The organism is Marinococcus sp. LNHM3E3-2.2, assembly GCF_056034385.1.
In genome coordinates, this window is sequence record NZ_JBQLIC010000016.1 from 1 (window position 1) to 40,380 (window position 40,380).

The 40,380-nt window shown below is 47.6% G+C and carries 42 protein-coding genes, 2 pseudogenes and 1 riboswitch; of the genes and pseudogenes, 10 read left to right on the top strand and 34 right to left on the bottom strand.

Annotated elements, in window-relative coordinates; genetic code table 11:
- Positions 1-80: 80 nt before the first annotated feature.
- The 4 genes from ACTRXF_RS14425 to ACTRXF_RS14440 all read right to left on the bottom strand — a co-directional run bounded on the left by ACTRXF_RS14425 (position 81) and on the right by ACTRXF_RS14440 (position 3,690).
- Positions 81-557 carry an S-ribosylhomocysteine lyase gene (locus tag ACTRXF_RS14425; RefSeq protein ID WP_474263747.1) on the bottom strand — a complete coding sequence of 159 codons (477 nt, stop codon included), beginning with the start codon at positions 555-557 and terminating at the stop codon, positions 81-83.
- A 120-nt stretch (positions 558-677) separates the two neighbouring features.
- A complete protein-coding gene (dctP, locus tag ACTRXF_RS14430) occupies positions 678-1,754 on the bottom strand; it encodes a TRAP transporter substrate-binding protein DctP (protein ID WP_474263749.1) in 1,077 nt (358 codons plus the stop codon).
- A 90-nt stretch (positions 1,755-1,844) separates the two neighbouring features.
- Positions 1,845-3,119, bottom strand: a complete 1,275-nt coding sequence (locus ACTRXF_RS14435) for a TRAP transporter large permease (protein ID WP_474263751.1) — start codon at positions 3,117-3,119, stop codon at positions 1,845-1,847.
- Positions 3,120-3,147: 28 nt separating this feature from the next.
- A complete protein-coding gene (locus tag ACTRXF_RS14440) occupies positions 3,148-3,690 on the bottom strand; it encodes a TRAP transporter small permease (protein ID WP_474263753.1) in 543 nt (180 codons plus the stop codon).
- 439 nt (positions 3,691-4,129) lie between these two features.
- Between ACTRXF_RS14440 and ACTRXF_RS14445 the strand changes: the two genes are divergently transcribed.
- A complete protein-coding gene (locus ACTRXF_RS14445; RefSeq protein ID WP_474263756.1) occupies positions 4,130-4,609 on the top strand; it encodes a divergent PAP2 family protein in 480 nt (159 codons plus the stop codon).
- Between the two features lie 84 nt (positions 4,610-4,693).
- Here the strand turns inward: ACTRXF_RS14445 and ACTRXF_RS14450 are convergent, their stop codons facing one another.
- Entirely contained in the window at positions 4,694-5,896 is a 1,203-nt protein-coding gene (locus ACTRXF_RS14450; protein ID WP_474263758.1) for an NAD(P)/FAD-dependent oxidoreductase, read from the bottom strand.
- Between the two features lie 387 nt (positions 5,897-6,283).
- Here ACTRXF_RS14450 and ACTRXF_RS14455 point away from each other — a divergent pair, with 387 nt between their 5' ends.
- Complete coding sequence (locus ACTRXF_RS14455) at positions 6,284-7,273, top strand: NAD(P)/FAD-dependent oxidoreductase (RefSeq protein ID WP_474263760.1); 990 nt, start codon at positions 6,284-6,286, stop codon at positions 7,271-7,273.
- Positions 7,274-7,308: 35 nt separating this feature from the next.
- Here the strand turns inward: ACTRXF_RS14455 and ACTRXF_RS14460 are convergent, their stop codons facing one another.
- On the bottom strand, positions 7,309-7,779 hold the full coding sequence (locus ACTRXF_RS14460) for a hypothetical protein (RefSeq protein WP_474263762.1): 471 nt from the start codon (positions 7,777-7,779) through the stop codon (positions 7,309-7,311).
- A 107-nt stretch (positions 7,780-7,886) separates the two neighbouring features.
- The gene (locus tag ACTRXF_RS14465; RefSeq protein ID WP_022794136.1) at positions 7,887-8,240 is read right to left on the bottom strand and encodes a HesB/IscA family protein; all 354 of its coding nucleotides are present in this window, start codon (positions 8,238-8,240) and stop codon (positions 7,887-7,889) included.
- Between the two features lie 182 nt (positions 8,241-8,422).
- On the opposite strand from ACTRXF_RS14465, the gene ACTRXF_RS14470 reads away from it, so the two are divergent.
- Positions 8,423-10,048 carry an aryl-sulfate sulfotransferase gene (locus tag ACTRXF_RS14470; protein ID WP_474263810.1) on the top strand — a complete coding sequence of 542 codons (1,626 nt, stop codon included), beginning with the start codon at positions 8,423-8,425 and terminating at the stop codon, positions 10,046-10,048.
- 217 nt (positions 10,049-10,265) lie between these two features.
- The gene (mqnE, locus tag ACTRXF_RS14475) at positions 10,266-11,363 is read left to right on the top strand and encodes an aminofutalosine synthase MqnE (protein ID WP_474263764.1); all 1,098 of its coding nucleotides are present in this window, start codon (positions 10,266-10,268) and stop codon (positions 11,361-11,363) included.
- Between the two features lie 36 nt (positions 11,364-11,399).
- Here mqnE and dapF read toward each other — a convergent pair whose 3' ends face one another.
- The 3 genes from dapF to ACTRXF_RS14490 form a co-directional block, all read right to left on the bottom strand.
- Positions 11,400-12,257, bottom strand: coding sequence for a diaminopimelate epimerase (dapF, locus tag ACTRXF_RS14480; protein WP_474263766.1), 858 nt, complete (start codon positions 12,255-12,257; stop codon positions 11,400-11,402).
- Positions 12,254-12,508 (bottom strand): hypothetical protein, encoded by a 255-nt coding sequence (locus ACTRXF_RS14485; RefSeq protein WP_474263768.1) that lies wholly within the window; start codon positions 12,506-12,508, stop codon positions 12,254-12,256. The genes dapF and ACTRXF_RS14485 overlap by 4 nt, the downstream gene beginning before the upstream one ends.
- A 64-nt stretch (positions 12,509-12,572) precedes the next feature.
- A complete protein-coding gene (locus ACTRXF_RS14490) occupies positions 12,573-12,809 on the bottom strand; it encodes a YuzB family protein (protein ID WP_022794141.1) in 237 nt (78 codons plus the stop codon).
- A gap of 251 nt (positions 12,810-13,060) precedes the next feature.
- Here ACTRXF_RS14490 and ACTRXF_RS14495 point away from each other — a divergent pair.
- The 3 genes and pseudogenes from ACTRXF_RS14495 to ACTRXF_RS14505 form a co-directional block, all read left to right on the top strand.
- Positions 13,061-13,180: pseudogene (locus tag ACTRXF_RS14495) on the top strand (TetR/AcrR family transcriptional regulator); the annotation flags it as partial.
- Between the two features lie 450 nt (positions 13,181-13,630).
- Complete coding sequence (locus ACTRXF_RS14500; protein WP_474263812.1) at positions 13,631-14,710, top strand: NAD(P)/FAD-dependent oxidoreductase; 1,080 nt, start codon at positions 13,631-13,633, stop codon at positions 14,708-14,710.
- A 246-nt stretch (positions 14,711-14,956) separates the two neighbouring features.
- Positions 14,957-16,426 carry an alkaline phosphatase gene (locus ACTRXF_RS14505; protein ID WP_474279611.1) on the top strand — a complete coding sequence of 490 codons (1,470 nt, stop codon included), beginning with the start codon at positions 14,957-14,959 and terminating at the stop codon, positions 16,424-16,426.
- A 63-nt stretch (positions 16,427-16,489) separates the two neighbouring features.
- Here ACTRXF_RS14505 and ACTRXF_RS14510 read toward each other — a convergent pair whose 3' ends face one another.
- A complete protein-coding gene (locus ACTRXF_RS14510; RefSeq protein ID WP_322526327.1) occupies positions 16,490-16,816 on the bottom strand; it encodes a DUF1462 family protein in 327 nt (108 codons plus the stop codon).
- Positions 16,817-16,999: 183 nt separating this feature from the next.
- On the opposite strand from ACTRXF_RS14510, the gene ACTRXF_RS14515 reads away from it, so the two are divergent.
- Complete coding sequence (locus ACTRXF_RS14515; RefSeq protein WP_022793950.1) at positions 17,000-17,242, top strand: NifU family protein; 243 nt, start codon at positions 17,000-17,002, stop codon at positions 17,240-17,242.
- 69 nt (positions 17,243-17,311) lie between these two features.
- Here the strand turns inward: ACTRXF_RS14515 and thrB are convergent, their stop codons facing one another.
- From thrB to ACTRXF_RS14540, 5 genes are all read right to left on the bottom strand, one after another.
- A complete protein-coding gene (gene thrB, locus ACTRXF_RS14520; protein WP_474263772.1) occupies positions 17,312-18,241 on the bottom strand; it encodes a homoserine kinase in 930 nt (309 codons plus the stop codon).
- Positions 18,234-19,301, bottom strand: coding sequence for a threonine synthase (thrC, locus tag ACTRXF_RS14525; protein ID WP_474263774.1), 1,068 nt, complete (start codon positions 19,299-19,301; stop codon positions 18,234-18,236). The genes thrB and thrC overlap by 8 nt, the downstream gene beginning before the upstream one ends.
- The gene (locus ACTRXF_RS14530; RefSeq protein WP_474263776.1) at positions 19,302-20,603 is read right to left on the bottom strand and encodes a homoserine dehydrogenase; all 1,302 of its coding nucleotides are present in this window, start codon (positions 20,601-20,603) and stop codon (positions 19,302-19,304) included.
- A 142-nt stretch (positions 20,604-20,745) separates the two neighbouring features.
- Positions 20,746-21,516, bottom strand: coding sequence for a TIGR01457 family HAD-type hydrolase (locus ACTRXF_RS14535; RefSeq protein WP_474263778.1), 771 nt, complete (start codon positions 21,514-21,516; stop codon positions 20,746-20,748).
- Positions 21,517-21,531: 15 nt separating this feature from the next.
- The gene (locus ACTRXF_RS14540) at positions 21,532-21,990 is read right to left on the bottom strand and encodes a DUF86 domain-containing protein (protein WP_474263780.1); all 459 of its coding nucleotides are present in this window, start codon (positions 21,988-21,990) and stop codon (positions 21,532-21,534) included.
- Positions 21,991-22,146: 156 nt separating this feature from the next.
- Here ACTRXF_RS14540 and glpX point away from each other — a divergent pair, with 156 nt between their 5' ends.
- Complete coding sequence (glpX, locus tag ACTRXF_RS14545; RefSeq protein WP_474263783.1) at positions 22,147-23,118, top strand: class II fructose-bisphosphatase; 972 nt, start codon at positions 22,147-22,149, stop codon at positions 23,116-23,118.
- A gap of 28 nt (positions 23,119-23,146) precedes the next feature.
- Here glpX and ACTRXF_RS14550 read toward each other — a convergent pair whose 3' ends face one another.
- The 18 genes from ACTRXF_RS14550 to ACTRXF_RS14635 form a co-directional block, all read right to left on the bottom strand.
- Positions 23,147-23,518, bottom strand: a complete 372-nt coding sequence (locus ACTRXF_RS14550; protein ID WP_474263785.1) for a YutD family protein — start codon at positions 23,516-23,518, stop codon at positions 23,147-23,149.
- Positions 23,519-23,559: 41 nt separating this feature from the next.
- Positions 23,560-24,483 (bottom strand): lipoyl synthase, encoded by a 924-nt coding sequence (gene lipA, locus ACTRXF_RS14555; RefSeq protein ID WP_298785395.1) that lies wholly within the window; start codon positions 24,481-24,483, stop codon positions 23,560-23,562.
- A gap of 195 nt (positions 24,484-24,678) precedes the next feature.
- On the bottom strand, positions 24,679-24,783 hold the full coding sequence (locus ACTRXF_RS14560) for a methionine/alanine import family NSS transporter small subunit (RefSeq protein ID WP_022793941.1): 105 nt from the start codon (positions 24,781-24,783) through the stop codon (positions 24,679-24,681).
- A 1-nt stretch (position 24,784) separates the two neighbouring features.
- The gene (locus ACTRXF_RS14565; RefSeq protein ID WP_474263788.1) at positions 24,785-26,296 is read right to left on the bottom strand and encodes a sodium-dependent transporter; all 1,512 of its coding nucleotides are present in this window, start codon (positions 26,294-26,296) and stop codon (positions 24,785-24,787) included.
- Between the two features lie 223 nt (positions 26,297-26,519).
- Positions 26,520-27,008: a dihydrofolate reductase gene (locus tag ACTRXF_RS14570; protein ID WP_474263791.1), complete on the bottom strand. Its 489-nt coding sequence runs from the start codon at positions 27,006-27,008 to the stop codon at positions 26,520-26,522.
- The gene (locus ACTRXF_RS14575; protein WP_474263793.1) at positions 27,005-27,799 is read right to left on the bottom strand and encodes a thymidylate synthase; all 795 of its coding nucleotides are present in this window, start codon (positions 27,797-27,799) and stop codon (positions 27,005-27,007) included. Before ACTRXF_RS14575 ends, ACTRXF_RS14570 begins: the two co-directional genes overlap by 4 nt.
- A 97-nt stretch (positions 27,800-27,896) precedes the next feature.
- A complete protein-coding gene (locus ACTRXF_RS14580; protein ID WP_474263795.1) occupies positions 27,897-29,300 on the bottom strand; it encodes a bifunctional metallophosphatase/5'-nucleotidase in 1,404 nt (467 codons plus the stop codon).
- Between the two features lie 75 nt (positions 29,301-29,375).
- Positions 29,376-30,245, bottom strand: coding sequence for a DUF72 domain-containing protein (locus tag ACTRXF_RS14585; RefSeq protein ID WP_474263815.1), 870 nt, complete (start codon positions 30,243-30,245; stop codon positions 29,376-29,378).
- A gap of 121 nt (positions 30,246-30,366) precedes the next feature.
- On the bottom strand, positions 30,367-31,767 hold the full coding sequence (sufB, locus tag ACTRXF_RS14590; protein ID WP_298785231.1) for a Fe-S cluster assembly protein SufB: 1,401 nt from the start codon (positions 31,765-31,767) through the stop codon (positions 30,367-30,369).
- A gap of 69 nt (positions 31,768-31,836) precedes the next feature.
- Positions 31,837-32,283 carry a Fe-S cluster assembly sulfur transfer protein SufU gene (gene sufU, locus ACTRXF_RS14595; protein ID WP_091616365.1) on the bottom strand — a complete coding sequence of 149 codons (447 nt, stop codon included), beginning with the start codon at positions 32,281-32,283 and terminating at the stop codon, positions 31,837-31,839.
- Positions 32,270-33,493, bottom strand: a complete 1,224-nt coding sequence (locus ACTRXF_RS14600; protein ID WP_474263798.1) for a cysteine desulfurase — start codon at positions 33,491-33,493, stop codon at positions 32,270-32,272. Before ACTRXF_RS14600 ends, sufU begins: the two co-directional genes overlap by 14 nt.
- A complete protein-coding gene (sufD, locus tag ACTRXF_RS14605) occupies positions 33,493-34,803 on the bottom strand; it encodes a Fe-S cluster assembly protein SufD (RefSeq protein ID WP_474263800.1) in 1,311 nt (436 codons plus the stop codon). The genes ACTRXF_RS14600 and sufD overlap by 1 nt, the downstream gene beginning before the upstream one ends.
- A 25-nt stretch (positions 34,804-34,828) precedes the next feature.
- Complete coding sequence (gene sufC, locus ACTRXF_RS14610) at positions 34,829-35,617, bottom strand: Fe-S cluster assembly ATPase SufC (RefSeq protein ID WP_474263802.1); 789 nt, start codon at positions 35,615-35,617, stop codon at positions 34,829-34,831.
- Positions 35,618-36,017: 400 nt separating this feature from the next.
- A complete protein-coding gene (locus ACTRXF_RS14615; protein WP_474263804.1) occupies positions 36,018-36,854 on the bottom strand; it encodes a MetQ/NlpA family ABC transporter substrate-binding protein in 837 nt (278 codons plus the stop codon).
- A 26-nt stretch (positions 36,855-36,880) separates the two neighbouring features.
- Positions 36,881-37,534: a methionine ABC transporter permease gene (locus tag ACTRXF_RS14620; RefSeq protein WP_474263817.1), complete on the bottom strand. Its 654-nt coding sequence runs from the start codon at positions 37,532-37,534 to the stop codon at positions 36,881-36,883.
- A 7-nt stretch (positions 37,535-37,541) separates the two neighbouring features.
- On the bottom strand, positions 37,542-38,561 hold the full coding sequence (locus tag ACTRXF_RS14625; RefSeq protein ID WP_474263806.1) for a methionine ABC transporter ATP-binding protein: 1,020 nt from the start codon (positions 38,559-38,561) through the stop codon (positions 37,542-37,544).
- Between the two features lie 157 nt (positions 38,562-38,718).
- Positions 38,719-38,824: riboswitch (SAM riboswitch) on the bottom strand.
- A 156-nt stretch (positions 38,825-38,980) separates the two neighbouring features.
- A complete protein-coding gene (gene gcvH, locus ACTRXF_RS14630) occupies positions 38,981-39,364 on the bottom strand; it encodes a glycine cleavage system protein GcvH (RefSeq protein WP_079475537.1) in 384 nt (127 codons plus the stop codon).
- A gap of 30 nt (positions 39,365-39,394) precedes the next feature.
- A complete protein-coding gene (locus ACTRXF_RS14635) occupies positions 39,395-39,754 on the bottom strand; it encodes an arsenate reductase family protein (protein WP_474263808.1) in 360 nt (119 codons plus the stop codon).
- 438 nt (positions 39,755-40,192) lie between these two features.
- Here ACTRXF_RS14635 and ACTRXF_RS14640 point away from each other — a divergent pair.
- Positions 40,193-40,380: pseudogene (locus ACTRXF_RS14640) on the top strand (ectoine hydroxylase); the annotation flags it as partial.

The window sequence follows — 40,380 nt, forward strand, 5'->3', positions numbered from 1 at the left end:
CTTTTTTACATACTGATATTTACAAACACTGCAAACTAATAAAAGCATCCTTCCGGGTGTTCCGGAAGGATGCTTAATAATTATGATTCAAATACGCGTTCGAGTGAAGCTTTGTCCTGGTTGAGCCAGTTGCGGAATACCTGCTTGGCGCCTTCAAGATCATGAAGCTTCGCCTGGCCGCACTGCAGTTCAGTTGCTGCAGGCACTTCGGTAACTTCTACTCCGTCTTTCATCGTCGTCTCAAGAATATCGATGATCTCACTTACCGCCGGCTCCCCATTCATAATCAGATAAAAGCCTGTCTGACATCCCATTGGCGACAGATCAATAACTTCAAAATGGTCGTAGTCTTCAGCATATTCGCGAATATTTAAAGCAAGCAAATGCTCCATCGTATGAATCGTCGGTGGCTCAAGGTTATCTTCGTTCGGCTGGCAGAAACGAATATCAAATTTAGTGACGATACCGTCGCTTCCAACCTTCTGCACGCCTGCCTGACGGACGTACGGAGCAACTACCTTCGTATGATCGAGTTCAAAGCTTTCTACTTTTGCCATATTGTTACGTTCACTCCTTTATTATTTTCTTCTTTCCATTGTATCTTTTCCCGTCCGTGATTCCAAATTAAACAATTGCGGACAAAAAACCCCGAGCAGATGTCGGGGTTTAAAAGTATACTATTCGACTGATTCACCGGTGATTTCTTCAATTTCGCCTTCAAGCGTCGTCAGAATTTCTTCTGCGTCACCGCCGACTTCCTCTACATAGTAATCACGCATCGGCATAGTCACTTCCCGGAATTCAGCACGCTGGTCTTCACTCAGTTCCACCTGTTCAATATCGGATTCACTGGTCATGGTCTCACGGGCCTGCTCGTTCTGCTCAACCTGTTCGTCATACACCCAGTCCTGCATTTCCGTTATTGTTTCGTCAAATGTTTCTTTCAGATCATCCGGAAGCTCATTATAGAACTGCGGGTTCACTGTCGTCATTGCTACATAAGAGTTTTGATTGGAAATCATCAAGTGACTCTGTACTTCGTCGTAGGATGAAGCTTCGATGAAGAACAATGGATTCTCCTGTCCGTCCACTGTACCGTTATCAAGGGAAGTATAAAGCTCCCCGGCACTCAGAACCTGCGGATCCGCACCGTATTCACGGTATGTCTGCTGAAGCAGCGGGGAGTTCTGGGTTCTCATTTGGAAGCCGTTGAAATCATCCGGGGACTCAATGGCCTTGTTCCCGGTCCACTGCATCGCTCCTTCACTCCAGAAGGAAAGCGGCATAATGTCCTCTTCTTCATATCTGGCAGCTAACGTATCATTTAGTGCTTCACTTTCATTCAACACCTGCTGCACGTCTTCCTGATCATTTGGAAGCAAAAACTGAAGCGAGAAAACCTGGCCTTCCTCTACCATCGTTCCAGTAAATCCAGGGGAGACCACAGCCATTTCAACCGCTCCCTGCTGGAGCTGCTCCACCTGGTCAACTTCACTGCCGAGGCCGCCGAACTCCACCGGCTCGATTGTCACCTGGCCGTCTGTCTTTTCATCCATACGGCTCGCGAATTCCTGCGCATACTCATACTGCACCTGGCCTTCGTTTTCCTCTGTCACAAAGGTCCATTCATATGTTTCTTCACCGTCGCCGCCACCGCCGCTTTCCTCACCGCCACCGCCGCCACCGCAGGCTGCGAGTACTGCTGCGGTAGAGAGCGTTGTCCCCATCAACAAACCAAGCTTTTTCTTTTTCATGTATAAATTCCCCCTTTTGAGTAGTAACACGAATGATACAGCTGTCGGAGAGACGGCCATCCGCAACCACCTTCCTCATCCAGCCCCCCGTTAATTATCAGGAAGTAAAAACGTTGAAATAGGCTCAAACGAAATCAATAGAACTGCTATAATCAGCATCATTACAATAAATGGAGGTGTCCCGCGGATCGTATCGAGATACGACCGGTTAAATACCGCGCTCGCCGTGAATATATCCACGCCAAATGGCGGAGTTGCAGAGCCAAGCGCTGCCTGGAAGGTAATAACCACCCCTAGATGGACCGGATCCACCCCTGCCTGGATCGCTGCTGGATAGAAAATCGGAGTCAATATCAGAATAACTACAATTGGATCCACAAACATACAGCCGATAAAGAAGAAAATGGATACAATAATCAAAACATAAATTGGCCCCGGGTCTCCTCCAAGAAAAGTATCTGTAATCATTTGAGGGATACGGGCAAACTGAATGACCCATGCAAATACCTGACCGCCGGCTACGAGCATAAAAACAGCTGACGTTACGAGTCCTGAAGATAAAGCAATACTGAACATCTGCTTCAGCTTTACTGTACGGTAAACAATAACTTCCAATACAAAGGCATACACGACAGCCATTGCTGCTGCTTCTGTCGGTGTGAAAAGCCCGGAGTAAATCCCCCCAATAATAATGACTGGAAATAATAAAGGGAAGATTGCATCAAAGGTCATTTTCCCGCGCTCTTTCCACGGAATTTTAGCTGCGAGCGGAATGCTGTAAATTTTTGCGTGTATGTAAGCATAAAGAGTAAAAAAGACAAATACGAGAAGGCCCGGGCCAATACCCGCAATGAACATATCTCCCAGGGAAGTACCGGAGATTAAGGAATACATAATCATCCCTATACTCGGTGGTATGAGGAGCGCGACATCGCTTGCATTAATAATAAAAGCAATAGCTGTGGAGTCTTTGTACCCTACTTTTAAAAGCCTCTGTCTCATCGGCCCGCCGATCGCTACCACCGTAGCCTGCGTAGATCCGGAAATCGAACCGAAGATAGTACAGGCAGCAGCTGTTGTAATTGCATAACCGCCCCGCAGGTGGCCGACGAAAGCGCCAATAAAATCAAGCAGCCTCTTTGATGTGTGGCCCTGGGACATAATGTCCGCTGCAAAGATAAACATGGGAACCGCTAAAAGCACGTAGCTTGATATCCCTTCAAGCATCTGCTGCAGCATGATGAACGGATCAACGGCATCAAAGAAAAACAGCACTATCACCAGCGGAGCCAAAATTAATGGAACCATCATAGGGAAACCGAGTGCTAAAAAGATGACCATTATCGCAAGTAATGTAAAAAGCATAATTGGTTCCTCTCATTCTCCGAATATTTTATAGTTGGTTGGATTCTTTCGCTTCTTTTTCTGTATCGTAGTCTTTTCGTTCCGCTGCGATATATACATCTTTATTTTTCACATTTACCCAGAAGTTCCGTAAAAACTGAATACCTCCGAGCAAAAAGCCAATGGGTGCCCAAACAACCATCCACACATAGGAAATCCGGAGGTAGTTGGTGACCCTGTTCTGCGAGGAGAGCACGTAATCATAGGAATAATATGCCAGGGTAAACAGAACAAAAGCTGTAACGAGCGGAATAATGAGCGCCAGTGTTTTTCGGAACTTATACGGTACATTATCAAACAATGCCGTCATGCTGATATGCCTGCCCTGCCTGGCCACATAGCCGAGACCGAGAAACGTGGCCATGTAAATCGCAATCTGGCTGATTTCTTCTGCGAATGCCCACCCGCCGAGACCGAGGTTCCTGCTGATGGTGTTACCTGCCACCATTACCGTTATTGTAATGATCGCAAGCGACAGGACTGTCTCTTCAGTGCGTTTGAGACCTAAGTCAAGCCATTTCAATATTTTCAATTTTCAAACACCCATTTCTGCATCTTTTTCAATTTTTAAAAAATATTTGCCGCAATTTGAGCTGGATGAAGACCTGACATTCTGTTGGAATATGTAGGTATGGAATTTTTTTATAATAAGTTAGTGTAAGTATACTTAACATATACAATTGTTGCAAATGGTTTAGGTATATTTTATCTCTTTCATCCTTTATATACTAGCACCTAATCCCCAGTAATTCGTGCTGACGCCTGCTTTAGACCCGAGATCCTCCGTAGCAGCGATTTTTCTGGGTTGAATTTACTTTTTAGTTTATTTATCTTTTCCTGCTTTCTTCGAGCAATGGCACGACGAACCTGATACCATGTGATAAAATATGGTTGCCTGTACTTATATTTATCATAATGTGGGCTGTTCCTTATCCTTACTAACTGCCAAAATTCAGAAAGGACGTTCGTGAATGGAATTACTGCAGAACTTCCCACTCTTAGTGGCATTATCTTCTATTTTATTAGCACAGGCGATTAAAATACCTCTCGGTTTCATTGCCGCCAAAACCTGGGACGCTTCCCTCATCACAAGCACCGGCGGCATGCCAAGCTCCCACTCCGCAGCGGTCACTTCTCTTTCTACAGCTATCGGTATTGAGCGGGGCTTTGATTCAAGTCTTTTTGCCATCTGCATCGTTTTCGGCGTTATTGTAATGTTTGATGCTACCGGCGTCCGGAGGCACGCGGGCTATCATGCCACCGTTTTGAATCAGCTGGTTAATGACTTCAACCGCCTCGTGACCGAAGCCCGGTCCTGGCAGCAGAAACGCGAGCCCGAAAAACGCCAGGAGCTGAAGGAACTTCTTGGCCATCAGCCGATTGAAGTTATTTTCGGTGCTATTTTCGGTGTGGGTATAACGTTTGCGGCTCATGCTATTTTCATTGTGTGATCAATTCTTAGTTTGTATAGCTTCTCATGCGAAAGAAGCCCCCGGCATAGTTTGCCGGGGGCTTCTTATTTTCCTGTATTCCTTTTAGAACGGGCTCTGTCCTTTGCGGAGCAGGAAGCCAAAGCCGCCGAGAACCCATAGTGCACGGTTTTCGATCACTTTTTTCATAAAGTAAGCAGGACGGCCGTAAAGCTTTTTCGAACCTACGACGCCAATCGCCTCTTTTCCACCGAGAGAAGCCACTGTACCTTTGATATCAGCTACAAATGCTTCTGTCGGACGTCCTTCCATCAATGCTTTGATATTGTCGGCAGCTGTTTCGCCCTGCTGGAGAGCGATTTGAGCTGTCGGCGGGAACGGACGGTCGATTTCTGTATTGATGATCAGAGAACAGTCACCGATAATGAATTCGCGTTCATGACCGGGAGCACGCAGATCGTCATCAACTTTCACACGGGCACGGTTGTTTTCAAAACCGGACTCCTCGATAAGCGGATTGCCGCGGACACCAGTTGCCCAGATTACTGTCGATGTTTTCACGGATTCACCAGTATTCAACTCTACACTGTTTTCCGTTACTGCTTTGATCGGTGAATCCAGTTTGAATTCCACTCCGCGGTTTTCGAGTAGATTCATGGCATATTCCACAAGCTCCGGATCGAAGCCTGGAAGTGCTGTTGGCATCGCTTCGATAACGTACATTTTCACTTTATTGCGCGGTACATCGTACTCTTTACAAAGCTTAGGTACACGCTCACTCAGCTCGCCCATGAATTCCATACCGGTAAAACCAGCGCCTGCTACAACAAACGTCAGGTCTTCTTCTTTTGCTTCGTCGCTGTGATAACGGGCAAACATATACTCAATGCGGTCTTTCATCTGGCGGGCGCCGTCCACCGTCCAGCGGTGATAGGAGTTTTCATAAACGCCTTCGATGCCGAATGTTTCAGAAATAGCCCCAACGCCTACGATAATGTAGTCGTACTGCAGTTCGCCGCCGGAAGCAAGCGTTACTTTCTTTTCTTCTGTAACAACTTTTGTAGCTTCGTCCTGTACAAAGTTAATTTTATTTAAATCAAGAATTTTACTGACTTTAATACGGGTGCGGTCATGGTGAAGCGTTCCTGCAGCCGGCTCGTGCAGCCAGGTTGTCTGATAGTGATAATCGTGCCTGCTGACCAGCGTAATGTTTGCATTGTCTGTTCCTACTTCTTTTGCAAGCTTTGAAGCGGAAACGAGACCAGCATAGCCAGCGCCTAAAATAACAATATTTGTTTTTCCTGCCATGTCAATCACTTCCATCTTTTAGATTTTTGTTAAAAGCAGCCCATGTATGTGATTTATTTCACGTACATAACTATATCAAACCGACTTTTCTTTAATAAAAAAGAAAAGTTCGCTTCGTTTTCTGCTTTTAACGCGTTGCTTTTTGTAAAAAAATAGACACAAACCCCGTATTTAATATTATGGGTTTTGCTATAATATTTCAACCTTTTTCCCGATTTTCACCTTTTTTCATCCCTTCTTCCTAAACGCAGCAGGGAAATACCCTTGGCACTGATTTTGCTTATGTTACAATGTAACTCTTGAAACAATTTCTCAATTGGTTTCTATTTTTCTCAATCAGTATTATAATGGATTGAAATTTGAAAAGATTCTTGGAGGTGTACCTTAGTGGTATTAGAGTCAGATATATATGATGTGACCATTATTGGCGGCGGCCCTACCGGTTTGTTTACCGCATTTTACGGAGGAATGCGCCAGGCTAAAGTTAAAATTATTGAAAGTATGCCACAACTCGGGGGACAGCTTGCTGCCCTCTACCCCGAAAAGTTTATATATGATGTGGCAGGGTTTCCGAAAGTCCGTGCCCAGGAGCTTGTGGATAATTTAATTGAACAGATGAACCCGTTCAATCCGGAAGTAGTGCTTGAACAAAGCGTAGAAAATGTTATCCGCAACGAAGATGATCTTATCGAGCTCCACACGGATAAAGGAGTCCATTACACCCGCACTATTATTATCACCGCCGGTGTAGGCGCCTTTCAGCCAAGGAAGCTTCAAATCGACGGAATGGAACCATACGAAGATTCGAATCTTCATTATTTTGTTAACGATCTTCAGGCGTTTGCCGGTGAAAAAGTAACAATTCTAGGCGGCGGCGACTCGGCTGTTGACTGGGCAAACATGCTTGATCCGATTGCAGATGTCACTCTTGCCCACCGCCGGGATAAATTCCGTGCCCACGAGCACAGTGTCGAACAGCTTAACCAGTCGAATGTGGATATTCTCACACCGTTTCAGGTTAAAGATGTTATCGGAGATGGCGAACGTATTCAGCAGGTCGTTTTCGAAGAAGTGAAAGGCTCCGATGAGCAGATCGTCGACGTTGATTCCCTGATCGTCAACTACGGCTTCGTTTCTTCACTGGGCCCTATTAAAGAATGGGGACTTGATATTCATAAAAATTCCATCATTGTAAACACGAAAATGGAAACGAATATTCCGGGCGTATACGCAGCAGGAGACGTTACTTCCTACGACGGCAAAGTAAAATTAATTGCTACCGGCTTCGGAGAAGCTCCTACAGCCGTCAACAATGCGATGAATTATATTAATCCAAAGGCAAAAGTCCAGCCAGGACACAGCTCCCATATGTTTTAATAAAAAAACGATCCCGAATACGGATCGTTTTTTTGCTATTCAAAGCTGATCTCTTCGCCGGTTTCTTCCTCCACCGTGTCGGCAAAGCTGCTCTCCTCCTCTTCCATCCGCTCAAGCACCGGGTTGATGTTTTCTCCAATCGACTGCTGCAAATCCTCGGTGCTCATTAACTCTTCAGCAATAAACACATATTGGTTTGCATAAGAAACGTGCGCGTCATACACTGCCTGCATGTCTTCGCCCTCCGGCACGCTGATTGCTTCGACGTTATCATAGGCTGTTACAAAAATATCTTCCTGCATGCTTTGCAATTCTTCGGCTGCCCCTTCTTCTTCATTTTCTACAGCGTTCACGGCTTCTGTAAGCTGCGTGTCCAGCTCGTGAATTTCTGTGGCACTTTCGTCCACTTTGTCTATGTACTGCTGTTCTTCGTCTGATAAGCTGCTTCCACAGCCTGTCAGCATAAGTATTCCAAGCGTTCCTGTAAAGATTGTTCGTTTTTTCATAACTGACTCCCCTATTTTCACATTTTACAAATTATGCCTGTATGTGACCAGTAAAACACAAAAAAAGCAGCTGTGCACTGACAGCCGCTTTTTCTAAAGCTATTTTTCTAGCATTTCTCCGGTGTACCTTCTTTGGTTGCGGTCTTGAACGATGCGCCGCAGCCGCAGGAAGCGATGGCGTTCGGATTGTCGATCGTGAAGCCGCCGCCCATCATGTTTTCCTTGAAATCGATGTTTACGCCGTCCAGGACAGGAGCACTCTCACTGTCTACAACGATTGGAACACCTTTGATTTCAAGCACCTGGTCAGTTTCTTCTACTATAGAATCAAAACCCATGCCGTAGGATAGGCCGGTGCATCCGCCGCCTTTTACACCTACACGCATATATAGTGAACTGTCGCCTTCTTCTTCAATCATGTCGAGCACACGCTGTGCTGCTGCATCCGATAATACTAACATTAGTGTTTCCTCCTTTGTGTATCTGAGGCTCATTTATATTATAGACCCTTATCCTCCGTTCTTCAAATATTCCTCTTTTGTTTTTTCTGGCGGACGTTTTTATGGGCAAATACTTTCATTTTGCTTATACTTGTGAGAAAGTTCTAAAAAATTTAAAGTATGGAGGAGTTTTTTTGAAAATAATGACTTTTCTGATCCTCGCCCTTGCCGTCGGATGGATCATTATTGCAGAAAATACTAACCAGACCATTTCTTTTTCAATTTTCCAAAGTGCCTCCACCACGAGCAGCGAGGCCAGTTTAATCGAAGAACAGGAGGAAATGGAAAAGGAGTGGCAGCAGGAATATATCGACGGAAACCATACGTTTAACAATCCAATGATTATCCAGGACCCTTACGGAGAGGCTCCACTTACTGCTTTGACGAAATTCCGTACAGAAAGTCCCAGCCGTATCACCGTAACGGTTGCCAGCCGTGGCGGGGCCCAGGACATTACACATACATACCCTGCCTTTAACCAGGAGCATGACGTGCCTGTTCTCGGACTTTACCCTGGTACGGACAACGAAGTTACTATAGAAGCCGAAGACCGTCAGGGAAACATTCAGGAGCAGACCGTTTCCATAGAAACTAATGATACTCCTGCTTTCGCTCATGACAGAGAGGTAATAGAAAGCTCTCCAGCGGAGATGGAACCCGGTCTTACTTTTTTAACTCCTGGTAAATCCAAAGCTTATGGAGTGGATGAGCTGGGAGATATCCGCTGGTATTCTTCCCGGACCGGGGGTTTTGTGTTTAAACGGCTCTCCAATGGAAATATGCTGTTCGGGGCCTCGCAGTCTGAGGATAACCGCAATGAGTATCTTTTTGAAACGGATATGCTTGGAAAGATTCAGCATCAGTACAAAATTAATCTGCCCAGCTACGAGGACACTAACGTCATTCACCACGACGCCATCGAATTGCCAAATAACAACCTTTTAGTTACCGTGCACGACAACAGCAATTCTTACGAAGAAGATACTATGGTGGAAATCGACCGATCTACCGGCGAAACGATGGAAACGCTTGATTTGAAAGACATTTTTCCTTCTGAAGCGTACGAAGAATATTCCGGCCCGAACGAAAGCGATGGTGACTGGATGCATCAAAACGCTATCTGGTACGATAAAGATAACAAAAGCATTCTCGTATCCGGACGTCATCAGGACGCCGTCATGAGCCTGACTTACCCGGATATGGAAATTAACTGGATTCTTGCTGCCCCGGAGGGCTGGGATGCAGATATGTCCGAAAAAGTACTCGAGCCAGAAAACGGCAATATTAAATATCCCGGCGCCCAGCACGCTCCGATGATTCTTCCGGACCAGGATGACAATCCGGACACTAAGGATGTCCTCCTGTTTGATAACAACAGGGTAGTCACCCGCGGCGATGAATCCATCAGTCAGGATTTCAGCCAGGGCATTCAGTACCGTATCAATGAAGCGGAAGGCACCGTGGAGACCGTTTGGAGCTACGGTGAGGAACGCGGAAAAGATTTTTTCTCCAATGTGGTCGGCGATGCTGATTATTTGTACGAAACCGAAAACCGCCTGCTCACCTCCGGCTATCAGAAGGTGGAGGAAGGCTATCAGGCCACTGTGGTTGAAACTGCCGGCACCACAGATGAAGTAGTCTACGAACTCGAGCTTTCCGGCATCGAGGAAGGAGACGGCCGGGTTGTTTACCGTGCCGAGAGGCTGCCTCTCTATCCGGAGACATGGAATTACTCTTTGGCCTCCCCTGCGGACACTTCTTCCGAATGAAGAACTGCTTTGGGCGTTGTTACTTTCCTTCCGGAATACCACGATGTATAATAAGAAACTGAGCCCCGGAAATTCTTGTTAGCTTGATGTCTTTCCCTGGCAGCATACCTTTTATATACCTATACAGCAGATAAGGTTTTGCACGGCGGTACGGAAGCTGCCTGCAGAACCGCTGAACTTTACAGTATTTCTTGTACATCGGAAAGGAAGGATTAATATGGCGATCACCTTGAATCGCGACGCCGACATGCAGCGCATTGCCGACAAAGTCCGAGAAGGAGAACGGTTATCCATTGAAGACGGCCTCTATCTCTATGAAACAGCAGATCTGTTAACCGTGGCCCAGTTGGCAAATGAGGTGAACGAAAGAAAAAACGGGGATAACGTTTATTTTATCGAAAATATGTACATCAACCCGACCAACGTATGCGAAGCGAGCTGCTCGTTTTGCGGATTCAAGCGCAAACCCGGCGAAGAAAACGCGTATACAATGCATGAAGAAGAACTGCTTGAATACGTGGAAAAACGCTGGAATGACAACATCCGGGAATTTCACATCGTTGGCGGTCACAACACGGACGTGCCGTTTGAGTATTATTTAAACACCGTCCGCGTGTTGAAAAAGCATTACCCACAGGCGAAGGTTAAAGCCTACACAGGAGCCGAAATCGAATTCTTTGCCCGTCACGCAGGGATCAGCATGCGCGAAGTCCTCATAGAGCTGCAAAAGGCAGGACTCGATACGCTTCCAGGCGGCGGCGCTGAAATTCTTACAGAGAATTACCGTGCGAAAATGAGTCCGGACAAGGCGACGACGTTTGAATGGCTAGAAGCTCACGAGCTCGCTCACGACCTTGGCATGCGTACGCACGCCACAATGCTGTACGGGTCGATTGAATCGAAGGAGGAACGGCTCATTCATATGGACCGCGTCCGTGCCCTGCAGGACAAAACCAATGGCTTCATGGTCTTTATCCCGCTCGCCATGCAGCCTCGCAAGCTCGATGCCGGCCTGCACCAGCGCACCTCCGCATTTGATGATCTGCGAACCATAGCAATTTCACGGCTGATGCTTGATAACTTTGATCACATCAAAGCGTACTGGATTAATATCGGCGCCCAGCTGACCCAGATGGCACTCACATTTGGCTCCGACGATATTCACGGCACACTGATCGAGGAACGAATTTCTCATTCTGTCGGCGCGCTGACATCCCAGGGGATTACCCGGAAGGAATTGATCCACCTAATTAAAACAGCCGGAAAAACCCCTGTGGAACGGGATACCTTCTATAACATTGTTAAATCCTATTAGACGTAAAAAGAGAGCGGGCGCCCGCTCTCTTTTTGTTTATATTGATGCCCTTCTTGTTTCATAGTCACCTGTACAGATAACCTCAGCATTTCCCGTCATCAGTATATTTCCTGATGACTGCCACGTAATATACAGATCACCTCCGGGAAGATGCACAGTAACCTCTTTGTCTTTTTCACTCTTACCAGCTGCCACTGCAGCTGCCACGGCTGCACAGGCACCTGTTCCGCATGCCTGGGTAATACCGGAACCTCGCTCCCACACTCTAAAATCCATCACATCACTGCGGCGCATATGCACGAACTCAATGTTTGCCCCTTCCGGAAAGGCTTCGTGTGCTTCAAGCTCCGCTCCGGCAGTTTCCACGGGTGCCTGCTCTGTGTCATCCACAAAAATGACTCCGTGCGGGTTGCCCATGGATACAGGCATCAGCTGCCACGACCGGCCTGCAGCTTCAAGGGACAGCTCTCCCTCTCCGGACTCTTTGACGGGAACCTGGGCCCAGTCAAATTCCGGAGCTCCCATATCGACGGTTACCAGGCTGACGGTCTGACCGGTATTGTCCGGATGAACGGTCGCTTTCATCGTTCCTCCAAGCGTTTCGATCGTAAAACGCTCTTTGTTAACGTAACCATGCTCGTAAGCATACTTAGCTGTGCAGCGCAGCCCGTTCCCGCAGTTTTTCGCCTCCGATCCATCAGCATTAAACACCTGCATTTTCACGTCTTCATGCGTCGACGGCCCAATCAAAATCAGCCCATCTGAACCTATCCCTTTATTTTTATCGGCTACCTGCCGGGCAAGCCTTGGAAGCTCGTGCTCTTCAAGCGTTTCTTCAAATACGTCGACATAAATGTAGCTGTTGCCAAGCCCGTGCATTTTTGTAAATCTCATGACCTTCTCTCCCTTCGTCTCAGCGGATCTGTCGTCCATAAGTAATCTTCATCTGCAAATACAATATGCATACGTGTATGGCAGCACGGCATATTGATATATGTTTTTATTTCCTCTTTTGCCCATTCTAAATCTTTTACTTTCATCGCTGTTAATATATTTCTGGTTCCGCAGTACGGGCATTCATTAATATAAATATCTTCACCTATTTTGTCATATGGCCATGTATTTTCAAAAGGAATAATATCCATTTTTTCCCCCTCTTTAAACGTTGAGAAAAAAGCGCCTTTCCTTCTGCAGAAAGACGCTTTTGCATTAAAACATTGGGTTTTCTTCAAGATGAGTATAAATATTGGCAAGAAGGTCTTTTTCATCTTCCCCTTCTACCGGCTCCCCGTTCACAAGTGCGTACATATTCATAGAGCAACGGCCGCAGTAGCCTAAGCATATATCTTCAATAACATCCAGATTCGGATCTTTTTCAAGTTCTTCCATTGCCCCGTGAGAGCCGTTCGCCAAATTACTCATGCAAAACTCAATAATTGGCCTCACCTTTCATCACCTCTTCCCGGGTTATACGAGTTTATATTAGTCGTCTGCGGCCGCTGCGTCAACCAATTCGTTTGAATATCCCGTTCACAAAATTGTTTGATATTTTTAAAATTGGTTGCCAAAGCAGCTGTACCTCTCTATAATCAAAATTGACCGCAGTCATTTTTAATGACTGCACGACCGAATCGTTCTCTCTCTATTGTAACTTTTTTATTTTTGCAAATGCTTTCAGCTGCGCAGAGGGGGATTCTATGAAACGAACGGAAAAACGAGAGCAGACACGTTCCCGCATTCTGCAGGCTGCCGTGCATTTATTTCAGGAAAAGGGCTTTGAACAGACGACTGTGCAGGAAATTACGGCTTCAGCCGAAGTCGCCAAAGGGACTTTTTTCAATTACTACCCTACAAAAGAGTCGATCATGCGTGCACTCGCAGAGGACCGGCTGCTCAGAGTGCAGGAATACATGCAGACGTATAAAATTCAGCGCATGACACTTCCTTCCCGTATTCGTGCCTATGCCGGGTATTTCCTGGGGGACTTTCACCTGAATCCTTCCCTCACCAGGCACATCTGGCGGCATGTGGTCGAGCATGACAGTGCTTTGCTTCGCACGTGGGAACAGCTCCTTGAGAGCGGTGTCCGCCAGCAGGAAATAGACCCTTCCATTTCTTCGAATCGATGGGCACATATCATTAACAGCTATTTTTACTATCAGCTATCCATCGGAGCTGAAACCGATCGTGAAGAACTACTTCATCATTTTATGCAGCTGGTCCACGCGGGCATAGACAGCATGCTACTCAAAGGGGGACAAGAAACAATGGAAAAAATTATCGTATTAGGTGGAGGCTACGGCGGGATGCGCTTTCTTCAGCGCGTGCTCGGCAGCGACCTCCCCCAGGATGTTGACATTACATTAGTAGACAAACTTCCGTACCATTGTATGAAAACGGAATACTACGCACTCGCTGCCGGAACAGAATCTGACCACGAGGTGCGCGTTCCGTTCCCGGATCATTCCCGTTTAAAAATTCATTTTGGCACGATCGACCATATCGATATGGAAAATCAGATGGTGATCATGTCCGATTCTTCCTCGCTTCCATACGACAAGCTCGTTGCCGGGCTTGGCTCGGTCGACAACTTTCACGGGGTTCCCGGAGCAGAAGAGCACTCCTACAGCATTCAAAGCATGGAAGCAACACGCCGCACATACGAAGCTATCAGTAACCTTCCGCCAAAAGCAGCAGTCAGCATTGTAGGCGCGGGCCTAAGCGGCGTAGAACTGGCCAGTGAACTGCGGGAGAGCCGCTCAGATCTTCACATACGCCTGTTCGACCGCGGGGAAACCATTCTTCCAATGTTTCCGAAGCGGCTCAGCAACTATGTGCAGAACTGGTTTGAAAAGCATGATGTCGAAGTCATCAGTAATTCCGATATCACCACCGTGACAGCGGAAGGCCTGTACAACCATGAAGACTGGATCCAGTCCGAAGCGATTATTTGGACTGCAGGCATCCAGCCCAACAAAATCATTCGCGAGCTTAATACGGAAAAAGACCGGAAGGGGCGCATCATTTTAACCCCCCACCATCATCTGACAAACGATGAAAATATTTTTATCGTCGGGGACTGTGCCAGCCTGCCTCACGCTCCAAGTGCCCAGCTTGCCGAGGGCCAGGCAGAACAGATCGCCACGATTATGAAAAAACGATGGAAGAACGAACCGCTTCCGGAAACGATGCCTGAGATCAAGCTTAAAGGTACTCTCGGATCGTTAGGCAAAAAGCACGGCTTCGGAGTGATGGGCGGCACTGCTAAAGCAGCAGTTACCGGCCGCGTTGCCCGTCTGTTAAAAAGCGGTGTGCTCTGGATGTACAAAAACCATTCCGGCGTATAATAAAAAAATAATTTCATGTTTCACAAGAAAGGATCTGCCCCGTGATGCAGATCCTTTTTTATGTCAGCAGACAGCCATTGATTTCTACTAATTAAATTATCATATATAATATGAAAAATTTAGAAAATTAAAAGTATATTTGGCTGAAATAGATATAACGCTGTTGACGGTTTCTTCGGACCCATTTATTATTAACTAAAATTTCAAAAAATATCAAAAGTTATGAATTATCATGGGAGGGTCAGCATGTATTTTTCAAAAAAGTTAACTGTCGGGGTTCTCGCAGGAATGGTTATCAGCTCAGGAAGCCTTCTTCACGCAAATGGCTCAGCAAATGATAACGCCAATGACAACGGAGCTGAAAACAGCAGTAAAAATGCTAAGGACGACGTCCCGGAAAATGTCATCGTAATGGTGGGAGATGGCATGGGCATGGGTCAGATGGAGATTGCTTCCATGCTTGAATACGGCAAGGAAGGCGAACTGTTCATGGAGTCTCTTGAACATACTGGTATGACCAGCACCTACTCCGCCGATAACAACGTAACTGATTCAGCCGCGGCCGGCACCGCCATCGCTACCGGTACGAAAACAAATAACGGAGGCATCGGAGTCGATGAAGACGGCAATGAAGTAGACAGCATTCTGGATCAGTATCAGGACGACGGTAAAAAAGTCGGCGTTATTTCCAATAATACGGTCACAGATGCCACTCCGGCAGCGTTTACCGCAAGCGTAGCTGACCGCGGCAGCGAAGAAGACATTGCCGAACAGCAGTACGAAGAAGAATATGATGTTCTGCTTGGAGGCGGTGGTGAATTTTTCGGAGCTGACGAGGAAGAAAGCGAAGACAGGCTCGTGGATGATTTCCAGGAAAGCGGCTATGAGTATGCGACTACCGAAGAAGAACTGGAGGAAGCCGGGACTCCGGACAAGCTCCTTGGGCTGTTTAATGATTCGTACATGAACTATAAAACCGATAAAGACGATGTCGACAGCGAAGAGCCTTCCCTGCAGGCTATGACTGAGTCCGGGCTGGACGTGCTTTCACAGGATGATGACGGATTCTTTATGATGGTTGAAGGCGCCCGCATCGACCATGCGGCTCATGCGGCTGACGCTACCGGCGTATGGCAGGAAATGATCGAATTTGATCAGACGGTCGAACAGGTCGTTACCTGGGCAGAAGACCGGGATGATACGCTCGTTGTTATGCTTTCCGACCATGAAACACTTGGCATGTCTGCAACAGAAACTATGGATGTGGAAGGTCTGAAAGATATTGAAGTTTCCCCTGAGTATATGGCCCAGCAGCTTGAAACCCGGGAAGACTCTGATGAATACACAGATGAAAGCATTCAGCAGGTATTTTCGGAATACGCAGATATTGATATAACTAATGAAGAATTAGAAGCCTTCCGTGCGAATATTGAAGACGATGAGGGAGAGGTCTACCCTGAATATCAGGTGGGCTGGGAAATTGGTTCCATTATTGCTGATCACTACAGTGTAGGCTCGCTTGATACCGAAATACGCGCGGAGAGTGACACCGGCGGACACACCGGGGAAATGGTTCCCGTCTTTGCTGCCGGCGCCGGCAGTGAGCACTTCACCGGCTATATGGACAATACCGACATTAAAGGGCTTATCGAGGAGGCTTCTGCCGAACAGACCAGTAATGGCAAGGAAAACGGCCGCGGAAACGGTGACAGCTAAACAGCGATGGATGTGACAGCAGTTGAAAAAGCCGGACGAAGCGTTAACTTTCGTCCGGTCTTTTTATTCCTTTGATTCTTCTGTCGTTCCCGGGGCCGGCGCTTTCGTCTTATCAATTTCCCTGTAGACAGCTTTGAGTCGTGGGTTTCCTTCTGCCACTACTGTTCCGTTCACTGTTACGAGCGGATAAAAATATTCTTCCTGCCGGACTTTTTCCGCCACAGCATCAGAAGCCGAGCCCGGATCTTCAATATCAATATGTTCTACATTGGGTGGATTTTCCGGATACTTTCGCTGCACTGCAGCTTCGAGCCACTCTGCCGTTTCCCGGCTTGAGGGAAGATTCACGCAGCTCGGACACTTTTTTTCCGCTCCATAAACTTTTATCATGATCACACACCAGCCCCTTTTTCTATATCATACTATATCTTTGTTTTCTTCACTATTTCTCCTGCCCGGTTGATAATGATTGTCAAACAGCATCTGTTCATAGTAGAATGCATATATACGTGATGACATTTGAACATAACAGCCCTACGGTTTATAATAAAAGTATTGAAAGGAGAGATCAACATGCCACAAACGACAGAAGATATGCATGCACAGGTTCAGGAGGTTCTTGAAAAGCTCCGTCCCTTCCTGCTTCGCGATGGAGGCGACGTAGAACTTGTAGATATTGAAGACGGCATCGTTATGGTCCGCCTAATGGGAGCATGCGGCTCATGCCCTTCCTCTACAATTACACTGAAAGCCGGTATCGAACGCGCTCTTTTAGAAGAAGTGCCGGGAGTTAAAGAACTCGAGCAGGTATTTTAATAGACTGTAACCGCAAAAAGCTCAGGGCATTTAACGCCCTGAGCTTTTTTATATGCTTTCATTTCCATTTCAAACCGAGCTTGATACCCCGGCCGGCTGATTAACATAGTGTATGCTTGAACCAAAGGGAGCCGGCTTGGCTGTTTCGACCCGAAAGTCTGGATAGTCTTCCTGGATCGCCTGTTTCACTTCTTCCCCTCTGCCACTCGGAACGAAGCAGAGAATAGTCGGGCCAGCGCCGCTTAATGCTGCTCCGTAGGCCCCGTACTGGCGAATGCCGCTGAGCATTTCCTCCAGACCAGGCACCATATCTGCGCGGTACGGATGGTGAAAGACGTCCCGGACCATCATTTCACCGGCCATTTTCCAATCTTCTTTTAAAATAGCTGCCACCAGCACGTTACTTACTGCGCTTCCGTGAATAGCTGTGGCGTAAGGAAGTTCAGAAGGAAGCGCTCCTCTCGCTTTTTTAGTCAGAAGTTCACTGTCCGGGATGGCAAGGACAAGGTCCACATCCGGTACACCGCAGTGCATCACGTGTGTTTTTTCCTCTCCGTAGGCACCGACGATCAGGCCGCCATACAGCGATGGGCCAACGTTGTCAGGATGTCCTTCCCAACCGCTTGCAAACTGCATCTTTTCTTCCTTCGACCGGTGCAGTCCGGCCATTTCGTCTGCCAGTTCGATACCGGCAATAATTGCCGAAGCACTGCTCCCGAGTCCTCTTGCGAGCGGGATATCACTTACCATTTCCACGCGGCAGGGGGACAGTTCCACATCGTATTCAGCGGCGTAAGCTGTTGCCGCCTGATAAACAAGATTATTTTCTTTGTTTGGCAGGCTGCTGAGCTCGGACGATTTCGAGAAAAATTCCCACTCCTCCGCCCGGTCGATGTAAAGCGTAAGATAGCGGTTGACTGCTAACCCTACAGAATCAAACCCTGGTCCTAAATTCGCTGAACTGGCCGGCACAGTGATCGACAATCTTTTATCAGCCACGAACGACTCCTCCCTTGATATGCTCCATAAATGCTTCTTCATTATTTGGAATAACCGTTGGTTTCACCGTCACTTTATCAATCGCTGTACTCGGGTCTTTTAGTCCGTTTCCGGTAAGGACGCAGACAACCGAAGAACCTTTTTTGATTTTTCCGCTATCGATCTGTTTTTTAAGTCCCGCCAGAGAAGCACAGGAAGCCGGCTCTGCAAAAACGCCTTCTGTTCTGGCAAGCAGCTGATAAGCTTCAACAATCTCATCGTCTGTTACCATATCAATTCGGCCGTCTGATTCTTCTGTCACCCGGATAGCTTTATCCCAGCTTGCCGGATTACCAATACGTATAGCCGTAGCGATCGTTTCCGGATCTTTGACGACTTCGCCGCGTACAATGGCAGCTGCCCCTTCTGCTTCAAAGCCAAGCATGTTTGGCAGGCCGGTCTGGTGCTGCTCATGGTACTCTTTAAACCCTTTCCAGTAAGCCGTGATGTTTCCGGCATTGCCTACCGGGATACAGAGGGCATCCGGTGCTTTTCCGAGCGCTTCACAAACTTCATACGCAGCAGTTTTCTGGCCTTCAATACGATAAGGGTTCACAGAGTTCACGAGAGTGATTGGCTCTTTTTCACTGATACTCCGGACGATTTCGAGCGCGTTATCGAAGTTGCCCTGGATTTCAAACACTTCGGCTCCGTACATAACGGCCTGGGCCAGCTTCCCGAGCGCAATTTTCCCTTCCGGAATGACAACGATCGTGCGGAGGCCTGCTCTCGTACCATAAGCAGCCGCCGCGGCAGAGGTGTTTCCTGTAGAAGCACAGATAATAGCTTTACTTCCCTCTTCCTTCGCTTTCGCTACCGCCATCACCATTCCCCGGTCTTTAAACGAGCCCGTCGGATTGGTGCCTTCTGTCTTCACGTGAATGTTCACGCCCCACTCTTCCGACAGTCGTTCAAGTGGTATTAACGGGGTATTACCTTCATTCAGGGAAAGCGCCGGCGTATTTTCCGTTACTGGTAAAAAATCTTTATACTGCTTTAAAAGTCCCTGCCAAGCACTCATTTAGCTTCCTCCCTCTACACGGTAGCTGCTTTTAATATCTATTACAACACCAAGACTGTTTAACGCCGTTTGAAGCCGTTTGTATACATCGAGTGATGTTGTATGCGTAATAATGACAATTTCTGCGGTGTTCACCATACCTTCTACCGGCCATTGAACGAGACGTTCAAAGCTTACATCCTCTTCAGCGAAAATCGAGGTGAGAGCTGCGAAGGTGCCGGTGGCGTCTTTCACGTGCAGGCGGAGAAAGTATTTCGAAAATACTTCATTATCCGGCTTAATATGCTTTTCATTCAACGGTTCACCGACATGATGGCCGCTGACGCCGAGACGCATATTGCGTACAGAAGTGACAAGATCCGAAACTACTGCTGTCGCAGTTGGAAGCGCTCCGGCTCCCGGGCCGTAAAACATTGTTTCTCCTACCGCTTCACCGTAAATATACACAGCGTTGTATTCGTTCTGCACCGATGAAAGCGGGTGGTCATTTGGCAGCATCATTGGCTGCACTGCAAGCTCCACCTTCCCATTTTTCCGTTCAGCCAGGCCGATCAGCTTTAACGTATAGCCCATCTGCCGGCAGTAGGCGAGATCATCTGTTGTAATGGACGTAATGCCTTCAACGGTAACGTCTGAAAGCTCCACGTTCATGGAAAAGCCGAGGTTCGCCAGAATAGCTACTTTTCTGGCAGCATCAAGACCTTCAACATCTGCGGTAGGATCGCTTTCTGCAAATCCGAGCTCCTGCGCTTCAAGCAGGACTTCCTGGTAAGGACGGTCGTCCTGGCTCATTTTCGTCAGCACATAGTTGGTCGTTCCGTTCACGATGCCCATCATTTTTGTGATCCGGTCGGAGGCAAGCCCTTCCGTAAGGCCCCGCAGTACCGGAATTCCTCCGGCTACGCTCGCTTCATAAAACAAATCACAGTGATTGTCTGCTGCGATTTTTAACAGCTCTGCCCCGTGGAGGGCCATCAAGTCTTTATTCGCAGTAACAACGCTTTTGCCCTGCTGCAATGCCTGGGTAATATACTTTCTTGCCTGGTCCACACTCCCCATCACTTCAACAACCGTGTGGATCTCAGGGTCGCCGAGCACGTCATCTGCCTCCAGCGTCAGCTGGTCTTCCCGCAAACTCACCTGACCAGTCCTCGGTTTTTCCAAATCACGTACCAGGGCTTTTTTTAAAAACACATCAGCACCCACCTGGTGCTGAAGCTCTTGTTTATGCTCTTCAAGCAGCTGAGCCACACCGGCTCCAACCGTTCCAAATCCAAGCATACCTACGGCAATTTTTTCCATTCCTGCTACACTCCTAACTCCCTCTAAAACCTTTATTACATTCTTTATTTATATAATGTTTATTTTAGGTAAACAAATGTCTTTCTATAAAGGACATTATAACGATATTATTTTCAACTCGCAACCATTACAGCAAAAAAAGCTATAGATAATCAGCCCACTCTGCCAGTGTTTCCACCTGGTAGGCAGGAGGAATTTCTTTGCCAGCTGCCGCCTCCCTGCTGGTAACTCCCGTGTTCACATGAATTGTATCTATTCCTGCCCGGATCCCGGCGAGAATATCGGTATCATAATTGTCCCCGATTAACGCCACTTCTTCTTTGGCCAGTCCGAGCGCCTGCATCGCCATGTCCACCATAATAGGCTGTGGCTTGCCGATAAACACCGGTTCTTTCTGCGCAGCGGTCGTAACGACTGAAGTGAGCGCCCCGTTGCCAGGATGAAAGCCCTGCTCGGTGGGAACAGCGGCATCTTCATTTGTCGAAATGAACATAGCACCGCTCCGTACCGCTACCGTTGCCCTGCTCAGTTTATCGTATGTAATGCTGCGGTCAAGTCCCATTACGACGGCATCCGGGTTGGTTTCCGTAAGATGAAAGCCGTAATTCTCCAGCGCTTCCTGAAGTCCCTGCTCTCCAACTACATACACCCTGGCAGAGGGTGCCTGCTCATATAAGTATCTGGCTGTCGCAAGTGATGTTGTCATCACCTGGTCTGCTACGCACTTCACTCCCATGCCTGCCAATCGTTCAGCAACCGTTTCGGGGGCTGAGGTGGAGTTGTTGGTCATATATAAATGCGGGATACCTTTATCATGAAGCTGATTCACAAACCGTACAGCTTCCGGGATCGGTTCGCTGCCCCGGTACACCGTCCCGTCCAGATCAATTAAATATGCTTTATACTTTTTCATGGCCGTCCGCCTCCTTTATTCCTTTGTATCCTTCTCCTCGGGCAGGAAGGCAGATACCGGTCCGAGCTCCTCCTCGAGATAATTCCTTACCGACGGGCTCACCTTCTCTACAGCAGGCTCCGCTTCCTCGAGCACCTGCCTGATTTCGGCGGATTCAATAGCAGTAAATTCCTGCACAAGTTTTTTCCGGAATGCTACCAGCGGTTTCAGCCGGCTAATCACTTCAGATTCGAGTACCCTTTCGTCCTCAAGGATATCGAGGATATCTTCATAGCTGCCCGGATCCCTCATAATAAAACCATCAATCATCTGATTGCCGACATCTATCAGCGCCTCGATCCACCCGTGCGCGAGTCTTTCGAGCGCGAGCTGCGTGCCTGCTGTTCTTTCCTCCCGGATCTGCTTATATATACGCCCAAGCTGCTCCATATACTGCAGACGGTCCTCAATTTGTTTTCGGTCTACAAAATACATTACTCTGCCTCCTTTTCTCCTTCTCTATGGTAGCATATCTAACCGCCTCTGCAGATAAAACCAACGCTGAAGACGACACATAAATATGGTAAGATAGTTAAGCATTTTGCAAGTTTTACATATGCATCTTCTTAAAGGAAAGGATGAAATCTATTTATGGATAGAGAACTGGCGCTTGAAATTGTACGTGTTACAGAGGCTGCCGCTGTTTCTTCTGCTCAGTGGCTTGGACGTGGGAGAAAAATAGAAGCGGATGATGCTGCTACGACTTCGATGAGGTCCATGTTTGACTCTGTGCACTGCCGCGGAACGGTCGTCATCGGTGAAGGGGAGCTCGACGAAGCACCTATGCTCTATATTGGAGAAGAAGTGGGAGACAGAGAAGGCCCTGAGGTTGATATTGCTGTTGACCCGCTCGAAGGAACAAATATCGTTGCGAGTGGCCGGGCCAATGCTGTCGCTGTCATTGCCATCGGGGACCGGGGCACACTTCTTCATGCACCGGACATGTATATGGAAAAAATCGCGGTCGGACCGAAGGCTGCAGGGCATGTCCGCCTGGACGATCCGATCGAGACTACCATCGATACAATTGCTAAAACAAGCAACAAACGGGTCCGGGACGTCACGGTTATTATCCAGGACCGCGATCGTCATCAGCTGCTCATCGACCGCGTCCGGGCCAAAGGCGCCCGGGTAAAACTTTTTGGTGACGGGGATGTAGGAGCTTCCATCGCAGCTGCGCTTCCGCGCACCGGGATTGATTTATTCCTTGGTACCGGCGGAGCTCCGGAAGGCGTCATCTCAGCTGCCGCTATTAAAGCACTCGGCGGAGACATGCAGGCCCGCCTTGTACCCTCAGACGCCGAAGAAAAAAAGCGCTGCAGAGTTATGGGAATTACGGATACGAGCAAGGTGCTTCAGCTGTCTGACCTCGTTAAGGGAGACGATGCTATCTTTGCGGCCACCGGTGTTTCGAGCGGTGAACTGCTGGACGGGGTTCGTTTTCTTGGAGGGGATCTTGCCGAAACAGATTCTATCGTCATGCGGGCCAAAACCCGTACTGTCCGCTACATTAAAGCCCAGCATCACCTTGACTACAAACCCCACCTTCTCGCTGAAGAATAATAAACAAAAACCCCCGTCGCGGGGGTTTTTACGTTACTGATTCTTCTGCTTCTTCCTGTGTTTCTTCCTTTTGCTCCTGGCGAACCTTTTTTAATACAAAATAGGCACAGCCAAAATTACAGTACTCCAGCAAGTAATCTTCAAGGGTACCGATTTTAAAATCGTGGGGGACTTTTTTACGGTCGTTTTCAAAGAAGCCGCGCATGCGGAGCTGCTCATGCCCCCAGTCCCCGACGACATAATCATACTTGTTCAGTACTTCACTGTAACGCTCTTTAAACGCTTCCTCACTCCAGCCATCCCGAAAATTTTCGAGCAATTCATAACGCTGTCCCTGAACCTGAATCAATGAGCTCCCCTCCTTTGCTGAGCCTGGCCCTTCCAAAAGAAAAACCAGCATCCGAAAAGAGGAACTGGTTTTTCCAGGGTGCGGTCTCTCATTTATTGATACTTGCTTGCTTCCATCTGTACCTGTGCTTCGTTTACCTGCTCGTCAGCATGGTAGGAAGAACGGACAAGCGGCCCGGATTCACAGTGGCTGAATCCTTTTGTCATTGCAATTTCTTTCAGCTCTGCAAATTCCTCCGGCGTATAATATCTTTGTACTTTTAAATGCTTCTTCGTCGGCTGCAGATACTGCCCGATTGTCATAATATCCACGTCGTGTGCCCGCAGGTCATCCATAGCCTGAATGATTTCCTCTTTTGTTTCCCCGAGGCCGACCATCAGGCTCGATTTGGTTGGAATGTCCGGATGAAGCTCTTTAGAATACTGAAGGAAATCCAGGGAACGACGATATTTTGCACGGGCGCGCACCCTCGGCGTTAACCGTTCCACTGTTTCAATATTGTGGTTCAGGATATTCGGTCTTGCTTCCATTAAAATATCCAGGTTTTCCGGAGTACCGGACATGTCTGATGGGAGCACTTCGATTGTCGTGCCCGGGTTTTTCCGGCGGACCGCACGGATGGTTTCGGCAAATACTTCCGAGCCTCCGTCCTTAAGGTCATCTCTTGCCACCGCTGTAATAACGACGTGCTTCAAACCCATTTGTTCGACGGAATCCGCAACACGTTCAGGCTCGCCCCAGTCCAGTTCGTTTGGAAGACCGGTTTTAACGGCGCAGAAACGGCAGCCGCGCGTACAGGTATCACCGAGAATCATGAATGTAGCCGTTTTTCTGACTGCCCAGCATTCGTGGATGTTCGGGCATCTGGCTTCTTCACATACCGTGTGAAGATTTTTTTCACGCATCATTTTTTTCAGTCCTTTGTAGGACTCATTGGTGTTTAGTTTTATTTTCAGCCATTCCGGCTTGCGAACGTATTCTTCCGTTTTTGCCATGATGCTCTCACTCCCAGTTATGAATAATAAAAAGCCTGTTTGTACTCTATCTGTAGTATATGTTTGATTAGACTGGCCAGTTTTTACTGTTTTCCTTTATACTTTAACACGTTCCACAGGTTCAGACAATTCATAGACGTCCTTCTTCACCACCTGCAAATCCCTCAGCAGGCGGAAAAAAAGCAGCCCGGATGCTTCCTCCCGGGCTGCTTCATTTTATTTTTGTTTCGAGGCTTTTTTTGCGTTTAAAAGACTTGCTACAAGACCGCCCCATATAATAACCATTCCTACGACCATTGTTATAATTGCTCCGGCTGTCAATTTACTCAGCCTCCTCTTTGGATAAGCCTTTCCAGCGTATGAGGGACATAATAACACCTGCCGCTAAAGCAGCCAGGGCCACAGCCCAACCGCTGGCGAAAATAAATCCGTCTGTATACCCGGCGTAATTTCCATTTTCGGTATCAAACTGCTTTAAAATGTTTTGCAGGAATAAATCAATCATCATATAACCAAGCACAATTGGCGTGATCACACCAAGACATACCTTCCACCAGCCGCCAAGACGGATATCAGAAATGGCGTTGGCGTGCTGTTGAAATTCCGGCAGCTTGCGGAGCACCCAGGCAATCAATACTACTTCCACCAGCCCGAGGAGGGCCACACCGAATTGGTTGATAAAGTAATCGGCCGCATCAAGGAAGTTCAGACCGCCACGGGTAGCAAATATCAGAGAACACAGTGCCGCTGCACCGCCGCCGATACCGACTGCTTTCCCGCGCGTCCAGCCGAATTTTTCCTGCAGTCCTTTAATGTACGTTTCAGCGATAGAAATCAGTGATGACAACCCGGCCAGGGCGAGCGACAGGAAGAAAAGAACACCAAACAGGCCGCTGAGCGCCGGAAATTCACTGATGATCTGCGGAAAGACAACAAAGGCAAGTCCAACACCGCCGGCTACTACTTCTTCTACTCCCACATCCAGCTGTTGGGCCATAAACCCGAGAGCTGAAAAGACGCCAATCCCAGCCAGCAGCTCAAAGCTGGAGTTACTAAAGCCCGTAATAAAGGCATTGTTTGTAATGTCCGATTTTTTCGGCAGATAACTGGAATAGGTAATCATAATCGCAAAAGCGATTGATAAACTAAAGAAAATCTGCCCGTATGCAGCTACCCAGACGCCTCCCTGGGTGAGCGCCCCGAAATCCGGTTCAAAGAAAGCCTGAAGCCCCTCTGCTGCGCCCGGAAGAGTAACCGCGCGGATGCAAATGATAAGGAAGATAACGACCAGCGTCGGAATAAAAATCCGGTTCGCCAGTTCAATACCTCGCTGCACCCCTTTAAATAATATGCCGAGCGCGATCGCCCAGACGATGATTAACGGAATAAGTACTCCGATCGTCATACCGCCGAACTGCCCGGGATCTGCCAGCTGCAGATAGTCGTTAAACAAAAACGCTTCGGTGTCTGCCCCCCAGCTTAAATTGAAAGAAAAAATCGTATAGGAGAGCGACCAGGCGATGATAACAGGATAATATGTAGAAATAACAAATGCTACCGCCACGGCCCACCAGCCGATCCACTCCACATTTTTGTTCATTTTTGAATAAGTTCTTGGTGCTGCGCTCCGGTATTTATGACCCATGGTAAATTCCATGATCAAAAGTGGAATACCTGCTGTCAGCAGCGCAAATAAATATGGGACAAAAAACGCGCCGCCGCCGTTTTCAAATGCCGTCGCCGGAAAGCGCCAGATGTTTCCGAGCCCGATCGCAGATCCGACTGCTGCCATAATAAAACCCGCACGTGTTCCCCATTGTTCTCTTGCAGCCATGAAGCTTCCTCCTTTTTATCTGTTACATGACTATGTGGACATCTGCCGATGCACAACTTTTGTCTGATAATTCATTATATTTATCTTTCTTTGCCTTGTCAAAGTACATAACGGAAAAGTTTTTTGGAAGCGTTCTTTTATTTGCTGCTTTTGTTTTTAATTTAGATAAATAAAATTATCCTGCTACAACCAGAAAGTTGCAGCAGGACTTTTAAATACTACATTAATTATTTTTTCGCTTATAGGTTACGTAACGGTGTGGATGCTTGTTTTTCTCATCCACGGGCCCTTCTTCCTGTTCAACAATCTCCCATTCTGATTCGTTCCATTCCGGAAAGTACGTATCTCCCGGAACATCGGCGTCAATATGGGTTAGATACATGTAGGAGGCATCCGGCAGCAGCTCTGTAAAAACGCCGCTGCCTCCGATAACATAGTAAAGCTTTTCTTCTCCGGCAAGCCGGCGGATTTCTTCAATATCGTTCACCACCTGAGCACCTTCGTGCGACCAGTCCGCGTTGCCCGTAATAACGATATTGGTGCGTGACGGGAGCGGCCCGTTCATCGATTCAAACGTTTTCCTGCCCATAATAACAGTTCCGTGCTTTGTTACCTGCTGAAAATGCTTCAAGTCAGCAGGAAGATGCCAGGGGAGGTCATTTTTATATCCGATCACCCGGTTGTTTGCGACTGCAGCTACAAATGCGATCATACAGACACCTCTCCTTTAATATGGGGATGCGGGTCGTACCCTTCGAGGGAAAAATCATCAATAGTAAAATCGAAAATGGAATCCACCTTCCGCGTGATTTTCATTTCCGGAAGGCTTCGCGGCTCGCGCTCAAGCTGAGTTTTGATTTGTTCCACGTGGTTGTTATAAATATGAGCATCCCCAAATGTATGAATAAACTCTCCGGGCTCAAGGTCACATACGTGCGCGATCATTTGCGTCAAAAGAGCATACGAAGCAATGTTAAACGGCACGCCGAGAAAAATATCTGCACTCCGCTGGTAGAGCTGGCATGACAGCCTGCCGTCCTGGACGTAGAACTGGAACAGGCAGTGGCAAGGCGCAAGCGCCATATCTTCAATCTCTGCTGCGTTCCAGGCGCTGACGATCAGTCTCCTTGAGTCTGGATTTGTTTTGATCGCTTCCACCACGTCAGAAATCTGGTCCACTGTTTTTCCTCCAGATCCCTCCCATGACCGCCACTGCTTGCCGTAAATCGGCCCTAAATTGCCTTCTTCGTCTGCCCAGGCATCCCAGATTTTCACTTTATTTTCTTTCAGGTAGGCAATGTTCGTTTCTCCCTGTAAAAACCAAAGCAGTTCATGAATAATGGAACGCAGGTGCAGCTTTTTTGTAGTGATCACCGGGAAACCCTGCTGCAGGTCAAAGCGCATCTGCCATCCAAAGGTGCTGATTGTTCCAGTGCCGGTTCTGTCATTCTTCTTTCCGCCATTTTCAAGTACATGCCGACAGAGATCTAAGTATTGTTTCACGTTTGTGCCTCCCTATGTTTTTACTTCAATTACCGCATGACAGAAGCACCTTCAAGCTTAACAACAGGCTGAAGGCTTTCCATCTGCAGGCGGTTCATCAGGATCCGGCCGTATACTGCTTTACCAGCACGTCGGTCAGAATGTCCCGCATCATTTCCGGCATATAGTATTGTTTCGACTCTGCGTTGGACAAGCCGGTGTACAACGGCCCGAGTGTGAACATATCAAGCGTGGCCAGCTCATACGTTTCTTCGTGATTAAGCAATTCGTGTCCGATACGGATACTCTGCACCGTCCACTCTCCATATTCGTAGTCCGCTTCAATCTGCATGCCACTGAATACCATGTGGCCAAGCATCTCCCCGCGGAAGCCAAAGCCTTTCAGCGGCAGACGGATCATTTCCTCCGTAAAAGCTTTTTTCACTACCTCTTCAAGCACATGCCCTTTTACTGCCACTACGCATGGGTTAATCGGGTGAGGACACAGGCGGTGAATATCTTTTTTCGTCACCGGTCCTGCCGGCAGCGAATGAAGCAGCAGTCCTGAATTCAGCATAGATATCTCCGTTTTACACCATTCCCGCAGCCCATCGGCAAGCAGCGAGGCAAATGGAGACTCCTGAGTCCATGACACAGATAATGGCTCTGCAATTTCTGTCACTATTTCATTCATGTCTTTATCTGCTTCGTCCTCGAGCGCTCCCAGAAGCCTTTCAGTCATTGGGGAAGGCTTTAGCCTGCGCATATCCACCGTTTTGCCCACGATGCCGGAGAGGCGCTGAGTATCCCCTTCAAACAGGAGCTCGAGCTCCCCTGCGTGCGTGCCAAACTTGCCGCACTGTGTAATTAATGTATTGTCCACCCATTCCGGCTCTTCAAGCAGGTGGTGGGTGTGCGCTCCCAGAATAACATTAAAATCATAGGAGGAAGCGAGCTCCAAATCCTTTGGATAGCCCAGGTGCGACATTAAAATCATTACGTCAGACTGTTCCCGGAGCTCGGGCAGAAATGTTTCTATCACGTGCTCCGGGTCTGTAATTTTCCAGTCCAGCCCTTCATAAAACGGATAAAAAGGAACGGTTACCCCGAGCAGGCCAATCCGTACCCCTTCTTTTGTCGTATGGATACTATATGGCTCCGCCCAGCTGGGACGGCGGCCATCGGTATCAAACAAGTTCGCCAGAAGCACCTGAAACCCGGCGTCATCGTACATATGATTCAGCTCTTCTTTTGCAAACGTGATGCCTTCATTGTTTCCAACCGCTGCATACTGAATGCCGGCTTCGTTCATCAGCTCCACGTTTCCTTTTCCCCGTGTAGCTTCTGTGACGGCGTGCACCCGGTCAGTGTGGTCCCCGAGATCCAGAAGAAGGACTGACTCCCCCCGGTCCTGCCGGTATTTTTCCCGTTCTTTTAAATATGCTGCTGTGCGTGTCCATTGATCCAAATCGCTGTGAATATCGTTAGTATGGTACAGGTAAACAGAAAAACTGGAGGACAACAGGTCTCACCGCCTTTGTGCTCGTCTCCACATGCTGAGGTGCAGAACGAGTGCATTTCATCTTCTTTTATCTTACTACGAATCACGGGGCTCGTCATTAAAGAGCGAAGTTTGTTTTGGAGTAAGCCCTTCGTACTCTATACCGGAAAGCTCGAGCAGCCGGCGCGCGTTCGGGGCTGCATGGCGCTCGGAATTATTATTAAAAATCATATAAACATCGCTGCTTTCTTTCTGCAGCCTTTCTGCCCGTTCCCGCCATTCCTGAAGCTCTGCATCGGAATAGTTATAACGGTAGCGCACCTTGCGCCACTCCTGTCCCCGTGCCGGCTTCAGCCACGCGTTCTTGTCACGGCCGTGCAGACGAATTAAGGTTTTGGAAGACGTGGTGGCCTCCTCCACAATCGGCACCGATCCGCCTTCGATCTGTGGCTCATCTACTACGGAATGGATCCAGTCTTCATTTTTCATGAATTCGAGCGTTTTTTCCCGGAAGGTCGGATGGAACCAGGATTCATGGCGGAACTCAAGGGCGCAGGGGAATTCATGCAGCTGGTCTCTCAAGTAACGGAGGTAGTCCACATTTTCCCGGTTGCATTCAAACCAGGGTGGAAACTGGCACAGCACCATCGCCAGCTTGCCTGCTTCCTTCATCGGGCGTACCGATAGGGCGTACTGCTCAAACATTTCCTTTTTTGATTCATATTTACTCGGGCCGCGCTGGTGTCCGGTCATTTCCTGATAGGCCTTCATAATAAATTGAAACGATTCCGGCGTCTCCCGGAGCCATTTATCAATATTTTTCTTTGGCTGTATAGCGTAGAAGGAAGAATCCACTTCTACCGTGGGGAAATATTTACTGTATTCTTTCAGCTTGTCAGTCTGCTTCAGTCCTTTTGGATAAAGGGAATCATGGTCCCCCCAGCCGGTTAAACCAACATATATCATCATTTATTCACCTCCCTTTTCTTTTCACGTTCTTCTTTAAAATAAAACAAAAAAACTGCCCTTTTCAGAGCAGTAAAAGCTCTTTAAAGGACAGTTTCCGTTTTCGTACAGGGCCGGGAAATTAACCGATCGAGCCTTCCATTTCAAAGCTGATCAAACGGTTCATTTCTACAGCATATTCCATTGGCAGTTCTTTTGTAAACGGCTCAATGAAGCCCATAACGATCATTTCAGTTGCTTCCTGTTCACCAACGCCACGGCTCATCAGATAGAAGAGCTGCTCTTCCGATACCTTAGATACCGTTGCTTCGTGTTCAAGAGCAATGTTGTTGTTATAAATTTCGTTGTATGGAATCGTATCCGAAGTGGATTCGTTATCCATAATCAACGTATCACATTCGATTTTCGATTTGGAACCGTCGGACTTGCGTCCAAAGTTCGCAATACCGCGGTACGTTACTTTTCCGCCCTGCTTCGAAATGGATTTCGAAACGATCGTGGAGGAACAGTTTGGAGCCAGGTGCATTACTTTTGCGCCTGCATCCTGGTGCTGACCGCGTCCGGCGATAGCGATGGAAAGAACGGTGCCTTTCGCACCTTCGCCGCGCATAATAATCGATGGATATTTCATCGTCAATTTGGAGCCGATGTTACCGTCAACCCATTCCATGGTCGCACCTTCGTCGGCAACTGCCCGTTTTGTTACGAGGTTGTAAACGTTTGGCGCCCAGTTTTGGATCGTTGTATAACGGCAGTACGCATCCTTTTTCACGATGATTTCAACAACGGCACTGTGCAGGGAATCCGTGGAGTAAACTGGTGCGGTACAACCTTCCACATAGTGCACGGAGCTGCCTTCGTCTGCAATGATCAGCGTACGCTCAAACTGTCCCATGTTTTCCGAATTAATCCGGAAATAAGCCTGAAGCGGCGTTTCTACTTTTGCACCTTTTGGTACGTAGATAAAGGAACCGCCGGACCATACTGCGGAGTTAAGCGCCGAGAATTTGTTGTCAGACGGAGGGATAACTTTCCCGAAGTGCTCACGGAACAATTCTTCGTTTTCCTTCACTGCTGTATCTGTGTCTTTAAACACGATACCCTGATCTTCAAGCTCTTTTTCCATGTTGTGATATACAACTTCGGATTCGTACTGTGCAGAAACCCCTGCCAGATACTTTTGCTCCGCTTCCGGAATACCAAGCTTGTCGAACGTGTTTTTGATTTCTTCCGGCACTTCGTCCCATGATTTTTCAGAACGCTCAGACGGTTTTACGTAATACGTAATAGCGTCAAAGTCCAGTCCGGAGAGATCGCCGCCCCATTGCGGCATTGGTTTTTTATAGAAGATCTCGAGGGATTTCAGACGGAAGTCGAGCATCCACTGCGGCTCTTCTTTAATTTTAGAAATTTCTTTTACAATTTCGTCTGTGAGGCCTTTACCAGAACGGAAAATGGAAACGTCTTTGTCATGAAAACCATACTGATAGTCTTCACCAATTTCCGGCATTTGTTTTGCCATATGAAAATACCTCCTTAGAGTCGGGAATAAATATTGTCATCCCCGCTGCGTTTCAAGCGCGTTGCTGTATTATGAACGGTTTTCTTCTTCCACTAACCCTTTTTCCATGGCTTTCCACGCAAGTGTTGCGCATTTAATACGGGCAGGAAACTTCGTTACGCCCTGCAGAGCTTCGATATCGCCAAGGTCGTATTTCGTATCATCGATTTCTTCGCCCTGCATTAACTGCGAAAACATCTGCGCCATATCCAGTGCTTCTTCGACAGTATGGCCTTTGACAGCCTCTGTCATCATCGAAGCGGAGGACAAGCTGATCGAGCAGCCTTCCCCGACAAACCTTGCATCGGCGATTTTTTCCTCTTCCACTTTCAGCTGAAGCTGAATGCGGTCGCCGCAAGTTGGATTGTTCATGTTGACATGAAGTGTTTCTTCCTCCAGGTCACCTTTGTTTCTTGGATTTTTATAGTGATCCATGATGACCTGGCGGTAAAGTGTATCTAAATTATGCGAAGACATCACCGAAATACTCCTTTACTCTTATTAACCCCTCTGCCAAAGCATCAATATCTTCTGTGGAGTTATAAAGATAAAAACTGGCACGGGCGGTAGAAGCTACATCAAGCCACTTCATTAACGGCTGGGCACAGTGATGGCCGGCGCGTACCGCAATGCCTTCCGCATCGAGCACGGTGGCAACATCATGCGGATGCACATCCTGCACATTGAATGTCACAATACCGGTGCGTTCCTTCGGTCCGTATATATCCAGTCCATCCACCGCCGATAACTGCTTCAGCGCGTATTGGCCGAGCTCTTTCTCATGAGCAGCAATGTTATCCAGGCCTATCTGTTTCAGGAAATCAATTGCTGCTCCTAAACCAATAGCACCAGCAATGATCGGTGTGCCCCCTTCAAACTTCCACGGGGTTTCCTTCCATGTTGAATCATACAGCCCTACAAAGTCAATCATTTCACCGCCAAATTCCACCGGCTCCATATTTTCCAGGAGAGATTTTCTGCCATAGAGTACCCCTATACCGGTTGGACCGCCCATTTTGTGGCCGGAAAAGGCGTAAAAGTCCACATCCAGATCCTGCACGTCCACTGCCATATGCGGTACGCTCTGCGCCCCGTCCACGACGATGACCGCTCCGTGTTCATGGGCGATAGCAGCGATATCTTTAATAGGGTCCACCGTGCCAAGTACGTTTGACACATGACTGACCGCCACAATTTTTGTTTTTTCGGAAACGGCCCTGCGTACATTTTCTGCCGTCACCGTTCCGTCTGCTTCTAGCTCCACGTACCGGAGACGGGCTCCGTTACGTTTTGCTGCCTGCTGCCACGGAATAATATTGGAATGATGTTCTTTTTCTGTAAGGACGATTTCATCGCCTTCCTGCAGATGAGCATCTCCGTAGCTCGAAGCTACCGTGTTGATGCCGACGGTCGTACCGCGGTTAAAAATGATCTGCTGCGAGGAAGGGGCATTGATGAAGGAGCGGACTTTTTCCCGCGCCCCTTCGTACTCATCCGTCGCCATGCTTCCAAGCGTATGCACGCCCCGGTGAACGTTTGAATTATAACGGCGGTAGTAATCACTGACCGCTTCAATTACCTGCAGCGGCTTTTGGGAAGTAGCCGCCGAGTCAAGATAGACAAGCGGACTTCCGTTTACTTCCTGCTGCAGTATAGGAAACTGTTCACGAATGGCTTTTACATCCATTAGTACACTTTCCTTTCGATAACCTCCGTCAGGCGATCTTTCACAGCTTGAATTGGCAGTGCGTCTACTACTGGAGCAAGGAAGCCGTGAATAATCAGGCGCTCTGCTTCTGTCTGCGGAATACCGCGGCTCATCATATAGTAAAGCTGAACCGGATCAACACGGCCTACAGAAGCTGCGTGACCGGCCGTAACGTCGTCCTCATCAATAAGAAGAATCGGGTTCGCGTCGCCACGGGCACGTTCGCTGAGCATAAGCACACGCTCGGTCTGTTCCCCGTTGGCTTTTGTCGCTCCGTGTTCAATTTTGTTAACACCGTTGAAGATAGCAGAAGCTTTGTCTTTCATAACGCCGTGCGTCAAAATCTGGCCGTCTGTGTTTTTACCAAACTGGATAATATGGGCCCAGAAGTTCTGGCTCTGCTCTCCGCGTCCGATAGCTACAGATTTTTTGTCAGAGGTCGAACCATCGCCTACAAGTGCAGTCGTATTGTCCGATACTGTGTTACCCTCGTTCATCTGGCCGAGTGCCCAGTCGATGCTTGCATCTTTGAGGGCGTAGCCGCGGCGGTTGGTATAAACCGTAGTCGCTTTCTCTAAGTGGTCCACGCCGCCAAAGGAAACGTTCGCGCCTTCTTCTGCATAAACCTCTGCGATCGCATTAACAACGGAAGGCGTCTCTGTATCATAGGAAACGTAGTTTTCAAGGTACGTCACTTCGCTGTTCGCTTCGGCTACAATAACCACGTGGTTGAACAGTCCCATATCAGCCTGTTCGAGCCAGTAGATTGTTTGAAGCGGAGCTTCAACTTTTACGTTTTTCGGAACGTAGATGAATGTACCTCCGTTCATGAGCGCTACGTTAAGCGCTGTAAAACGGTGCTCATCCACCTGTACCGCGTTGCCCATGAAATAACGCTCAAGCAGGTCGCCGTGCTCGATCGCCGCTGTTGCGATGTCTGTGAAAATTACGCCCTGTTCTTCAAGCGTAGCGCTTGCTTCATACAGAACCGTCTGGCCATCTCTTTGCACAAGGAGATTCTGCTGCGCAGCGTTTTTATCGATAAGGCCCTGCACCTGTTCGTGCAGTTCGTCAGCCGAAGAAAAACTTTCCTTCGGAGTGCCTTCGTGTTCGAATTCGGTGAAATTCCACGTTTTAATGTTCGTTTTTTCCGGCTTTGGCATTTCCAGCTTTTCCGCTAAGCGGCTGGCGCTTAGCCGCTGGTCCTTCAGCCACTTTGGTTCGTTCTGTTTATCCGAGAAATCTTCAACGTATTTCTCGTCATATTTCCAAGTAGTATCTATAGACATAATTTCGCCTCCCCTGCTGTTAAAATTATTCCTGTGGTTCTCCGACGCGTTCGTTTTCAATGCCGAGTTCTTCCTTAATCCACTCATAGCCTTCGTTTTCAAGGCGCTGAGCTAATTCGGCGCCGCCGGATTTAACGATGCGTCCCTGCATCATCACGTGTACTTTATCCGGAGTAATGTAGTTTAAGAGACGCTGATAGTGAGTGATGATCAAGCAGCCGAAATCCGGGCTTTTCATGTCATTTACGCCTTTGGAAACGACTTTGAGTGCGTCGATATCAAGACCGGAGTCGATTTCGTCCAGGATAGCGATTTTTGGCTCCATCATGAGAAGCTGAAGAATTTCGTTACGCTTTTTCTCCCCGCCGGAGAACCCTTCGTTTAAGTAACGCTGGGAAAACGATTCGTCAATTTCAAGCATGTTCATTTTTTCATCCATCTGACGGATAAATTTCATCAGTTGAATTTCATTGCCTTCTCCACGTTTAGCGTTAATGGCCGAACGCATGAAGTCAGAGTTTGTTACACCGCTCACTTCGCTCGGATACTGCATAGCGAGGAACAGGCCTGCTCTTGCACGCTCGTCAACCTCCATGTCGAGAACGTCTTCTCCATCAAGAGTGATAGTACCTTTAGTGATTTCATACTTCGGGTGGCCCATCACTGCAGAAGCAAGGGTGGATTTACCCGTTCCGTTTGGTCCCATGATTGCGTGAATTTCTCCGCCGTTCATTTCCAGATCGAAACCTTTGATGATTTCAGTACCTTCAATTTCTACGTGCAAATTCTCAATTTTCAAGTTTGGCGCTGCCATTTTGCATACCTCCATATTTTGGAATCAAGCGGAAACCGCTGTTTTTTCTCTATTTATTATAATTATTATTTTATAACAAATGTAAACTGACTTCAAGCAAACTCGCTTTCTCTCCCGATATATTTCATTTTTTTGCTACTATATGGCAAAAAACCAACGGGAAATAAATGAGAATACATCCTCTTCATTCTCAATAAAAGCGTTCATACAAAAAGGAGGGCACCTATACAAACCATTTGCAGGAACGACCCTCCCTATTCAATGCTTTTCTTCATTCACTCTTACAGTATACCAAACCTCACCGAGAAGTAAAAAAGGAAAAACTTTTTCAATGAAGATTCTCTTCTATTTTTCCCCCAATGTAAAAAACCGGACTCAGTAAACGAGTCCGGTCTGACCGCTATTCCTGCTCTGCAGGAATGACGGCTCCGTCATATTCTTCTTCAATAAATTCCTGGGTTTCATCCGACTGCAGCACTTCTACAAGCGTCTGAATTGTTTCATTGTCTTCATCCTCTGCCCGGGCTGCTATCACATTCACATACGGATTATCTTCCGGACTTTCAAGCGCAATGGCATCCTCCTGAGGATTCAGCTCTGCATCAATTGCATAGTTGGAATTGATGAATACTGCATCCCCTTCGCCGTTATTGTACACCTGCGGAAGCGTAGCCGCATCAATGTCCGCCTGGAACTGCAGGTCTTTTGGATTTTCGGCAATATCATCCACTGTGGCTTCAACGCCGGCGCCTTCTTCAAGCGTGAGGACGCCTTCCTGCTCAAGCATCTGCAGGATCCGGCCGTGGTCTGCAACCGAGTTACTCATAATTATTTCTGCTCCGTCCGGAAGGGCATCAAGGCTGTCATACTCCTGGGAATAAACACCGATTGGCTCGATATGAATGCCGCCCATATTAACGAAGTCAAACTCTTCATTTTCTTCCATCTGATCTTCAAGATAAGGAATATGCTGAAAATAGTTTGCATCAATTTCTTCCGAAGCAAGCGCTTCGTTTGGAACAATATAGTCATTGAATGTTTCGATTTCAAGCTCTACATTTTCTTCCGACAGCTGGTCTTCGGCAAACTCCAGAATTTCTGCGTGCGGGACGCTTGTAGCCCCTACCGTAAGTGTCTGTGTTTCTTCTTCGGAACCGCCGCCTGACTCTGAATCAGAGCCGCAGGCTGCCAGTACTGCCGTAGAAAGTAGTGAAACGCCAAGTAGTGTTTTTTTCATGAAAAATTCCCCCATTAATATAATAATTATCGTTTATCTATCTGTCTCGTCCAAATATCGCCGATCCATTGCAGAATGAAGACAATAACAAGAATCAGCACTGTAGCAACAAATACTACTTCATTATTGCTGCGCTGGAACCCTTCCTGATAGGCAAGGTTCCCAAGGCCTCCGCCGCCTACAACACCGGCCATGGCAGTATAGCTGACCAGCGTAATACCAGTCACGGTGATGCCGGAGATTAAGGACGGCAGCGCTTCCGGCAGAAGCACTTTTTGAATGATCTGCCACTGGCTCGCTCCCATTGCCTGAGAGGCTTCAATAACGCCCTTATCCACTTCTCTAAGTCCAATTTCCACCAGGCGGGCGTAAAACGGAGCTGCGCCGATAATCAGTGCCGGCAGTGCTGCACTCGGGCCCAGCATCGTACCAAGCAGGAAGGTTGTAAACGGAATAAGCAGAATGATCAGGATAATAAATGGAATAGAGCGGAAAATATTAACGATCGCTGCTGTCACTGTGTGCACCGGCTTGTTTTCCCACATGTTCCCTTTATCTGTTAAATACAGAAGAACTCCGAGTATTGTCCCAAGTAAAAATGTGGCTGCTACCGCAATCAGACTCATATAGATGGTTTCCCACGTAGCAACCCACATGTTTTCCCAATTAATTTCTTCCATCCATGTGTTAAGCACGCTCCATCACCTCTGCTTCTATTTCTTCCTCGCGGAGGTAGTTCAGCGCTTTGTCTATTTCTTCACTGCTGCCTTTGATGCGGATAAACAGGGAACCGTAGCTGCCGCGCTGCGTCTGGGAAATTTTTCCCTGAATAATATTTACGTCCACATCAAACTGGCGGATGACTTTGGAAATGAACGGCTGCTCTGCCTTGTTTTCCAAAAATTTCAGCTGCACAACTGTGCCGGTTTCTTCTTCATTGAATACGATTTCCGACGCGTCTTCCTCCGGCTCCGTAATCTGACGAACAAATTCTTTAGTCATATATTCCTTCGGGTTCCGGAATACCTGAAGTACAGGCCCTTCTTCCACGACTTTGCCGTTTTCCATTACTGCCACCCGGTGACAGATTTTACGGATCACGTGCATTTCGTGCGTGATCAGCACAATGGTAAGCCCCAGCTTTTTATTAATGTCTGTGAGCAGAGCAAGAATAGAATCTGTTGTTTTCGGATCCAGCGCCGAGGTCGCTTCATCGCACAGCAGCACCTTCGGATTGTTTGCAAGGGCTCTTGCAATGCCGACCCGCTGCTTCTGTCCCCCGCTCAGCTGGGAAGGGTACGAGTCCTCCCGGCCTTCGAGGCCGACAAGGTTCACCAGCTCCTGCACACGTCTCGCCCGTTCCTGTTTTGACTGTTTTGCAATTTCGAGCGGAAACGCAATGTTTTCTGCTACCGTCCGGGACCACAGCAGATTAAAATGCTGAAACACCATGCCAATTTCCTGGCGGGCGCTGCGCAGAGACTGTCCCTTCAGGGAAGTGATGGTTTCCCCTTCAATGGTTACTTCACCGCTGGTGGCGGTTTCGAGCTTATTTAACAGCCTCACAAGCGTACTTTTGCCTGCGCCGCTGTAGCCGATAATGCCGAAAATTTCTCCTTCATCAATAGAAAGGCTGACGTTGTCTACGGCGGTGACGGTTTGTGTTTTTGTCTGAAAGGCTTTGGATAAACCTTTTAATTCGATCATACCGCTCTCTCCTTCATCGCTTTTCTTTATCTTTATTAAAACGATGTAATTAGTATGTTTTAAATCGTCATGATTCCGGCAATAATTCTTTTCCATACCGGACCATAAAGAAAAAACCCTTCTGCACACGAGCAGAAAGGTTTTAAAGGATCCTTTCCACTCATCTTGCAGACGTTTGCCTGCAGGAATTGGCACCATGTCTGCTTATGCAGACTGGTTGCCGGGTTTCACAGGGCCAGCCCCTCCACCTCTCTTGATAAGTGAACGATGATTATCCGTTCATATTTGACGATGCTACTGATAATAGCACCTTTGCCTGTAAGCGTCAACCTTTTAGTTCCTGTCCCTGCAAGGCTCGAAAACAGCTGCTTATAAAAAGGAGCTGCCTCCCAAAAGGCCAGCTCCTATGTAAATCAGTATTAATCGTCGCTTACCATGTCCGAATACTGGGCAGGTGACATCAGGTCATCCAATTCACTTTCATTGGAGGGTTCTACCACAATCATCCAGGCTTTTTCATACGGAGATTCGTTGACAAACTCAGGAGAATCATCCAGGTCTTCATTAATTTCTACGACCTTTCCTGTAACCGGGGCGTAAAGCTCTGAGACCGTTTTAACAGATTCTACACTTCCAAATGGCTCTCCGGCTTCGAGTTCATCTCCTACTTCCGGAAGTTCCACGAATACAATATCGCCAAGCTCGGACTGGGCAAAATCTGTCACACCGACGCGAAGACGGCCGTCTTCTTTTTTCACCCATTCATGTTCTTCTGAATATAAAAGTTCATCTGGTACACTCATACACAATCATCCTCCTTCAAATGAATACTATTACGCTTTCCACTTTTCCTCAAAAACTGGTTCCTTAAACCCGAGGGTAACACTCTCGCCGTCTGTCACAATAGGCCTTTTTAAAAGCATTCCGTCAGAAGCGAGCCATTCCAGAATCTCTTCTTCAGATGCTTCCGGCAGCCGTGTTTTCAGGTCCATTTCCCGGTACTTCTTCCCACTGGTGTTAAAGAACTGCTTCCATTCAAGTCCTTCCTCTTCTTTCCATGCCTTTAATTCTTTTTTCGAAGGCGGATGTTCCACAATATGATACTCGTCAAAAGAAATATTCTCTGTTTCCAGCCACTTTTTTGCTTTGCGGCATGTACTGCACGGGGGATACCCGTAAAAAGTAAGTGCCAATGCCAGGCCTCCTCCATACGCTTTCTTCCCTTTTATTGTAGCGGAAACCTTCCTCATTGGAAAGTTTCATTTTGCTTTTTAATGCCGGACGAAGCCTTTAACACTCGATTAGATAAAGAGAGGAATTTAAAAGCAAAGACAGCGCTTCATATTTCACCGATCCTGTCCAGAAGGACGAAATTCATTCGCAAACTCCCGGCACATCAGAAAGTATACGAATATATACTAAGTGATCCAGAGATGATGTTACCGCTTAAAAAAAGTGAATTTTTTTAATATGCTTCCAGTACGCATCATATCCGCCTTAGAAGTTTTCCTTCTTATTTAATTATTTAAAATTTTCCGTTTCTAATGTTTATTCCTTTTTAAGCCGGGAATGTGTCTGACTGACCGGGGATTTAATCCTCTGGTTAAAATATAAAGGAGGTATTTGCAACAATGGCAGTCGATAAATATCCATCCAGACAGGGCGATCATAAGGAAATCATGGACCGGAAGGATCCGGTAGTCCACGGAAGCGCCGGCTATGATGGCCCATTGCAGCAGAAGGAACTGGACTTTTACGACGAGAACGGCTACCTCATGCTCCAGAAGCTGTTTACCGATGAGGAAGTTGAAATGATGAA

Coding starts and splice junctions, on each gene's coding strand:
- ACTRXF_RS14460 (WP_474263762.1), bottom strand. CDS start 7,779: ATGAAAAAACGAACAATCTTTACAGGAACGCTTGGAATACTTATGCTG.
- ACTRXF_RS14550 (WP_474263785.1), bottom strand. CDS start 23,518: ATGCTGGTTTTTCTTTTGGAAGGGCCAGGCTCAGCAAAGGAGGGGAGC.
- ACTRXF_RS14565 (WP_474263788.1), bottom strand. CDS start 26,296: ATGGCTGCAAGAGAACAATGGGGAACACGTGCGGGTTTTATTATGGCA.
- ACTRXF_RS14505 (WP_474279611.1), top strand. CDS start 14,957: ATGTATTTTTCAAAAAAGTTAACTGTCGGGGTTCTCGCAGGAATGGTT.
- ACTRXF_RS14615 (WP_474263804.1), bottom strand. CDS start 36,854: ATGAAAAAAACACTACTTGGCGTTTCACTACTTTCTACGGCAGTACTG.
- dapF (WP_474263766.1), bottom strand. CDS start 12,257: ATGAGATTTACAAAAATGCACGGGCTTGGCAACAGCTACATTTATGTC.
- ACTRXF_RS14470 (WP_474263810.1), top strand. CDS start 8,423: ATGACTTTTCTGATCCTCGCCCTTGCCGTCGGATGGATCATTATTGCA.
- glpX (WP_474263783.1), top strand. CDS start 22,147: ATGGATAGAGAACTGGCGCTTGAAATTGTACGTGTTACAGAGGCTGCC.
- ACTRXF_RS14530 (WP_474263776.1), bottom strand. CDS start 20,603: ATGGAAAAAATTGCCGTAGGTATGCTTGGATTTGGAACGGTTGGAGCC.
- ACTRXF_RS14535 (WP_474263778.1), bottom strand. CDS start 21,516: ATGAAAAAGTATAAAGCATATTTAATTGATCTGGACGGGACGGTGTAC.
- sufB (WP_298785231.1), bottom strand. CDS start 31,767: ATGGCAAAACAAATGCCGGAAATTGGTGAAGACTATCAGTATGGTTTT.
- thrC (WP_474263774.1), bottom strand. CDS start 19,301: ATGAGTGCTTGGCAGGGACTTTTAAAGCAGTATAAAGATTTTTTACCA.
- mqnE (WP_474263764.1), top strand. CDS start 10,266: ATGGCGATCACCTTGAATCGCGACGCCGACATGCAGCGCATTGCCGAC.
- sufD (WP_474263800.1), bottom strand. CDS start 34,803: ATGTCTATAGATACTACTTGGAAATATGACGAGAAATACGTTGAAGAT.
- ACTRXF_RS14485 (WP_474263768.1), bottom strand. CDS start 12,508: ATGGATATTATTCCTTTTGAAAATACATGGCCATATGACAAAATAGGT.
- ACTRXF_RS14500 (WP_474263812.1), top strand. CDS start 13,631: ATGGAAAAAATTATCGTATTAGGTGGAGGCTACGGCGGGATGCGCTTT.
- sufC (WP_474263802.1), bottom strand. CDS start 35,617: ATGGCAGCGCCAAACTTGAAAATTGAGAATTTGCACGTAGAAATTGAA.
- ACTRXF_RS14445 (WP_474263756.1), top strand. CDS start 4,130: ATGGAATTACTGCAGAACTTCCCACTCTTAGTGGCATTATCTTCTATT.
- ACTRXF_RS14450 (WP_474263758.1), bottom strand. CDS start 5,896: ATGGCAGGAAAAACAAATATTGTTATTTTAGGCGCTGGCTATGCTGGT.
- sufU (WP_091616365.1), bottom strand. CDS start 32,283: ATGTCTTCGCATAATTTAGATACACTTTACCGCCAGGTCATCATGGAT.
- ACTRXF_RS14585 (WP_474263815.1), bottom strand. CDS start 30,245: ATGATATATGTTGGTTTAACCGGCTGGGGGGACCATGATTCCCTTTAT.
- gcvH (WP_079475537.1), bottom strand. CDS start 39,364: ATGAGTGTACCAGATGAACTTTTATATTCAGAAGAACATGAATGGGTG.
- ACTRXF_RS14625 (WP_474263806.1), bottom strand. CDS start 38,561: ATGATCGAATTAAAAGGTTTATCCAAAGCCTTTCAGACAAAAACACAA.
- ACTRXF_RS14600 (WP_474263798.1), bottom strand. CDS start 33,493: ATGGATGTAAAAGCCATTCGTGAACAGTTTCCTATACTGCAGCAGGAA.
- ACTRXF_RS14540 (WP_474263780.1), bottom strand. CDS start 21,990: ATGTATTTTGTAGACCGAAAACAAATTGAGGACCGTCTGCAGTATATG.
- ACTRXF_RS14435 (WP_474263751.1), bottom strand. CDS start 3,119: ATGCTTTTTACATTACTTGCGATAATGGTCATCTTTTTAGCACTCGGT.
- ACTRXF_RS14465 (WP_022794136.1), bottom strand. CDS start 8,240: ATGTTAGTATTATCGGATGCAGCAGCACAGCGTGTGCTCGACATGATT.
- ACTRXF_RS14515 (WP_022793950.1), top strand. CDS start 17,000: ATGCCACAAACGACAGAAGATATGCATGCACAGGTTCAGGAGGTTCTT.
- ACTRXF_RS14620 (WP_474263817.1), bottom strand. CDS start 37,534: ATGGAAGAAATTAATTGGGAAAACATGTGGGTTGCTACGTGGGAAACC.
- ACTRXF_RS14425 (WP_474263747.1), bottom strand. CDS start 557: ATGGCAAAAGTAGAAAGCTTTGAACTCGATCATACGAAGGTAGTTGCT.
- ACTRXF_RS14510 (WP_322526327.1), bottom strand. CDS start 16,816: ATGATAAAAGTTTATGGAGCGGAAAAAAAGTGTCCGAGCTGCGTGAAT.
- ACTRXF_RS14570 (WP_474263791.1), bottom strand. CDS start 27,008: ATGATCGCATTTGTAGCTGCAGTCGCAAACAACCGGGTGATCGGATAT.
- dctP (WP_474263749.1), bottom strand. CDS start 1,754: ATGAAAAAGAAAAAGCTTGGTTTGTTGATGGGGACAACGCTCTCTACC.